Consider the following 57,671-nt stretch of genomic DNA (forward strand, 5'->3'; position numbering starts at 1 on the left):
AATCTGTGGCGAGGTTCAGCTTCGTATTCACCATCATTTGCTGGTGTCGCCGAAGCATAAGGATCAGGAAATCACCCGGATCTACTCCCATCAGCAGTCTTTCGCCCAGTGTCGCCAGTGGCTGGATACCCATCGATACGGTATCGAGCGGGTGACCGTTTCCAGTAACGCCGAAGCAGCACGTCGGGCAGCCGAAGAGCCGGGCACCGCGGCGATTGCCGGCGACATGGCGGCCGAACTTTACGGCCTTGAGTTGCTGGCAAACAGCATTGAAGACCGGCCAGATAACACCACCCGATTCCTGATCGTCGGGCGCGAGGAAGTCCCGGCCAGCGGGCATGATAAATCCTCGATTCTGGTATCCATGCGCAACAAGCCGGGCGCCCTTTATCAGCTGCTGGAGCCCTTCCATCGTCACGGTATCAGCCTGACCCGGATCGAAACACGGCCTTCGCCCAGTGGCACCTGGGCCTATGTGTTCTACATCGATTTCGAGGGGCACATGGACGACGAGCAGGTTAAGAAGGTGCTTGCTGAAGTGGACGAGGAAGCTGTTGAACTCAAGCGGCTGGGGTCGTACCCGGTCGGCGTGCTTTGAGCCGAAAAGGATGAAAGGCTATGGCCATTGATTACCAGCGTCTGGCCGTCGAGGGTGTGCAATCGTTATCGCCCTATCAGCCGGGCAAGCCCATTGACGAGCTGGCTCGAGAGTTCGGGCTTGATCCGGCAAGCATCGTAAAACTCGCCAGTAACGAAAATCCTCTGGGTCCCAGTGACAGGGCTCTGGCAGCGGCGCAGAAAGCGTTGTCTGATCTGTGTCTCTACCCGGATGGTAATGGCTTTGATTTAAAACAAGCCCTTTCCGTCCGGCTCGGGGTCAAAGCCGATCAGATTACCCTGGGTAATGGCTCGAACGATGTACTGGAAATCATCGCACGTTGTTTTGCAGATGCCGATGACGAAGTCATTTTCTCACAGTATGCTTTTGCGGTTTATCCGCTGGTCACCCAGGCTGTTGGCGCAAAAGGTGTGTGCGTCCCGGCTCTGGAGTGGGGGCATGACCTCGATGCCATGGCCAATGCGATCACCGACCGCACCCGTTTGATTTTTGTCGCCAACCCCAACAACCCGACCGGAACGGTACAGGGCAGGGCGGCGATCGAGGCGTTTTTGGATCGGGTACCAGCCAACGTGATTGTGGTTTTGGATGAGGCCTACTGCGAATACCTCTTGGGCAATGAGTATCCCGATGGAATCCAGTTGCTGCCGCGTTATCCGAACCTGATTGTCTGCCGGACTTTCTCAAAGGCCTGGGGGTTGGCAGCCCTGCGCGTGGGCTACAGCATTTGCTCTCCGGAAATAACGGATGTCCTCAATCGGGTCCGCCAGCCTTTCAATGTGGATTCGATTGCATTGGCGGCGGCTACTGCGGTTCTGGAGGACGAAGCCTACCTGCAGCGTTCCCGTAAGGTAAATGAAGCAGGCCTGAGGCAACTGGAGGCGGCATTCGAACGTCTTGGCCTTGAGTACATTCCCTCTGTTGGAAACTTCATTGCCGTGGACGTGGGAGAGCAGTCTCAGGAAGTGTTTCAGTCGCTGCTTGCGCAAGGTGTAATTGTTCGGCCGGTCGCTGGTTATGGGATGCCTTGCCATCTGCGGGTGTCAGTCGGTTTGTCTGAAGAGAACGATCGCTTCGTCGAGGCGCTTGAACATTCCCTGAACAAGATCCGGCAAGGAGGCTGACATGTCTGCCCAGCCGCCTGTATTCAATCGTGTCGCCGTGATTGGTCTCGGCCTGATTGGCGGTTCACTGGCCTGTGCGGTTCGACGTCGCGGGCTGGCCGGTTCAGTGGTCGGCTACGACAAACGGCCTGATGAACTGTCTCTGGGCGAATCCCTGGGGGTGATCGATGAAGCCGCTGACTCGCTTGAACAAGCGGTAAAAGGCAGTGACCTTGTAGTGTTGGCGGTACCCGTTCGAGCGACGCGAGCGGTTCTTCAGGAGATCAAGCCCTGGCTGGATGATGCGGTCGTGCTTTCGGATGTAGGGAGCACCAAAACCAGCTTTGTGGAAGACGTAAAAGCGGTTTTTGGTTCGGTGTCGCCATCTGTCATTCCGGGGCACCCCATTGCCGGTTCAGAAAAGAGTGGCATCCGTGCGGCTAACCCCGATCTCTTCAACAATCACAAGGTTATTCTGACGCCGGGAGACGATGCGGATCCTCAGGCGTTGTCAAGTTTGAGGTCGCTTTGGGAGGGCTGTGGCGCGAATGTGCTGACCATGTCGCCCAGATACCACGATGAAGTTCTGGCGGCGACCAGTCACTTGCCCCATCTTATTGCGTTTTCACTGGTCGATACCCTGGCGGGTGAAGACGAAAATATGGATATCTTTCGTTATGCTGCCGGAGGGTTTCGGGATTTTACCCGTATCGCCGCAAGCGACCCGGTGATGTGGCACGATATCTTTCTATCCAATCGAGAGGCGGTACTGCGGGTGATTGATCATTTCACCCACGACCTTGATCAGCTCAGATCGGCCATTGCGGATCAGGATAGCGCCAAGCTGTTGCGAGTTTTTAGTCGCGCCAAGGCGGCGCGGGAACATTTTTCCAAGATACTTTCAGGACAGGCTTTCGTGACAAACCACAGCGACAAACAGGTAACCTTCCGTCTCCAGCCAGGAGGCGCTGTATCCGGAGAATTTCGGGTTCCGGGCGATAAATCCATGTCCCATCGCTCCATAATGCTGGGTGCTCTCGCCGAGGGCGTGACTGAAGTGACCGGGTTTCTCGAGGGCGAAGACAGTCTGGCCACTCTTCAGGCGTTCCGGGATATGGGCGTCACCATTGAAGGGCCGGATAATGGCTTTGTGCGCATCCATGGTGTTGGCATGAAGGGGCTGCAGGCTCCTCGCGGCCCGCTGTATCTTGGTAATTCCGGCACTGCTATGCGCCTGTTTGCGGGGCTGATGGCTGCTCAGTCTTTCAATTCCGAGCTCACCGGTGACGCAAGTCTGTCCAAGCGCCCAATGGGGCGTGTAGCCGATCCACTGCGGGCCATGGGGGCCGTGATCGATACCGAAGGGGGCGGTCGTCCGCCTATGCGGATCAAAGGCGGTCAAAAGCTCACCGGGATTCACTATGAAATGCCCATGGCCAGCGCCCAGGTAAAATCCTGCCTGCTGCTGGCTGGTCTCTATGCCGACGGCAGCACGTCAGTCACCGAACCCGCCCCAACCCGGGATCATACCGAGCGGATGTTGTCCGGTTTTGGTTATCACGTATACCGGGATGGCCCGACGGCGAGTGTGAGCGGTGGCGGCGAATTGTCTGCGACCAATATCGATGTGCCCGCCGATATATCCTCGGCCGCCTTCTTCCTCGTCGCTGCCAGTATCGCTCCTGAATCGGAGCTTGTTCTTCGCCATGTAGGGATTAACCCCACGCGCACCGGGGTGATCAACATCCTGAAGCTCATGGGTGCGGACATCGATATCTTTAATGAGCGGGAGATTGGCGGTGAGCCGGTAGCCGATATCCGGGTTCGCTCGGCGGAGCTCAAAGGTATTGATATTCCGGAGGATCAGGTGCCTCTGGCCATTGATGAGTTCCCGGTGCTGTTTATCGCAGCTGCGTGTGCAAAAGGGCGGACGGTACTCCGTGGCGCTGAGGAGCTGAGGGTAAAAGAAAGTGATCGCATTCAGGTCATGGCTGATGGACTCGAGGCGGTGGGCGTGAAAACCACCGTTACCGCCGATGGTATTGTCATTGATGGCGGGCAGACCATTGCTGGCGGTGTGGTGAATAGCCATGGAGACCACCGTATTGCCATGTCCTTTGCGGTTGCGTCCTTGCGCGCGGAGGGAGAGATCGAAGTAAGGGATTGTGCCAATGTTGCCACGTCGTTCCCGGGCTTTGTTGAACTAGCCCAAAATTGTGGTATCCAGATCGCTGCCGAAGGAGCTTGATCATGAGCGACAATCCAGTGCCGGTTATCACTGTGGACGGCCCGGGTGGGGCCGGTAAGGGTACAGTGACTCAGATGCTTGCCAAGCGGCTGGGCTATCACTTGCTTGATAGCGGCGCACTCTATCGTCTGACTGCTCTGGCGGCAGCGCGGCAGGGCGTTTCCCTTGATGACGAGGCAGCGTTGGTTCAAGTGGCGGCGTCACTGGATGTTGCGTTCGAGCCCACGCCCCCTGGTGAGCCGGCAAGGGTGATGCTCGCCGGTGAGGACGTCACCTCTGAAATCCGGACCGAAACCTGCGGCAATAATGCCTCAAAGGTGGCGGTCATGCAGCCAGTGCGGGATGCGCTATTGCAACGGCAGCGAGACTTTCGGGAGGCCCCCGGACTGGTCGCTGACGGTCGGGACATGGGCACTGTTGTGTTCCCGGATGCTCCGGTCAAAATTTTTCTGACCGCCAGTGCCGAGGAACGCGCCCGACGGCGTTATCTTCAGTTGAAGGACACTACCGCCGGTGTTACCATTGACGCCCTTTTAAAGGAGATAAAGGCGCGCGACGATCGGGATATGAACCGTTCCGCGGCCCCTCTCAAACCGGCAGATGATGCGCAAGTCATTGACTCTACAGGTTTGAGTATTGAGGAGGTGTTAGGGAGGTGCATGGTCGCTGCAGGCCAGGCCTGACCGCACCTTTTTGTTGTTGAAATGCCGGATGCGGCGTTAACGGCCAGCCACTGGCTGCATCCGGACAGTATTAACAGACCGTGTTGCTGGTATCACGGATACACTTGCGTTGATTGCATAGGACAGATAATGAGCGAGAGCTTTGCGGATCTTTTTGAAGAAAGCCTGAAAGAAATCGATATGCAACCAGGTTCCATCGTCCAAGGAACCGTGGTTGATGTTGATAACGACTGGGTCACCGTTAACGCCGGACTGAAGTCCGAAGGCGTTATCCCCGCCTCCCAGTTCCGTAACGAAAAAGGCGAGTTGGAAGTTGCTATCGGCGACCTGGTTGACGTAGCTCTGGACGCGGTAGAAGACGGTTTCGGTGAAACCCGTCTATCCCGTGAAAAGGCGAAGCGTGCCGAAGCCTGGAAGGTGCTTGAGAAGTCCTTCGAAGCAGAGGAAGTGGTTAAGGGTATCATCAACGGCAAGGTCAAGGGTGGTTTCACCGTCGATCTGTCCGGTATCCGTGCCTTCCTGCCGGGCTCTCTGGTTGACGTTCGTCCGGTTCGCGACACTGCGCACCTGGAAAACAAAGAGCTCGAATTCAAGGTTATCAAGCTCGACCAGAAGCGTAACAACGTCGTTGTTTCCCGCCGTGCCGTTCTGGAAGCTGAGAACAGTGCTGAACGCGAAGCTCTGCTCGAAACCCTGACCGAAGGTCTGGAAATCAAGGGTATCGTCAAGAACCTGACCGACTACGGTGCATTCGTAGATTTGGGCGGTGTTGACGGCCTGCTGCACATCACTGACATGGCCTGGAAGCGCATCAAGCATCCGAGCGAAATCGTTAACGTTGGTGATGAAATTAACGTTAAGGTTCTGAAGTTCGACCGTGAGCGTAACCGTGTATCCCTGGGGCTGAAGCAACTGGGCGAAGATCCTTGGGTTGATATCAAGGGCCGCTACCCAGAAGGTAGCAAGGTCACGGCTCGTGTTACCAACCTGACCGACTACGGCTGCTTTGCTGAGCTGGAAGAAGGTGTTGAGGGTCTGGTTCACGTATCCGAAATGGATTGGACCAACAAGAACATCCATCCGTCCAAGGTTGTCCAGGTTGGCGACGAAGTGGGCGTGATGATTCTGGACATCGACGAAGAGCGTCGTCGTATCTCTCTGGGTATCAAGCAGTGTGTTTCTAACCCGTGGGAAGATTTCTCCAGCAACTTCAACAAGGGCGACCGCATCTCCGGTAAGATCAAGTCCATCACTGACTTCGGTATCTTTATCGGCCTGGACGGTGGCATCGACGGTCTGGTGCACCTGTCCGACATCAGCTGGAACGAAACCGGTGAAGAAGCCGTTCGCCAGTACAAGAAGGGTGACGAAGTTGAGACCGTTATCCTGTCTGTTGATCCGGAGCGTGAGCGCATTTCCCTGGGTATCAAGCAGCTCGAGAGCGATCCGTTTGCTGAGTTCGTTCAGCTGAACGACAAGGGCTCCATCGTGAAGGGTACTGTATCTGCTGTTGACGCGAAGGCGGCAACTATCGCTCTGAACGACGAAGTTGAAGCTGTTCTGAAGGCGTCCGAAATCAGCCGTGACCGTGTGGAAGACGCACGCAACGCGCTGAAGGAAGGCGAGGAAGTTGAAGCGAAGATCATCAGCATCGATCGCAAGAACCGCATCATCAACCTGTCTGTCAAGTCTAAGGACGTTGAAGAAGACAAGCAGGCGCTTGAGAATGTGCGGAGTAAGTCTGCGGAAGCTTCTGGTGCGACCACCATCGGTGATCTCATCAAGGAACAGATGCAGCAGCAAAACGCCAACAAGGACTGAGTTCCTCGTCTGGCAAGCTAAAAAAACGGGCTCTAAGAGCCCGTTTTTTTTGTGTTTTTTTTAGGTTTGGCTAAACTAGTGGTCAGAATAGCCCGGTAAGAAGACGGTCGAAAAATAAAGATAGAGGGAAGCGCCTCATGACGAAGTCGGAACTGGTCGAGCTGATTGCATCGAAACAAACGCAGTTGTCCGTTAAAGATGTGGAGTTGGCAGTAAAAACCATCATCGAGCATATGTCCCAGTCGCTCGCCGATGGTCAACGAATTGAAATTCGGGGGTTCGGTAGTTTTTCCCTTCACCACAGGGCAGCCCGTACCGGCCGTAATCCGAAGACGGGTGAGGCGGTTCAGCTGCCTGCCAAGTTTGTGCCTCATTTCAAGCCCGGAAAAGAGCTTCGGGAACAGGTAAACGACAGTCTGAAGAAAGGTTTCTAGATTGTTGAATCAGGGAAAACGGGCGATCTGAACGCCCTTCGAGGAGTGCCTTTTTATGGCGGGATTACGGAAAATTTTGATCATTCTGTTGGTTCTGGCCCTCGTGCTGTTGGCGCTTGTGTTCTCGTTGAATAATCAGATGGCGGTATCGCTCAACTTCTTGCTGTTTGAAACAGCACCACATGGAGTCGCGGTCTGGATCATCATGTCGTTTGTGATTGGTGCGCTGGTTGGTGTGCTTCTCACGTCTCTCGCCACTCTTGGCACGTCTGTTTCGCGGCGTAGCCTCAAGAAAAAACTCACTCGTGCCGAACAGGCGCTGGAGAAATCCCAGGTTCAGAACGACCGGACGATTTAATGGATATAGTTCTTCAGTGGCTGCTCTTGACTGCAGCCGTTGCCGCAGGGTGGGCGTTAGCGCGGCTCAGTAACCCTGCCTCCCGGTCTCGAAAGAGTATTTCCGACGAAAGTTCTGTACGAGAAAGGCTTCAGTTTCTTTTTACCAATTATTCCGATCAGGCCGTTGATAACTTCGTTCAATCTCTGGCGGTCAACAAGGACACTGTCAGCCTTCACCTTTCCATTGGAAGCCACTTTCGCCTGAAGGGGGAGACCGAGCGGGCTATTCTTATTCACCAGAATCTGTTGGCTCGGCCAGATCTGCCTTCCCGGTTTTCCCCGCAAGTGACGCTGGAGCTGGCCAAGGATTATCTGAACGCCGGACTTCTTGATCGGGCCGAAGCCTTGCTGCAGGAGTTGATGGGGGATCGCGAATACGGTCAGAGGTCGGCATTGCAGCTGATCGAGGTGTATCAACAGGAAAAAGAGTGGCATAAGGCAGCGGATGTCGCGCGGACGCTCGCAAAGGCCGGGGCTGACCCTTCGGTATCCAAGTCGCTGGCCTACATCACTTGTGAGCTTGCGGATGAGGCTTTTAGAGAGGATGATCGCTGGTCGGTTCAGAAGCTTTGCAAAGAAGCGCTGGAGTACGACCCCTCTTGCGTGAGGGCAACGTTGATCCTGATGAAGTTGCAGATACGTCAGGGCAATTTTCGCGATGCCAGCAACCAGAGCCTGAAAATATTCGACCAGAATCCCGAGTTCGGACCGGAGGCTGTGGATCGCCTGATGCGTCTGGAAAATGAGCATGGTGATGTGGGGCGCCTTGGCAGGAAGTTGCGTAAGCTCTATGAGCGCTATCCCAGTACCAGTCTTTTGTTGGCGTTGGCCGATTCCGTTGAGCGATCTTCCGGACGTCCGGCAGCAATCGAATTGCTGCGGCAGGAGCTGGAGGTTCGGCCCAGTGTTCGGGGGCTGCTTCGTTTGGTTGCGCTGGCTGGGTATGAAAAAGGCATGACCACGGATGAGGGGCGTCTGGTCAGTCGAATAGGGCATCTTATCCTGCAGAACCGCCCGGTTTATCGATGTGTGAGCTGTGGTTTTTCCGGTCAGCAGTTGCACTGGCTTTGCCCCAGTTGCAAAGAGTGGGAGACGGTTCGGCCCATTCAGGGTGTTGAAGCAGAATAAATTTTCAAGTTTCCAGGGTAGTTAACGTGATTAAATCATCCGATCCCAAGATCGTAGTGGCGTTGGATTTTCCGTCCGAGAATCAGGCCTTGATGCTCGCTGATAAGCTGGATCCGGCCAAGTGTCGGCTCAAGGTAGGCAAGGAGTTGTTTACCAGGTCGGGTCCACAGTTGGTTCGCAATCTGCATGACAAGGGCTTTGAGGTGTTTCTTGATCTCAAGTTCCACGATATCCCCAATACCACGTCGGCCGCTGTGGAGGCCGCAGCGGATCTTGGGGTGTGGATGGTCAACGTTCACGCGTCCGGCGGTGAGCGGATGATGACCGCCTGTCGGGAGCGGCTTGAGCGCTTTGGCAGCGAACGTCCACTCCTGATCGCAGTAACGGTTTTGACCAGTATGGGGGTGGATGATCTGGTGGGCATTGGTATTTCAGATTCGCCCGAGGCGCATGTCGCTCGGCTTGCGACCCTGACTCGACGCTGTGGCCTTGATGGGGTGGTGTGTTCTGCCCAGGAGGCGCCGAAGCTCAAGGCTGAGCAGGGCCAGGATTTCAAGCTGGTTACTCCTGGTATCCGTCCGGCGTCCGCGGAGCGGGGTGATCAGCAACGGGTTATGACCCCGGTGGAAGCGGTTCAGGCGGGTAGTGACTATCTGGTGATTGGTCGACCGATTACCCAGGCGCCGGACCCTTTGGCGGCGATGAATGCGATTTACAGCGAACTGGCGGCTCTCTGAGTCGCCTTTTCTTTTCATGGAAGTCGGAAAAGAAAAAGGCCGAGCATTCTGTGAATGTTCGGCCTTTCAGAATAGTGGCTCCCCGAGCTGGGCTCGAACCAGCGACAAACGGATTAACAGTCCGTTGCTCTACCAACTGAGCTATCGGGGAACGTCGTCGTGTGACGAGGCGCGTATATTAAGTGGGTGATAGCGCCTCGTCAACCCCTCTTCTTAAATTTTTATCCTAGTGCTTTTTGCAGCCGCTCGACCGCCTTCTGGAGGTTTTCCATGCTGGTGGCGAAGCTCAGGCGCATGTGTCCGGGAACGCCGAATGCGGAGCCGGGAACGATCGCCACACCCGCATCGGTCAGCAGCTTTTCGGCGAATTCAACGTCGGTGGAAACGCTGCTGTCGGCATCAATGGCACCCTGGAAGCTCGGGAAAACGTAGAAGGTTCCGTCACCGTACAGGCATTCAACACCGGGCAGCCCGTTCAGTGCTTCGACGAGCCAGTCGTGCCGTTCTTTGAAGGCGCTGACCATCTCGGAGACGCAATCCTGAGATCCATCCAGAGCAGCCGCGGCAGCCGCCTGGGACACGGATGACGGATTGGATGTGCTCTGGGACTGGATTTTCTTCATGGCGCCAATGATCTTGGCAGGGCCCGCGGCATAGCCAATGCGCCAACCAGTCATCGAGTAAGCCTTGGACACGCCGTTGAGCACAAAGGTACGGTCATACAGCTCCGGGGTGGCGTTCAGGATGTTGCAAAACGGCTTGCCGGTCCAGAGGATGGGCTCGTACATGTCGTCAGTAGCGACCATGACGCGCGGATGCTTTTTCAGCACTTCACCCAGAGCCTTGAGTTCTTCAAGGGTATAAGCCATGCCGCTGGGGTTGGACGGACTGTTGATCACGAACAGGCGAGTGCGCTCGGTGATCGCATTTTCGAGCTGCTCTGGCGTGATCTTGAAGCGGGTTTCCGCAGTCGTTTCAATGATGACCGGCTTGCCTTCGGCAACCAGCACCATGTCCGGGTAGGATACCCAATAGGGGGCCGGGATGATGGCTTCATCCCCCGGGTTCAGGGTGGCCAGGGCGAGGTTGAAAAAGCTCTGTTTGCCACCACTGGATACCAGAATCTGGTTGGCTTCGTATTCCAGGCCGTTGTCCCGTTTGTACTTCGCAATAATCGCTTTTTTCAGGGCTGGCGTACCATCAACGGCGGTGTATTTGGTCTGGCCATTCTGGATGGCCTCAATGGCGGCCTGCTTGATGTGATCCGGGGTGTCGAAGTCGGGCTCGCCAGCGCCAAGGCCGATAATGTCCTGGCCAGCAGCGCGAAGCTCGGCTGCTTTATTGGTGACGGCGAGTGTGGGGGAGGGCTTGATAGCCTGTACTCGGCTGGAAAGTTGAAGGTCCAAACTTGCGCTCCTTAAAGCTGCATTTGATGGGTTGCGATCGACGGGCCTGTGCGCCACTGTTCTCGGGTTGTGGGTTGTCTCGGACCGCCTAGCGAACCCGGTGATGTTATCATGAAGCGTTATCATCGCTAAATGTCTATAAGGGAGCTGCGCAATGACTGGCTCTCACATTCTCCTCAAGGTAGTTGGATTACGATGGCGAAAAAAGACTCCTCCGGCACGCGCGAAGGCGTATTCAAGGTCCATTCTTCCTACCAGCCGGCCGGCGATCAGCCCAAAGCGATCGAAGGCCTGGTGGATGGTATTGATTCAGGCCTGGCTCATCAGACCCTCTTGGGGGTGACTGGGTCTGGCAAGACCTTCACGGTTGCCAATGTGGTGGAGCAGGTGCAGCGTCCAACCATCATTATGGCCCACAACAAGACGCTGGCAGCGCAGCTTTACGGCGAGTTCAAGGAGTTCTTCCCGAACAATGCGGTTGAGTACTTCGTGTCTTACTACGACTACTACCAGCCGGAAGCCTATGTGCCGTCATCGGATACGTTCATCGAGAAGGACGCCTCCATCAATGAGCACATTGAGCAGATGCGTCTCTCTGCCACTAAGGCTTTGTTGGAGCGGCCGGACGCCATCATTGTAGCGACGGTGTCCTCGATCTACGGCCTGGGGGATCCCCAGTCTTACCTGAAGATGATGTTGCACCTGGATCGGGGTGACCAGATTGACCAGCGCTACATCCTGCGCCGTCTCGCCGAGCTGCAGTACACCCGTAACGACATTGAGTTTCACCGAGCCAATTACCGAGTGCGCGGTGATGTGATTGATGTGTTTCCGGCAGAATCCGAGAAAGAAGCGATCCGTATAGAGCTGTTCGACGATGAGGTGGAAAACCTCAGTTATTTCGATCCGCTCACCGGGGAAGTGCTTCGTCGCGTTCCAAGGGTCACGATTTATCCGAAGTCCCACTATGTAACACCCCGGCAGACCGTGCTGGATGCGGTTGAGCATATCAAGGTTGAGTTGGAAGAGCGCCTGAAACAGTTACGGGATAACAACCGCCTGGTAGAGGCTCAGCGTCTTGAAGAGAGGACCCGATACGACATGGAGATGATGCTGGAACTGGGGTACTGCAATGGCATTGAGAACTACTCCCGCTACCTGTCCGGTCGGCGTCCGGGAGAGGCCCCGCCAACATTGTTCGACTATTTGCCACCTAATGCCTTGCTGGTGGTGGACGAATCCCACGTCACCATTCCCCAGATCGGTGCTATGTACAAGGGTGACCGATCCCGCAAGGAAACCCTGGTCGAATATGGTTTCCGATTGCCATCGGCGCTGGATAACCGCCCGATGCGATTCGAAGAATGGGAACGCATTGCCCCGCAAATGATCTTTGTCTCAGCAACCCCTGCGGATTATGAGGCTAACCACGCGGGGCAGGTGGTTGAACAGGTGGTTCGCCCCACCGGGTTGCTGGACCCCGAGATTGAGGTTCGGCCTGCGTCCACACAGGTGGATGATTTGCTGTCAGAAATCCATGCTCGCCTGGAGGTAAAGGAGCGGGTTCTGGTGACCACGCTCACCAAACGGATGGCCGAGGACCTGACGGACTTTCTGATGGAGCACGATATTCGGGTTCGGTACCTGCATTCGGACATCGATACCGTGGAGCGGGTCGAAATTATTCGCGACCTTCGGCGGGGCGAGTTCGATGTGTTGGTCGGTATCAACTTGCTCAGGGAAGGTCTGGATATGCCGGAAGTGTCCCTGGTGGCGATTCTCGACGCGGACAAGGAAGGTTTCCTCCGTTCCGAGCGGTCGTTGATTCAGACCATCGGTCGTGCCGCCCGGAACGTGAACGGTAAAGCGATTCTGTACGGTGATAGGATCACCAAGTCCATGCAGAAGGCGATCGATGAGACGGAGCGCCGCCGCGCCAAGCAGATGGCGTTTAATAAGGAACATGGTATTACGCCCCAGGGGCTGAATAAGAAAATCGCGGACATCATGGAAGGTGCAGCCGGAGGGGGTGGTCGTGGCCGCCGTAAGGGAGAACGGCCGGGTCAGAAGGCTGCCGAGGAAGCGGAAGAGTACCGGGTCAAGGCTGGAAACCGGTCGCCGGAGGAGGTGCTCAAGGAAGTATCCAGGCTGGAGGATGAGATGTATAAAGCGGCTTCGGATCTGGACTTTGAGACGGCTGCGCGCTTGCGTGACGAGATCGCCGAACTTAAAGAGGCAGCCATCAGAACGGCTTGAGTCAGTCGGCCCGTTTCGGGCCGACGATCACCGCTGCCTGCAATGGGTGCTGGCTCCCGTAGCGTGACATTTTCTCGAATACCCGGCGGTCGATGGGCAGGTATTGTTTGTCGGCTACCGTTTCTCCGTTTTCGGTGTCGATTTCCGGATCGTGCAGATAGATGAACTGCTTATCTATGGCGCAAACCGTCACCCAATGAGGAATTCGACTCCGGTTCAGTTGCCACGTGCTGATGAGGATGATGGGAATGCAGCCTTCCTGCAGGGCAGCCTCCATACCCGTCAGGGTGAGTGGGTCGTGATGAAGCTCAATGTTTGTCTGTCCAATGTCGTGCAGAAAGCCCTCGTGGACCAGTTCCAGAACCTTCTTCTTTTCTATGCTCCTGACCGTGTGCTTGAACAGCGGCCCTTCCTTGCTGATCCATGCTCTTGCATGGAAGCCCCGGTGCCAGGCAGCAAGTGCCAGACCATGGGGTCCGCATCCGCCATGGCCTGACAGCATGAATATGGTCGTGGCCTCACGCCAAATCCTCAGCTCTTCGAGGGTTGTCAGAGGCTGGTGCTCGTCGAGGGTTGCCATCGCCATCATCAATGCCGCCGGCCCGCAGGAAAACTCGGTGGTCTGGGGGTAATAGGGCACCTTTGGTACGTCGGGCGCTGGCGCGTAGAACAGGATCCTGCGCTCAAAACGCAGGGCGTTGCCGTGGTCTTCGTAATAGTCCCGGTAGGTTCCAAACTGCCGGTATCCCAGCCGCTTGTACAACCTGATGGCATGAACATTATCCTCCCGCACTTCTAAACGCATGATGATCCGGCCTGCGCGAACCACTTCCTGCTCGGCTCGGCGAATCAGTTCTTCGCCTGCACCCTGACCCCTGGCTCGGGGCGATACAGCAATCGAATAGATGCGTGCAAGTCGGGTGGCCGCATGCATCAACACCAGACAGTAGCCCAAAAGCTCCGTCCCTTGTAAGGCAACGATCAGCCGGTCCTGCGGCTGTTCCAGAAACCGGCGAAAACTGCGCCGGGATAATCGGTCTTCCTGAAAGCACAGTTGCTCTAGCTGAACCAGAGAATCAAGGTCGGCAAGTGCGGCAGGGCGCAGCATCAGTTCTGACATGGCATCGGGGCTCAATCAGTAGGGTAAGAGGCCAGTTTGAGGGGCTCCATTGAGCTCATTATCGGTGAAATCCGTTTTCAGACAAGGCATTGTGTTATGCGTAAAAGCACTCATTATCAGTTAGTTGTGGTTGTTCTCAGTGTGGAATATCGTTTCGCAAAATAACGTTGGTGTCTTCACGGAGGAGACTCTTGCATGTCCCGCTTACTTATTGTGGTTGACCAATCCAAAGACTGGGCTCCTTACTACCCCAGCGAGGATGTGCTTACCTTTGATCAGTACCTTGAATTGTCCGAGGCCGCGTCCCGCAGGGTTCGTGTCATCAACCTGTGCCAGAGCGCAAAGTACCTGAGTCGCGGGTATTACTGCTCTTTGCTGGCAGAAGCCCGCGGGCACAACGTGGTGCCGTCGGTCATGACACTGAACGATCTCAGTCGAAAGGGGTTGTTTTCCCTGCAATTGGATGAGCTCGATGAGAGTGTGGTCAACTGGCTGGATCGTGCCGGCTGTACAATAGACCCGGCGTCCGATGAACGGCAGGCTACCCGCGAACTGCGCATTCGCACCTTCTTCGGTCAGGTAGACCAGCCGGCATTGAAGCCTGTGGCCCGGCTAGTGTTCGAGCGATTTCCTTGTCCGATTCTGGAGGTGGTGTTCCGTTACAGAAAGGGGTGGCAGATTGATTCCATGAAACCGGCCTCGCCCGCGGACCTGACCGAGAAAGAGCAGGATCTGTTCGCCACCGCACTGGACCGGTTCAGCAGTATGGTCTGGCGTAAACCCAGAAGCCGTCAGCGGTATCGCTTTGATCTGGCCGTGCTGGTCAATCCGGAGGAAGAAATGCCTCCTAGTGATCAGGAGGCGTTGAGGCGCTTTGAACGCGCGGGCCGAAAACTCGGTATTAATGTGGAACAGATTACCCGCAAGGATTTTCTCCGCCTGCCTGAATACGATGGTCTGTTCATTCGCGAGACCACGGCAATTGATCACCACACTTATCGATTTGCCCGAAAGGCCGAAGCGGAGGGCCTGGTGGTGATCGACGATCCAGTTTCCATTTTAAGGTGCACGAATAAGGTTTTTCTGGCGGATTTGCTGAAAACCAACAAGGTGCCGACACCTAAGACACTGATTCTCTCAAAGGATCAGAAGCGGGCGGTGGAGCAGGTGATCGAGGAGATTGGCTTTCCGGTGGTCATCAAGATTCCGGATGGTGCGTTTTCGAGAGGCGTTACCAAGGCCGAAGACGAAGCGTCGCTGAGAGCCGGCCTGAAAGCGCTTTTCAAACAGTCGGCTCTGGTGTTGGCTCAGGAGTACCTCTATACCGACTATGACTGGCGCATCGGGGTGCTGGGCGGACGAGCGATTTATGCCTGCAAGTACATGATGGTGAAAGGGCACTGGCAGATTTACCAGTACGGCGAATCAAGCAGCGAGAGTGGCGACTTTCAAACCCTGCCTACTTATGAGGTTCCGAGAAAGGTAATTCAGGCTGCGCTCAAGGCCACCAGACTCATCGGTAACGGCTTGTACGGAGTGGACATCAAACAGTCAGGAAAGCGGGTGGCGGTGATTGAGGTAAATGATAATCCCAGCATTGATGCCGGGATCGAAGATCGGTTCCTTGGTGGGGAGCTTTATACGCTGGTCATGCAGGAGTTCCTCCAGCGAATGGAACAAAAGAGGGAAAAATAGAGGTGATCAGGAGTTTTTGACCCATACCCGCACACTCCCGAACCAGGGATAGCCCGTCATTGCTTTGTGAACTTCTGCCTCATTCAGGGTGTCCGCATCGGAATCCAGGAAGAGCTCCAGATGAACCTTGTTCTTGAGATAGTGAAGCCGAAGGCGAGTCTTGGTCGGATAATCGCTGATGTGTTTTTCCAGCGTGCGTTGGATATCCCCACGTGATGGAAGTTCTTCGGACGTGGGGGATAGCTCTTCATCATTTTCGGCATCAATGTGGAAGTTGATGTCCCGAATATTCTCCAGGGCCTCTCTCATGCCACTGGCGACCTGAACGCCGATCTGATGGCCTTCCGATACGCTGATATCCGGTCGCACCACCAGATGGACGTCAAGCAGGATATCCTGACCCATTTTGCGGCTGCGCAATTCGTGGATGTTGCGGACCCCATCGGTATTGCGGGCGATGGACTTCAGCATTTCGGTGTCTTCCGGCGAAATGCTGGTATCAACCAGTTCCTTTACGCTGTCCCAGGTAAATTTCCAGCCAATGTGAATAATGATGACGGCGATAACGATAGCCGCTACAACATCCAGCCAGACTAGACCGAACATTGCTCCCAGCGTTGAGACCACAACGATGACGGAGGAAAACGCATCGGTCCGGCTGTGCCAGGCATTAGCGATGATCAGGTCTGAACGAATCTGGATACCCACTCGCCGGGTGTAGTGGTAGATCCACTCTTTTCCGACCACAGAGAGTCCTGCCGCAGCAAGTACTGGCCAACCGGGAATTATATCGGCCTGGCCTTGCCACAAGCGAAGGATGTTTTCCCAGGCCAGGGCTGCACCCACGGCGATCAGAATGCTGCCGAGTACGAGAGTTCCCAGAGTTTCTATTCGCTGGTGACCATAAGGGTGGTCCTCGTCGGGTTCCTGTCGGGAAACCCGCATTACACCCAGCACAACGAGGTCGGAGGCAACATCACTAAAGGAGTGTATGCCGTCGACAAGCAGCGCCTGGGAGTGAAAAACGGCACCTGCGATGACTTTGATGACGCCCAGCACAGCGTCAAGAATCATGCCGATGATTGTGACCTTGGAAGCAGCCCTGGCCTCGGCGGAATAGTTATCTCGCCGAGCAGAATCTGCTTGAGGCAAATCGTTCATTTAAAATGCTCCGAACCGGGGCGGGAATTTCAGTATAACCTTATTGCTGAAACTTGGGCATCTGTACCAAAAACCAGGGTGGCGCTGCACCATTTATGCACAATATGACCAAAAGATGCCTGGCTAACATTTTGTTCATCTAACGGCAATGGTCTGTCAAAAAAATTATAACTCGTTGAAAATAAAGATAAAAATAACTGGTCAAAAAATGATCAATTTGTAGATTGGCGCAGTTATCAAGGGATGGGCGAGGTTGCTACAAGTTTTTCAACAGAGTTATCCACAGATTTCGTGGAAAAGCATCTGAGACCCCCGTGGTATAACAAGTTAGATGCGTTTCGCCTTTTCCGTGCGATGCTGTGGAAAAGTTTCGGTATACTCCGCCCACCATTTTGCAAGGAGTTTCTTCGATGTACGGACTGATTCGCAGCCTGCTGTTTCGTCTGCCTCCAGAGCAGGCTCATAATCTCGCACTTGGCGGCCTGGATGCGTTATATCGCCTGGGATTGCTCGGCCCGTTTTCCGCGAAGGTTGAGCCACTGCCCGTGCGCGTCATGGGGCTGGATTTCCCCAATCCTGTCGGGCTGGCTGCCGGTCTGGATAAAAATGCAGATCACCTGGATGCTCTGGGGGCACTCGGCTTTGGCTTCATCGAAGTAGGCACAGTCACTCCGCTGGCCCAGCCGGGAAACCCGAAGCCAAGAATGTTCCGGTTGCCAGAGCATCAGGCCATTATCAATCGCATGGGTTTCAATAATGATGGTCTGGAACATCTGGTAGAGCAGGTCGACCAGCGACGCTACGCCGGCATCCTCGGTATCAATGTGGGGAAGAACAAGGATACCCCCAACGACCAATCCGAATCGGATTACCGAAAGGGGATGGCAGCGGTTTATGATCCGGCGGACTACATCACCGTCAATGTGTCTTCGCCGAACACGCCGGGCTTGCGTGACCTTCAGTTCGGCGATTCGTTAAAGAATCTGCTGGACGCCATCAAGGACGAGCAGGGTGTGCAGGAAAAGAAGCACGGACGTTACGTGCCGGTGGCGGTGAAGATCGCTCCGGATATGGACGATGAAGGTATTCGTTTTGTCGCCCAGGCCCTCAGGGACTCCGGTTTAGACGGTGTGATTGCCACCAATACGACTATTTCCCGGGATGCTGTGACTGGCCATCCCTTTGCCGGAGAGGCGGGCGGGCTCAGCGGTGCTCCAGTCCGCGAGGCGTCGGTGAGGGTGATACAAGCGCTGCACGCCGAACTTGGAGAGAGCCTGCCCATCATCGGGGTTGGCGGCATTACCGATGGCGAGAGCGCCGCGGAGAAAATCAGGGCAGGAGCGAAGCTGGTTCAGATCTATACAGGCTTTATATACCGCGGACCAGAACTGATTCGTGAGGCGGTTGAGGCGATCCGGAAGGAGCAGGTGGTGGGTAGCCGGTCCTGAGGTGATCCGGGCGTGCTTGCGCAGAAATAAAATGGGCCCGCTTAGCGGGCCCGTGCGGGGAATAAACCCCGTTGCGCTTCGTCGCATGGTACGGGGCGGGAGGCCCCGTTTCGGTTATTCGTAGAACTTTACTAGATTGTCGTTTGCCTTAGCTTGTCTTGTGTACTGAAAAACCAGATTAAGATCCGGGGCTTAGAGTCTGTGCGTCATGCCGACGTGACGTTGGAGAGTTTGTGAATGCCGGAAACGCCGGTCATACCCTCCCAATTATCGGTGCGACCTTCTCGCCAGCCGTTCAGCCATTCCTGGCGAACTTCGGCTTGTTCATTTGGGCAGCTGTCTTTCGGCTTACCTGACACGCCAGCGAGATAACCCCGCTTGTATGCACGTGCGTACATATCTCTTTTCTGTCTTTTCATGCCGTTCCTCACTAATGGATTAACAGAACAAGCGTGTACACATCTGCAGTGGCTGCGACAATGGCTACCCGTTGCGGGATAAGTCCTTATTGTCATTACAAGCCAGAGCAGTCAGGATCCTGTTAACGGAGGAAAATACCTTCCTCCTGAACGACGCGTCACCTAAAAGGTAAGTCCAACGTCGTGCCGATGTACACTAATTATTTAATCTATGTGACGTAATTCTTATAGTTTCACGCAATAAACTTTCCAGCCTTCTAAGCAAAAAAGTCTTTATTCCAGAAACTTACGAGAACCCTCTTCTGACCGGGAGCCAGCCTTGTCCACGTGTGTCTTTTTCGTAACCTGCCCGAAGGGTGTTGAATACCTTCTGGAGGACGAACTCCGTACTTTTGGTATGACCCCCACCCGTAATGCACCTGCCGGAGTGTGGGCCGAGGGCTCGCTGGCGTCCGGCTACAGGGCATGCCTGTGGTCCCGGCTCGCGAACCGGGTCATCCTGCATGTTCAGGAAATTGCCGCTGGCAGTGGAGACCAGCTGTACGACGGTGTCCTTGGGGTCGACTGGAGCCAGCACATCCCGGTTAATGGCAGCTTCAAGGTGACCTTTCTCGGTCAGAACAGCGCGATTCGCAACACCCAGTTCGGCGCCCAGCGAGTCAAAGACGGCATCGTGGATGCCTTCCGGGCTGCGGGCATCAAGCGGCCCGAAGTCAGCCCCAAAACGCCGGATGTGACCGTTTCTGCCCGGTTAAACCGGGGGCGATTGGCCCTTGGTATTGACCTGAGTGGCCAGAGCCTTCACATGCGGGGCTATCGGACTGACAAGGGATTGGCGCCTTTGAAGGAGAACCTGGCGGCAGCGCTGCTGCTGCGTTCGGGATGGCCTGATATTGTCGGGCAGGGCGGCGATTTCGTTGATCCCATGTGTGGTTCTGGAACGCTCGCTATTGAGGCAGCAATGATGGCGCTGGACATGGCGCCCGGCCGGAAGCGCGACCGGTTTGGCTTCGAGCGTTGGCCTGGCCATCAGCCCGAGATCTGGCTGGAGCTGAGGCAGGAAGCCGAGCGCCGAGCCCATGAGGGTAAACAAGGGCGGATACCCCGCATTGCGGGGTTCGATATGGATAGCCGGGTGATTTCCACTGCCTGGAAAAACATCCAGCGAGCCGGACTCGAAGGCATTGTTCATGTTGAATGTCGGGCTGTCGAGTCCCTTTCTCTGGATGGTGACTGGTCTGAGACAGGACTCGTTCTGGCTAACCCGCCGTATGGGGAGCGTTTGAGCGAACGCCATGAGTTGGGGGCGTTGTACCGGTCACTGGGCGATGCCGTGAAGCGTGTGGCCCAGGGCTGGCGGCTGGGGGTCTTCACTGGCGCCCCGGAGTTTGGCCGTTCTATTGGTCTGCGCAGTTACAAGCAGTACAGGCTGTTCAACGGCAAGCTGCCTGCGCAGCTTCTGCTGTTCTCGGTGGATGAGGCCAGTGAGGTGACACCGCGGGAACCACATGAACCCGGCAAGCTGACACCAAGAATTGCCAACGAAGAGCGGGCCTCGATGTTTCGTAACCGGCTCAGGAAGAATCTGAAAGCGATCGGGCAATGGGCGCGCAAACAGGGTATCGGCTGTTACCGCCTGTACGATGCCGATATGCCGGAATACGCGCTGGCTATTGATCTATATGAGGGGCATGTGCACGTTCAGGAATACGCCGCTCCCAAATCCATCGATGAGCGCTCGGCTCGGGAGCGTCTGGCTGAAGCGATGGCGGTTATTCCCGAGGTTCTCGACGCTGATCCGGAGCTCGTGGTCCTGAAGCAGCGCCAGCGTCAAGCCGGTACCCAGCAGTATGAAAAACAGGCGTCCAGTGATGAGTTTTTCGAGGTTCATGAGCACGGCTGTCGATTCAAGGTAAACCTGAAGGATTATCTGGATACGGGGCTTTTCCTGGATCACCGACCCGTTCGGTACTGGATCCAGCAGCATGCCCATGGCAAACGGTTTCTCAATCTGTTTTGCTATACCGGCGCGGCTACCGTCCACGCAGTGGTTGGTGGCGCCAGCCGGTCACTGAGTCTGGATATGTCCAAAACCTATGTGAACTGGGCGCGGGATAATCTGGCCCTGAATGGCGCGGACACTAGGAAGCATAGGGTTGAGCCTGCTGATTGTTTGGCCTGGCTTGCGGCGAAACCGGCTCAGGGGGAGATCTTCGATCTGATCTTCATGGATCCGCCCACTTTCTCAAACTCTGCACGCATGGAGGGTGTGCTGGATATTCAGAAGGACCACGGGGCCATGGTGCGGCAGGCGATGGCGCGGCTTTCTGCGGACGGGCTGCTGATCTTCTCGAACAATTTCCGGCGCTTTAAGCTGGATGAGTCGATTGAGAGCGAGTTTGAAGTCCAGGAGGTAAGTGCCAGTACCATCGATCGGGATTTCCAGCGAAACCAGAAAATCCATCGGTGCTGGCATATTCGTCACAAGGGCTGAGCTCAGAATTCGTAGCGAACGCCGCTGTTGAACTGGAAGGTGTTGACTTCGGTGAGGGTGTCCTCGAACAGGTTGCCGCCTTCCAGTACAAAGTAAACGTTGTCCAAAACTTCGTAATCGAGGCCGGCAATCCAGCTCTTGCTGAAGGCACTTTCGGGGAATTCCTCCTGGAGTTGTGGGAAAGCGTACCGGGCTTCTTCGTTGGGCAAATCGGCGTCACCGCCAATGTACGAAAAGCCAAATTGCCCGTAGATATTGGCGCCTTCGCCAAGGTGGTAGTGAAGGCCAATATACCAGCTGGCGAAGTAATCAACGTTCAGGGATGCTCCGGTATTACCTATGTCGGCTTCCTTGAAGCCGCCGCCCAGTCGAAGCTCTACATGGAACAGTTCGCTGATATGGTCCCCAGCGACCAGCGTCACGCCGCTGCCCCAGCCATCGTTGTATTGCTGCGTGCGCCCGCCCCCCTCTAAAGGGACTCGCTCCAGTACGGACCGATAATTGAACAGTGATCCCAAAACACCCACGTAGTACAGATCCTCACGGAATTTTTCCTGTGCGGATGCAAGCGGAGCGGCAGTCAATGTGGGTGTGATCAATGCAGCGAGCAGGGATGTTCGCAGGACCTTGTTCATTGTTGTCGGGCTTCCTGACTTCAGCGGATACGGGCCCGATTTTGCCTTGTGTAACCAACTGTTACGTCGACCCGTGTCACACTTCCCTGTGCCAGGCGGGTTTGGTTGGGGTTATCCGTCCAGAAGGCCTTCTCCACGCGCCAGTAGCAGCAGGGCATATACCCCGTTTTCCGGCAGCTGAGGTTCAAGCCCTTCATCGATCATCAGCTGCCGGCGCTGGTCTTCCAGCGTGTCGATGTCCAGTCCGGTAATGAGTTCAGCAATCGGGGCAATTTCAAACGGTGGTTCCTGGCCTACGGCACCGAACAGCTTATCGATGAGAATTTCGTCCGGATCAAAACCGTCGACGTAAACCGTCTGGTCAGGAAGGTCCTGGTGGAGTTCGCGAACCAATTCCAGCAGCGGGACACCCTGTTCTTCCAGGTAGTTCAGGTCGACATCCCCAAGATCGCCATCGGCGGGCAGCCAATCGTCGTCGGGCGCGATGATGACGGTCTTCATGCGCCCATCGCCCAGGGACCAGGCAATTGCCGTGGGAAACAGGGCATCGTCGGTTTGGCAGTATTCGATATCGAGAAATCTGGGTGTGGACACGGCGGGCTCCTGAGTTTCAATACCGCAAGGGTAGTGGATGTCCGTTGAATCGGTATTAAGGCGAAACGGCTTCATGCGATACTGTACCCGTCATTATCATTCAATCAGGAACATCATGGAACACACTGAATTTAACAAAGAACTTCTGTCGTTTCTGAATGCGTCACCGACGCCTTGGCATGCCGTGGAAACCATGAAGGCAACGCTGAAAGCGGCCGGTTTCAGGGAGTTGGACGAGCGGCAAGAGTGGGCGCTGGACAGTGGCCAGGGGTATTTCGTGACCCGTAATGGCACGTCTATCGTTGCGTTCCGGACGGGGTCCAAAGATGTGACCACATCGGGCATCCGTATGGTCGGGGCGCATACTGACAGTCCTTGTCTGAAAGTGAAGCCCAACCCGGATCTGCGCCAGACGGGATATTTCCAGCTTGGCGTCGAGGTATATGGCGGCGTCCTGCTGAACCCGTGGTTTGACCGTGACCTGTCCCTGGCGGGCCGGGTGACTGTGCTGGATAGTGAAGGCAAGGTGCGTGACACTTTGGTCGATTTCAAGAAGCCGATTGCGTTCATTCCCAGCTTGGCCATTCATCTGGACCGCGAAGCCAACAACAGCAAGACGGTCAATCCTCAAACAGATCTCCCGCCCGTGGTCATGCAGGTTGCGGAGACTGACGAGACAAGTTTTGTGGATCTGCTCAAAGAGCAGATTGCCAAAGAGTCCGGGCTGGCTGTCAGCAAGGTCCTGGGTTACGAACTGAGCCTTTACGACACCGCTGAAGCAGCCTATGTGGGTCTCCGGGATGAGTTCATTGCCTCCGCCCGTATGGACAACCTGTTGAGCTGCTACATCGGCCTGCAATCGCTGCTGAATACCTCCGGGGACGAGGCCGCGCTGCTGGTGTGCAATGATCACGAGGAGGTGGGCAGTGTCTCCGCCGAGGGTGCTCAGGGGCCGTTTCTCTCAGCGGTGCTGGACCGCTGGTGCGGAGCTGCGAAGGCGAGGGCGGTTGCTCATTCGATGATGATCTCCGCGGACAATGCCCATGGCATCCATCCGAACTACCTGGACAAGCACGATCAGAACCATGGCCCGATCCTGAACCAGGGACCGGTTATCAAGATCAATCACAACCAGCGCTATGCCACCAATAGTCGCTCTGCAGGCGTCTACCGCCACATCAGTGATGAGTTGGGGTTGCCCCATCAGAGCTTTGTGGTTCGCAGTGACATGGCCTGTGGGAGCACGATCGGGCCTCTGACGGCTGGTAACCTGGGTGTGACCACGCTGGATATCGGTGTGCCCCAGTTCGGTATGCATTCCATTCGTGAGCTCATTGGCTCTGAAGATGGCTATACTCTTTATCGGGTGCTGACCGAATTCATGCAGCGGGAACAGGTTCTCTAGGGCCTGAACGAAAAATGCCGCTGTTCCGTATGGAAGAGCGGCATTTAGGAATAAGTGGCTCCCCGAGCTGGGCTCGAACCAGCGACAAACGGATTAACAGTCCGTTGCTCTACCAACTGAGCTATCGGGGAACATCGTCGAAGTGGCGCGCATATTAAGGGCTTTAAGAGGCCGGGTCAACCCCCTGAATTGACAGGTTAAAAATTGTACTTCTTTTGCTGTTCAGGCGCTTGTAGTGGCAGGAAAAAAGCGACAGGGAGATGTTGATATGACAGCTATGGAATCGGCTCCACACCCTTTACCCGAAAACTTCTGGTTTGATGGCATGGCGTATCGACCACCTCATTGGCTACGCAGTGGTCACGTGCAATCGGTCTGGCCTACGTTGTTCCGAACGGTAAGCCTGACCGAGCCCCACCGGGAAGCGTTGGCCACGGATGACGACGACGAACTCCAGCTCGACTGGTACCGGCAGGGCAGCGACCGCCTCGCTGTCATTTCCCACGGCCTGGAGGGACATAGCCGTCGGCCTTACGTGCTTGGCCTGGCTCGGGCTCTGATGAGTGCGGGCTGGGATGTGCTGGCCTGGAATTATCGCTCATGTGGCGGCGTGATGAATCGGCTGCCCCGTTTCTACCACAGCGGCGCCACGGAAGATCTGGAGCGAGTGCTGGGGCATGTCCTTCTCAAGTCCTATCGGAAAATCTCTCTGGCTGGCTTCAGTATGGGCGGCAATCTGACGCTGCTGTACCTGGCTCAGAAGGGCGAACGGGTTGATAGTCGTATCTGTGGCGCAGTGACCTACTCTGTGCCCTGTGATCTCGCTGGCAGCGCGGAAGTACTCGCCCGGCCAAGCCGGAAGATCTACATGCGGCGATTCTTGAAGGATCTTCAGACCAAAATGCAGGTAAAGGCCGAAAGATACCCGGAAATCATCGATATTTCAGGCTTTGAGAAGATTCAGAATTTCCGCCAGTTTGATGATCTCTATACGGCGCCCTTGCACGGCTTCCGGGACGCCGACGACTACTGGGCTCAGGCATCCGCCTTGCCACGTCTCAAGGACATTCGTGTGCCGGCGCTGATGGTCAACGCCGCTGACGACCCGTTCCTGTCCAGGCATTGTTTCCCGGAAGCGCGAAGTGTGCTGGGTAGCTATGTAAGGGCAGAGTATCCCCGCTGGGGAGGGCATGTCGGTTTCGTCGAACACGCCCGGGACGGCTACTACTGGTCAGAGCGCCGAGCCATATCCTTCCTTAAAAATGAAGTCTGACGTCCGTCGGACCTCAGTCCAGTCTGGGGCGCAGGGCGGGCCATATATTGTCCAGTAGGCGGGGTTGGGCCTCGGCGGTTGGGTGGATGCCGTCGTCCTGCATAAAGCCTTCCTGGTCGTAGATGCCATCCAGGAAAAAGGGCACCAGTGCGGTGTCAAAACGCTCAGACAGCTTCGGGAAAATGTCGGCGAACATCTGCGTGTACCGCTGGCCATAATTGGGCGGAATTTGCATGCCGACCAGCACGGTTTCAGCCCCTGATGCTTGTACCCGACTGATCATATCCGCCAGGTTCGACTCGATGACGTTAGGCGGAAACCCCCGGAGCCCATCATTTCCGCCGAGTTCAATGACCACCACGTCCGGATCGTGCTCCTCCAGCAGCCCGGGTAGACGACGGGCACCGCCGTCAGTTGTCTCGCCTCCGATGCTGGCATTCACCACCTGCCACTGGGGCAGGCCATCGTCGTCCAGCCGTTTCTTCAGCAACTGTACCCAGGCTCGCTCCGTGGGCACACCGTGGGCGGCGCTCAGGCTGTCGCCAAGGATGAGTATGGTGTTCGCGCTGGCGTAGAGCGGAGCAACGAAACACATGAACAGGAGGAAAACTATTGATCTGGCGGTCACTTGTGCCGTATTCATAGCAATATTATTTACTCTGTGTGGCGTTCAATACATTCGTTTTCAAAACCGGGAGTTTTCGTGAATCAGATGGCCCATCCCAATTCCGACCAGAGGCAGCCCATGCTCAAGGTGTCCCACCTGACCCATCGGGTCAGCCTTGAAACCGATACGTTAACGATCTTGCAGGGGGTCAATCTGGAAATCAATCGTGGCGAGTCTGTGGCGATTGTTGGCCGCTCCGGTTCCGGGAAGACCACGTTGCTGGGATTACTGGCGGGCCTCGATACGCCCAGTGAAGGAAAGGTCGAGCTCGATGGTTCGGTCATCAGTGATTTGAGTGAGGATGCGCGGGCACAACTTCGGGCACGACGAGTCGGGTTTGTTTTCCAGTCTTTCCAGTTGCTGCCGGCCCTGACGGCTCTGGAAAACGTCATGCTCCCGTTGGAACTGGCGGGTATCGAACAACCCGAAGCCCGCGCCAGGGAGTTGCTTGAGCGTGTTGGGCTGGGGGAGCGCTTGGGCCATACGCCCCGCCAGCTGTCCGGCGGCGAGCAGCAACGGGTGGCCATCGCCCGGGCCTTTGCGTCGGATCCAGTCGTCCTGTTTGCCGACGAACCGACGGGCAATCTGGATAACCGAACCGGCCAGTCTGTTTCGGACCTGCTCATGGCCCTGAACCGGGAACAGGGCACGACCCTGGTCATGGTGACCCACGATGAACAGTTGGCGGCACGCTGTGGCCGTCAATTTCACATCGAGGCGGGCGAATTGACGGAGCCGGAATCGGCCCGGGAGGCCGCTGACTGATGGTTGCCGCTGAGAAACTGATGTCCGTGCGCCGGGATTGGCGCGAGCGGGATGTACGGGTGGTTCTGGTGGCACTGATCATTGCCGTAGCCACTGTGGCCACCATTGCCCTCTTTGCCAGCCAGCTTCAGCGCACGTTGGTGACGTCCGCCAGTTCCTTCCTTGCGGCGGATCGCCAATTGGAGGCAGAAAACGGCCGGGAAATCCCCTCGGAGTGGATGCATGAGGCAACCCGCCGCGGCCTGGAAACAGGACGCATGATCGAATTCTCCACAATGGTGTTCGGGAGCAGCGGCTTCCAGCTTGTGTCGGTCAAAGCCGTCAGTGACGAATACCCGCTGCGGGGTGAAATTGAATTCCAGGCCTCACCAGACGGTACCCGAACACTGGCCAGTGGCGGACCTGCGCCCGGCGAAGTCTGGATCAATCCCAGGCTGCTTCGTTTGCTGGAGCTTGAGATCGGCGACTCACTGGATGTGGGTAGTCGCAGCCTGACGGTGTCTGGACTACTGATCCGCGAACCGGACGGCGGTTTTCGGCTTTCGGCGCTGGCGCCCAGGGTGATGATGCACGTAGACGACGTGCCCTCGACTGGTGTGATTCAGGAAGGTAGCCGGGTCGAATATGTTTACCTGTTTGCTGGCGAGGAACCGGTTCTGGACGAGTACCACGAGTGGCTGAAACCCCAGCTTCACCCCAGTCACGAATGGGAAGGGGTTCGGGACGGAGAAACCTTTTCCCGCTCACTCCAGCGGGCCGAGCGATTCCTTCTCTTGGGTGGAAGCCTGGCGGTTCTCTTGGCATCGGTGGCCGTGGCGGTCGCCAGTCGGCAGTATTCCCTGTCACAGCGAGATACCGTTGCATTGCTGAAAACCCTCGGGCTCAATGGCGCCGGCATTGGCAAACTCTATCTCCGTCGTCTCGCCCTGTGGGGCTTGGTGGGCGTCGTGGGTGGTCTGCTGGTCGCTCTTCCGTTGTTCTGGTTGCTGACCCGAATACTTAGTGATGTGCTGGAGCGGCCAGTGGATTTCTACCTTGATCCCGCTGCGTTAGCGCCTGCCTTACTGACTGCGCTGGTGTCTCTGTTTGCTTTTGCGTATCCGCCCATTCGGCGGCTTAGGCAAGTACCCGCCATGCGGGTATTGCGGAGTCAGCCCGGTGAAACTGGTCGGGAGGCCATTCCGGATATCGTTGTCGCCATTCTCGCGGTGTTCGGTCTGGTCTGGCTGTATGCTGGCGAGCTGGTTCTGGTGGTGTCCCTGCTGGGTGGACTGGTGTTGTTGCTGGCGGTGCTTGCCCTGGTTGGCTGGGCGTTGATGGCGTTGCTTCGCCACGTGAAGGGCGGTGGTAATGCCTGGCGACTGGCGCTGGTGGGACTGTATCGCCACCGTCGTGCCAGCCTCTCCCAGATGGCGGTTTTCTCCATGACCCTGATGCTCGCTGCGACTCTGGTACTGGTACGCTCGTCGCTGCTGGACGACTGGCAGGCACAGTTGCCGGAAGACACCCCGAATCATTTCTTGATCAACATATCACCGGGTGCGGTGGAAGAGGTGAGCGAATACTGGCAGGACAACGGTCAGCCCCTGAGCCAACTCTATCCTATGGTGCGGGGCCGGTTGACGGAGCTGAATGGCCGACCGGTTAAGGATGCGGTCAGTAAGGACGAGCGCATCAATGCGCTGAATCGGGAGCTGAATCTGACCTGGATGGTCTCGTTGCCAGCGGATAACGAAATCATTGAGGGTGCCTGGTTCAAGGAGGGACAGACGGAGGGCGTATCCGTTGAATCCCAGCTCGCCGGACGGCTCGGACTTCAGATTGGTGATCGGCTGACCTTTACTATTGGCTCGGCCAAAGTGACCGAGCCGGTGACCAGTATCCGTACCGTCCAGTGGGACAGTATGAAACCCAATTTCTATATGGCGTTTCCTCCCAACGGAGGGCTGACGGATATGCCGGCCACCTGGATAACCAGCTTCTACCTGCCGGACCAGGATAAGCAGGCGCTGAACGAGTTTTCCCGTCGGTTCCCAACGATTTCAGTGCTGGAGATTGACCACATCATCGAGCGTATACAGCTGATTGTCGGTCAGGTGACCCGGGCGATTGAGGCCATACTCGCTCTCATACTGGCGGCGGCGCTGGTGGTAATGGCTGCGGTGGTCAGTGCCACGCTGAAAGATCGACAGCGCGAAGGCGCCTTGTTGCGAACCCTGGGTGGCCGTCAGTCCCTGTTGGTACGCAGTACCATGATGGAATTTGCGCTGCTGGGTGGCTTCGCGGGATTAATCGGGGTTGCTGCAGCCGAGGCTGCGGTCTGGGCACTGCAATATGGCATGTTCGAGGGCAGCTTCCAGTGGCATTGGCCAATTGTGATTTCAGTACCGCTGGTCAGTGCGGTGGTCCTGGCGCTGTTTGGTCGCTGGCAACTGGGGCCTGTGCTGAATGTATCGCCGATGCTGTTACTGCGCCGGCTGGAATAATACGGGACTTCACTTGTTCTCGGCCTGGCTCCCGAACGGTCGCACCCCGCTCGGGCGGGGTGTAAAGCCAGGCCAACTTCGCTTCAACCATGCGCTCTCTTCAGGTGCTGCTAGTCTTAATCTGATACCAGATTGGAGACAGCAGCCATGGAGCGCTCACCCTGCTTTCGATTGTTCTCAGCCATCGCATTAACCTGCCTGCCCGCAACGGCTTTACTGGCACAGGATTTACGCCCACCCGAAGGGGAAAACACCGCCATCCAGAAGTCCTATTCCCCGTTTGTGGGGCAGGACTTTCCCCAGAACGTGTATTTCGGTGATACCCATCTTCATTCTTCCTGGTCTACCGATGCCGGAATGGCAGGGGCCACCCTGGGACCTGAAGAGGCCTATCGCTTTTCGCGAGGCGAGGAGGTTATCAGCCATCTTGGGTACCCGGTAAAGCTGAATCGCCCCCTCGATTTTATTGTCCTTGCCGACCACGCAGAGAATTTTGGCCTCGCCGAGTTTATCCGGCAGGATGCGCCCGTTGTTCAGGACACTGAGAAGGGTCGGGAGTGGTATAAGCTGGTTAAGTCCGGAAAGGGCTATGACGCGTTTATCGACTGGTTGCGCCTGACTGCAGAGGGGACCGATGGCATCGATAGCATCAAGATGCAGCGGATTGCGTGGGATTCAGCTACAACACGGGCAGATCACTTCTACCAACCCGGTGTGTTCACCACCTTTGTCGGGTTTGAATGGACTTCGCAGCCCAAAGGCAACAATTTGCACCGCGTCGTGGTTTTCCGGGACGGTAAAGAGCGTGCCATGAATGTGGTTCCGTTCTCTGCCTACGATAGCGACGACCCGGAAGCGCTCTGGAAATACATGCAGGCCTATGAGGATGAAACCGGCGGATCCATGCTCGCGATTCCCCACAACGGCAACCTGTCCAATGGATTTATGTTCAACGATGTCACCCTGTCCGGTGATGAGCTGGATGCGGACTACGCCAAGCGTCGTATGCGCTGGGAGCCCCTCTACGAGATGACCCAGGCCAAGGGAACAGGAGAAGCGCATCCCTTGGTTTCGCCCGACGATGAGTTTGCCGGTCAGGAGCTTCTTGATGGCGGGAACATTACGGGTTCGGAACCGAAGGAACCTGACATGCTACCGCGAGAGTATGCACGCCCGGCGCTGATTCGGGGCCTGGCCTACGAGGAAGAACTCGGCGTTAACCCTTTCAAGTTTGGCATGATTGGAGCGACCGACAATCATACCGCACTGCCAACCACCCGTGAGGACAACTGGTTCGGTAAGGCCCACATTGTGGAGCCTTCGAAGCATCGTTTTGAAGATGTGTTGATCGAGGCAGAAAATCCAGAGCTCAATATCTATGCGACGGATTTGTCTGCGGCTGGTTTGATGGGCGTCTGGGCGACAGAAAACACCCGAGAAGCCATTTTTGACGCCATGCTGCGTAAGGAAGTTTTTGCAACGACCGGGTCGCGGATTCGCCTGCGTATGTTTGCAGGATGGGACTTCGAACCAGAGGAGGCTCAACTGGCGGACTTTGCCACTCAGGGATACTCCAGAGGCGTTCCCATGGGCAGTGACCTGAGAACCGCCCCAGACGGTGCTAAAGCGCCCACCTTCCTGGTTCGGGCATTGCGTGATCCGGACGGCGCCAATCTGGATCGGATTCAGATGGTCAAAGGCTGGATAGGCACGGATGGCGAGACCATGGAGAAAATCTGGGATGTCGCCTGTGCAGACGGTCGAGAGGTGAGTGACGATCGTTGTGATGGCGATGTGGGCAACACCGTCAACGTGGCCGAGGCGACCTACACCAACAATATTGGCGATGCCTTCCTGGCTGGCCACTGGATGGATCCCGACTTTGATCCTGATCAGCGGGCTGTTTACTACATTCGGGTTCTTGAAATCCCCACGCCCCGATGGACCGCCTACGACGCCAAGTTTTTTGATGTAGAAATGCCTGAAGGAACCGCGATGGAAGTGATTGACCGGGCTTACTCATCGCCCATCTGGTACACGCCAGAGGGTTAAAGATCGGAACCGCATGGACGAATTGCCAAGGACTGGTTTTGGGCAATAGTTGTTAAAGGCAGTAATATTTGCGGGAAAGAAATTGTTCAGTAAGACAAAAAAACCAGCGATTTTAGTCGCTGGTTTTTCTTTTCAGCGGGCTACTCCGTAAAGCGGACCCGTTGGTGATTATGCCCAGGCGCGTCGGAGGACCGCTTTGGCATCGTCCAGGGTGACTTCTTTCGGATTGAACATAATGGAGCCGTCATCCAGTGCCATTTCGGCAATCCGGTCCAGCTGGGCTTCCTCAACCTTGCCGGTTTCCTTCAGCGTCCGTGGCAGTTTGCAGTGACGATAGAGCTGGTCGCGCAGCTTGCGAATGGCTGAAATGCTGGCCTCTGCTCGACGGCTGGCTGGGGTGGAGGAATAGACCTCCGGGCCTTCCAGATAAAGCAGCAGTTCGCCGAGAGGTTCGCGGATATCCTCAAGATTGAATTCCAGCACGTAAGGCAGGTACAGGCTCATGCACAGGCCGTGGGGCAGGTGGCAGATAGCACCCGTGGCGTGCCCGAGGGCGTGCACCAGGCCCACCATGGAGTTCGAGAAGGCAATGCCCGCCATGGTCGAAGCCTGCGCCAGTTCAAGGCGGCCCTCGGAGTCCTTCGGATTGTCCATCACCTGCAGCAGGGACGTGCTGATCTTCTTGATAGCAGCGGTCGCGTAGGCGTCACTCAGCGGGTTCTTGGCCATGCAGGTAAACGCTTCGGTGGCGTGGGTCATGGCATCCATGGCGGTGGCAGCGGTAATGTGCGCCGGCAGCGTCAAAGTCATGCGCGGATCAATGATTGCGGCGTTGGGCAGCAGGAACGAGGAAGAAAACGGCAGCTTCACGCCCTTGGACTCGTCGGTGATGACTGCCACTGCGGTGACTTCCGAGCCGGTCCCGGCGGTGGTGGGCACCACGAAGAAAGGCTTGAGTGGATGCTTGAGAACACCCGCACCACTGTACTTGGAAAGATCGTTCCCCCCTTCTGAAACCAGAATATTGACGGCCTTGCCGGTATCAATGGCGGACCCGCCGCCCACGGCAATAATGGAATCGCACTTCTCCTGGCGGTAAACACCCGCGATATCGCGTACTACGGAGGTGGATGAATCGGGCGGAACGTCGTCGTAAATGCTGACAATTTCCAGGCCGCTCTCTTCACAGGCTGCAATCACAGGGTCCAGCAGCCCCGCCGCGCGAACGCCTTTGTCAGTAACAATCATCGGGCGCTTGGCAGCCAGGCCGGTCAGTTCGTAGGGGATGTGCTCAAGGGCAGACTTGCCGGCAATGACTTTGACCGGGCAGAAGAATTCGTAATATTTGTTAGTCATGATGCTCTCACGGTCTCGACGAAATTGGTTGCAACTTTCAGGTAGATTCGGGCGGCACTGATCAGTTTTTCGGGAAGTCCGAGGTCTGCGGGGTATTCCTTCACCGCGCGTTCTGCAATCAGCTTTGGCAGGATGAACGATTCCAGACGATTCAGAACCCGCGTCATGCGCACCGCGTAACTGATATCACCATCCACCAGCATCCGGTCATTGGCAAAGGCCACGGAGGTTTTCTCCTGGAAGGAGAGCACCAGAAAAGCATGGGCGATGTGCTTGAACTGGATGGAAAGATCCACTGGGCGGGGTGCAGAATCTCCGTGGTACTTGAATCGCCCCAGACCGGTGTGCTCGACGATAAGGCGAGCACCATCAGGCATCACCATCATTTCGAACAGAAACCCGTCGGGCAGGGCTTCGGCTTCCTTGTTCACTGTTTTGTCTACTTCGCTGACCGCCTGAAGGGCGCGTCCCATGACCTGGAACATCACCTCTACGTAGAGCCGGCGAGCCTGGAAGATCATCGGCTGAATCCGTTTTGTGAGCATTGCCGTTTTTCCGTTGGTTGTTGGTCTTTTCTGATTTTTAGAGCTATTACTCTAAATGTCAATGCGGCGCGTGACAGTGAATGACAGTCGGTGCGGCAAACTGCAGAGCAGGGCACAAAAAAACCGAGGCTTTCCGGCCTCGGTTTTTGTTGATGGTTACCCCTGTCGATTCAGGGCTTCCAGCTTTTGCCTGGCTTCATTGCCTACATCCCCGCCGGCTTCGGCGGCTTTGCGGTAGTAGCCAGCGGCTTCATCCTTGTTGCCCTGCCTGGCGGCAACGTCTCCCATCCGCAAAAAGCCGATGGATGTCGGAACCACCCGATTTGCCTGAGTCAGGTTTTCCCGTGCTTCGTCCAGATTGTTCAATTCCAGGGCGTTCATGCCGTTGTAGAGGCGATAGAGGAACATTTCCGGGTAGAGGGAGACTGCCTTGTCGAAGTCCTTGGAAGCCTGGTCTGGCTTCTTCATCCCTTTGTAGATCTGCCCGCGCAGGGAATAGAACAGTGCCTCATCCGGTGCCAGTTTGATGGCCTCGTTGATTTCCTTCAGGGCTTCGTCAGTTTTGCCTTCCGATGCCAGTTTACGTGCCTTGTCATGGGCATCGTACGCGGGCTGGAGTTTTCTGAGCGTCGCCAGTTTTCGGTCATACACATCCTTGCCACGGTAACCGCCGGCACCCACTTTGTTTACCAGCGCCTGATTCGCCTTGACCCGCGCAGCCGATGGTGGGTGGGTGGCAAACAGGCCCTGAATAAAGTCCGGATTCTGTCCCTTGGACAGCTCAAAGAAAATCTGCTGCAGTTCCACAGCGGCGGTTGGATCGTAGCCGGCCCGGCGCATGTAAAGAATGCCGTAGTAGTCGGACTCCAGTTCATCGCCCTGACTGTACTGGGCCAATGCAAGTTGCGCTCCGACGGCAGCACCACCCATGAGCAGTCCCGCCCATTCGTTGTCCGACATGGCAATGCCCAGACCGGCAACACCCGCGCTGATCAGCATCCCCTGCTGCATGCGCTGGACGCTGTGGCGGGCCGCAGCGTGGACAATTTCGTGACCCAGGACCGAGGCGAGCTGGGCTTCGTCCTGAAGCTTGGCTAGCAGGCCCCGGTTGATGGCGATTTTCCCGCCGGGCAGGGCCCAGGCGTTGGGTACGCTGCTGTTCAACACAACAAATTCATAGGGCAGGTCTGGTCGGTCGCTGACGCGGGCGAGTTTCTGGCCAACTTCCCGAACATAGATGGTCAGTTCCGGGTCCAGATAGAACTGGCCGCCCTGGGTCTGTTGGGTGGGAGTGTATTGCTCCGCGCCCATCGCCAGTTCCTTGTCCTCGGCGATCAGAGAAAGCTGGCTTTCACCGGTTACCGGATTTTTGGCGCAGCCAGCCAGCGTGAGGGCAAGGATGGCCAGGCCAAGGCAGCGAAAAAACATGGAGTGAATCACGTAAAACTCCCCTTTGATCCGTCAGCGGGTACGTTGTCCCTTTCGTGGTGTGCCATGATGTTATACCACAGGAAGGGGCAGGGACGACTGTGTGTCAGGCCATAGAATGTGGTGACAATATTCCCCTTCGCGTATCATAACTGACTGTTCTTGCGCACTTTCGTTCCGCTCAATTATTCGTGGGGCCATCATGGGCATTGTCCTTGAACTCATAGCATTGCTCTGGTTTCTGACCTGCTGGGTGGGCTATACCCAGTATTCCAAGCGCCGGGCCGGTGATCGTCCGTGCCTGTCCAACACCCTGGACCTGTATCGCGAGGACTGGATGCGGGTGATGCTGCGCCGTGAGAACCGAATTGCGGACGCCTCGGTGGTGGGAAATCTGGAACGGAACGGCGCCTTTTTCGCCTCCAGCTGCTTGCTGATCCTGGCCGGTATCATTACCGCGCTGGGTTATACCCAGGAGGTGATGGAGGTTTTCGGCACCTTGCCGTTCGGCACACTGCCAACCCGGGAGATCTGGGAGCTGCGGATGGTCATCCTGCTGGTGGTGTTCATCTACGCCTTCTTCAAGTTCACCTGGTCTATGCGGATGTACAATTTCGTGTCGGTGATGGTGGGCAGTGCGCCGCCTCCGGACGATACCAAAACCAGCCCCGCGGCCCGAGAAGCGTTTGCCCGCAGTGCCGGTAACATCTGTAACCTCGCCGGGGATGCCTTCAACCTGGGACTGCGTTCCTATTACTACGCGCTGGCGGTGGTTGGCTGGTTTATTCACCCGGTGGTGTTTATGGCGTCCTCAACCCTGGTGGTTGTGGTGCTGTATCGGCGGGAATTCTGTTCGGATGCATTGACGGCTTTGCGGGCCGGAAAGGTGTTCGAAGAACCATCGCCCGCGGCAACAGACTCGAATCAGTAATTCCAAACTTCAAGTACCAACAGGCTAAACCTGAATGAACGATGATACTCGCAGAGACCGGGTTACCCGGTTTATTGAAACACTGAATCAGGCCCGTGAACTGGGGCTGAGTGTGGAAGACGCAAAGGAAGGGGAGCTGGTGCTTTGCCTTCCTTACAGTGACCGTATCATCGGCAACCCGGAAACCGGCGTCATCCACGGTGGTGCTATTACTACCCTGATGGATACCGCCTCCGGCTCCGTCATCATTTGTGCGCTGGACGAATTTGAGCTTTGCCCAACTCTGGATCTTCGGGTGGATTACATGCGCCCGGCTGAACCGCGAAAGCCGGTCTATGCCCGGGCAGAAACCTACAAGGTGACCCGCAACATCATCTTCACCCGTTGTGAGGCCTATCAGGAAGGTGGTGAAACGATTGCCAACTGCGTCGGTACCTTTATGCGCATCGGTAAGGAAGCCACTCCCAAGGGTTACCGGGACCTGATTACCGGAGGTGAAGCATGACCGACGCGGAACTTCTGCAGTACACCCGGGATACTGGCGATTTCTCACGCATGCTGAGCAGCATTCCCTACGCCCGGTTCATCGGCCTGGAATGTGATCGCTTCGGGGATGACCTGATTTTCCGTCTGCCCAGGAAGCAGCAGAACCTGGGCAACCCCATCTTGCCGGCCATTCATGGTGGTGTGATTGGTGGCTTCATGGAATTGTCGGCAGCCCTTTATCTGATGATGTCCCAGGAAACGCCCCGGATGCCCCGAATCGTGGATTTTTCTCTGGATTACCTGCGCGCCGGGCTGGACCGTGAAACCTACGCCGAATGTAGACTGACCCGCCAGGGCAATCGGGTCGCCAACGTGATGATTACCGCCTGGCAGAAATCCCGTTCCCAACCGATAGCCACCGCCCGGGCTCATTTCCTCATTGAAGGTTGAATCTCTATCAAATCCCCTTCTTGCAGGGGCTTGAAATGCGCCGGCATGACCCCACTTTTTGCAGCAAGGTAATGAATCCGTACTGAAGCGGGTACGGAAAGGTTGCTGCGAATTGTCTGGAAATCCTGTCGCAAGGCGCTTTGTGCCCCTGCGGTGGCTCCCTTCAAGCAGCCTTCCTGTAACCGCTTTTTCTGAACTGTGCATTAAGTCAGGAGATAAAGACGCCATGACGGTTGAGTCCAAAAAAGAGACGCTTGGTTTTCAGACGGAAGTGAAGCAACTGCTTCACCTGATGATTCACTCCCTGTATTCCAACAAGGAAATCTTCCTTCGGGAGTTGATTTCCAACGCGTCCGACGCCGAAGACAAGCTGCGTTTTGCAGCGCTCAAGGATGACAGCCTGTACGAAGGCGATTCCGAACTGAAAATCCGTCTCTCCTATGACAAAGACGCCAACACCGTAACCATTGCGGACAACGGTATTGGCATGAGTCGAGAAGACGTGGTTCAGAACCTGGGTACCATCGCCAAATCCGGTACAGCGGAGTTTCTCAAGCAGCTTTCCGGCGACGAAAAGAAAGACAGCAAGCTGATCGGTCAGTTTGGTGTGGGCTTCTACTCCGCGTTCATCGTCGCGGATCGGGTAGAGGTGTTCACTCGCCGCGCCGGCGCAGACGCCAGCGAAGGTGTCCATTGGGAATCTGCGGGCGATGGCGAGTTCACCATCGAGCAGGTTAACCGTGAGCAGCGCGGTACCGAAATCGTTCTGCACCTGAAAAGTGACGCGAACGAGTTTGCCGATGGCTACCGCCTGCGCGGCCTTGTGAAAAAGTACTCCGACCACATCTCCTTCCCGGTGGTGATGAAGTCCGAATCCGAGGAAGAAGACAAGAAGGACGAAGACGAAACCGTCAACGACGCGACCGCTCTGTGGACACTGCCGCGTACCGAGATCAAGGACGAAGAGTACAAAGAGTTCTACAAGCACATTGCTCACGACTTCGAGGACCCGCTTACCTGGTCCCACAACAAGGTTGAGGGCAAGCTGGACTACACCAGCCTGCTGTACATCCCGGCCCGTGCACCGTTTGATCTGTACAACCGTGAGGCGCCCCGTGGCCTGAAGCTGTATGTTCAGCGCGTGTTCATCATGGACGACGCCGAGCAGTTTTTGCCGCTGTACCTGCGCTTTGCCAAGGGTGTGGTGGATTCCAACGACCTGTCTCTGAACGTCTCCCGTGAAATCCTGCAGAACGACAGCACCGTGGAGAGCATCCGCACCGCGCTGACCAAGCGTGTGCTGGATATGTTGTCCAAGCTGGCCAAGAAGGATCCTGAGGAATACCAGAAGTTCTGGGGCGAGTTTGGCACCGTTATCAAAGAAGGCCCGGCGGAAGATTTCAGCAACCGCGAGAAAATCGCTGGCCTGCTGCGCTTTGCATCCACCCACACCGGTGAAGCAACCCAGAACGTGTCTCTGGACGACTACATTGGCCGCATGAAAGATGGTCAGAAGAAGATCTTCTACATCACTGCTGACAACTTTACGGCCGCCAAGAGCAGCCCGCATCTGGAAGTCTTCCGCAAGAAGGGCATTGAGGTTCTGATCCTGTCCGATCGAATCGACGAGTGGATGATGGGCTACCTGAGCGAATACGACGGCAAGCAGTTCCAGGACGTTGCCCGTGGCGATCTTGACCTCGGTGAGGTGGAAACCGAAGAGGACAAGAAACAGAAGGAAGCTGCGGCTGAAGAGCACAAGGATCTGCTGGAGCGCATCAAGAAGGTGCTGGAAGATCAGGTCCAGGACGTTCGTGCGACCAATCGTCTGACCGATTCACCGGCTTGTCTGGTGGTTGGCGAGTTCGACATGGGCGCCCAGATGAAGAAGATCATGGAAGCGGCTGGCCAGAAGGTGCCGGACAGCAAACCGATCTTCGAAATCAACGTGGAGCATCCGCTGGTTCAGCGCCTGGAAAGTGAAAAGGGCGACGAGCGCTTCGGTGAACTGGCAGCCGTACTGCTGGATCAGGCCACACTGGCGAGCGGCGAGCAGCTGAAAGATCCGGGTGCCTACGTTACCCGCCTGAACCGTCTGCTGCTGGAACTGGCTAACTAAGTGGTAGGCAGCAAATCGCGGTGGACCTGAGGATTGCCCTGATGAGTGGGTAAAACTCTATCAGGGCGCTGCTCAGGCTGATCACCCAGGGCCCGGGACGGGCGTTCCGTCCGCGTCCCGGCCCGAATCCTGTCAACGTTTGCCTTGCACGATGGTGTGCGGGGCAGCTTTCCACGTAAAAGTCGCTACCCGCGTACTCTTCTATCCACTCCTCAAACTGACTACAATGCCGGCCCCGCTTAAAGATTGATCAGTCCGGAGCCGACATGCGAATCATCCTTGCCCCGATGGAAGGGCTTGTTGATGCACCTATCCGAGAAGTACTTACGACCGTCGGTGGCATCGACCGCTGCGTGACCGAATTTGTCCGGGTCACCCATGGCATGCTTCCGCCCCGGGTTTTCTACAAGTACGCCCCGGAACTTCATAACCGGTCTCTGACGCAGGTCGGTACGCCGGTGGCGCTTCAGTTACTGGGCTCCGATCCGGAACAGATGGGGCTTCACGGCGCTCGGGCAGCGGAACTGGGCGCATCCCAGGTGGACATCAATTTCGGTTGTCCGGCCAAGACCGTGAACCGCCACAAGGGTGGCTGTGTTTTGATGCGTGAGCCCGAACTCATGCATGACATCACCGCAGCCGTGCGCAGGCACGTACCCGCTGATATTCCGGTGACCGCCAAAATGCGGCTGGGATACGATGACCGCTCCATGGGCGTAGCCTGCGGCCAGGCGCTGGAAGCGGCCGGCGCGGCGGAGATTGTCATTCATGCCCGAAGCAAGGTGGATGGCTACAAGCCGCCTGCTTACTGGGAAGAGATCGCCAAAGTCCGTGAGGCGGTTAAGAACCACGTGATTGCCAATGGTGAGATCTGGACCGTGGACGACTACTGGCGTTGTCGAGAAGTTTCCGGTTGTGACGATGTGATGATCGGTCGGGGCCTGATTGCACGGCCGGACCTGGCTCGCAAAATCAAAGCCAGCCAGGCCGGTGAAGACATCCCGGATATGACCTGGGCCGAAGCGGTGGCGCTGGTGCGTGAATACGCCGAGGTGCTTCAGGGCTGGCTGGAAGATCGCTACGTGACAGGCCGCATAAAGCAGTGGATGAACTTCCTTCGTCAGGGCTTTAATGAAGCCGAAAGTCTGTGGCCTCAGGCCCGGAAAATTCGTGAGGTAACGCCGATGTTGGCTTGCCTGGAGCAAGGCGTGCAGAGATCTGATCCTTCCATCGAAGCCGCCTGAGCTTCGTTATTTTCCCTCCAGTCCGTATTTGCCAACTACATTGGAAGTAAACGACTGTGCGTTGTGACCCGACGATGAGCACATTTCGAGGACTGGAAGGAGAAACCGATGTCTACACGATCGACCCGACGAAGCAATGGGTTCGTCGCTGCTGCCGCATGCCTGATCAGCATATTCAGTGCCAGTGTACTTGCCGATGATGGGGTGGTGACCGTAACCCCCCTGGGAAGCCACGACGGGGAGTTTTGCGGGCGTGACCGCGCTCTGATTTTCGAGGATCCAAACGGCACTCGGATTCTATACGATGCCGGCCGGACGGTAGCGGGGCCTGATGACCCACGGCTCGGCAATATCGATGTGCTGCTGGTTTCCCACATGCACGGGGACCACGTGGGTGATCGCCGTATTGCCAAGGTCAATCAGGGAAGTTGCGGCGCGCCGGATACTTCTGTAGCAACCTTGCCCCAATCCAATACCGTGGATATCGCCGTCGGCAAAGGGGCGAAAATTGTCACTGGCAGCGAAATGCCCGCCTTTTTTGCTGCCAAGCTGAAGAGCGCCGGGGGCGATCCTGCGAATTCGATGCTGGTTCGATTTGGGGCCGAGGTTCAAGTTGGCGAGGTCGCCATGACCACCGTACCTGCCGTTCACAGTAACGGTGTGGCGCCTTCCTTCCTGACTGGTCCGCTGGCAGAACATCTGAAAGCGGCCGGCGTGGGTGCCAGTGTGGGGCCGCCCACCGGCTATGTTCTGACGTTCACCAATGGGTTGGTCGTCTACCTGTCCGGGGATACCGGGATTACCGCCGAGCAGGAGCTGGTGGTCAGGGACCATTACGGGGCTGAGCTGGTGGTGATGAATATCGGCGATACCTATACCACCGGGCCTAAAGAAGCCGCTTACGTGATCAATGACCTGATCAAACCGAAAGCGGTGATTGCCTCCCATGCCAATGAAGCGGCGACCTCAGGCGGTGACGTCATCGAGGGCACCCGAACCGCCCGGTTCCGCGAGATGGTCCAGGTGCCGGTACACGTGCCTCTAAGTGGCAGGAACATGGCCTTTGACGGCAAAGGCCTCTGCACCGACGGTTGTGACTAGGGGCTAGCCCTCAAGCGCTGCCTGATACTTTCCGGAGCGCGCACCACTGTTCAGGCGGGCGCGCTTCAGCAAGGCTTCCTGGGCCGCTTCGCCATTTTCCAGTTTCCCTGCCCAGGCTTTCTGGGCGGGTTCCTGTAGTGCCCGGCCGTAGGAAAAACTGAGCGCCCAGGGTTGCGGGCCATGACTGTTAAGGGCATTCAGATTGGCCGTGGCTTCTTCTGGCGTTTGCCCACCGGACAGGAAGAAAATTCCGGGAACCGCCGCTGGCACCACCCGCTTGAATATGGTGAGCGTGGCGTCAGCCACCTCGCTGGGTGCAGCGTGAGGGTTGGCCTTTCCAGGCGTCACCATACTCGGTTTCAGAATCATGTGTTCGAGCTGGATTCTGTGCCGTGCAAGCGCGTTGAATACTGCACGAAGCACCTCTTCGCTCACGTCGGCGCAGCGCTCGATGCTGTGGTGGCCATCCATCAGTACTTCGGGCTCGACAATGGGGACGATTCCGCAGGACTGGCACACGGCAGCGTAGCGGGCCAACACTTCGGCGTTCGCTTCAATGGCACATCGCGAGGGCAGGGTGTCGGAGATATGGAACACGTCACGCCATTTGGCGAAGCGGGCACCCTGAGCCTTATAGCTTTCCAACCGATCGTTCAGCCCATCCAGCCCAAAGGTAATTTCATCACCGGGCGCATTGACCATTGGCTTTTTGCCCTTATCCACCTTGATGCCCGGCACAATGTGCTGGCTCTTCAGTAGCTCGGGTATGGGCTGGCCCTCCAGGCTCGACTGACCGAGGGTTTCCTCGAACAGAATAACGCCACTGATGAACTCTCCGAGCCCCGGGGCAGACAGAATCAGGCTGCGGTATTCCCGGCGGCTGTCTTCGGTGGATTCCACGTCAATGGCGCGGAAACGTTTTTCGATGGTCGGTGCGCTTTCGTCGGCGGCCAGAATCCCTCGATCCGGGCCCACGAGATCCTCAATGGTTGATGCAAGCTCTTCCTGGATGGTCATGCCAGCTCCTTGCTTGTGAGGCAAATGGGTAATCGAATTTTCGCTTTCATTGTAGACCTATCTGAAAGGGGTGAAATTTGATCTGAGCAAAGGAAAGAAGCAGCGCAGTGGATTACCCTTCGGTCAGCACAACAAACAATTCAGGGACAGGTAAGCACTATGAAAACGGTTGTCAGCGTCAGCCAGGGATCATCGGAGTTCGACTATCAGCTTGAAACGGAATTTTTGGGCCAGCCTTTCCGGGTGATTCGTCTGGGGTCGGACGGCGACCTGGAACGCGCGGAATCCATTCTGGACTCAGTGCGTGAACAGGCTGACGCGATAGGGCTGAGCATGATTCACGACCATTACCAGGTCGGTAAAGAGCAGATCCTTCATCCGGACACAGCGCGCCTGGAAGACTGCATACCGGACAAGCCGGTTACCACCGGTGCTGGCCTACGTGGAATTCTGCAGGAGTGGGCGGTTCGCCACACCCAGTCAGAACTGGGCCATTTCTTTGATAACGCGCGGATTCTGTGTTTTAACGGCCAGGCCAGTTACCGCATTGCCCGGGCGCTGGCGGAACATACGGACAATCTGTTTTTCGCCGATCCCTACACCGATTTCGGTGTTCCGTACCTGCTGACGTCCCTCAGCCATCTGGAAACCTATACCCGCATTACCTCGCCGTTTATGTATCGGCCGGCGGCCGCCCGTGCGGTGGAAATTGCGCTTCATAACCCGCTTTATCGCCTTGCAGAAGGCATGGTGAAGACGTCGCTCAGTGAGGCAGTGGAGTCTGCCCATGTCATTGTCGCGTCCATCGCTGACTTGGAGGGCATGGGGCAGAAGCAGCTGGATGGCAAGACGATCATTACTTCCCGCGTAACCGATTCTGCCCTTGATTGGCTGAAGGCCCGCAATGTGGCCATGGTGGTGGACTACAGTCCCTGGCTGGAAGGGCGGCCAGTAGGAACCAACGTGATGGAGGCCATGATCAGCGCCTCGCTGGCGCGCACCCCCGAGCAGCTGGCGGCCGATGATTATCTGAGTGTCATCCAGAAACTCGGCATCGAGCCACGAATCATCTACCCGAATGAGTACCGCCGGGTGAACCGGTTTGCCTTCGTTATTCATCCCCTGTCCCAGCAGTACCTGACCAAGACACCACCGCTGGACTGGATTGCCGAAGTTTCGCCAAAAGGGGTGATGAATCTGGTTGAAAAGGCGATCGCCTACACGCCGCCTTTTATCTATTCCAAGGTAACGGGTATTGCCTCTCCCACGGGGGACGAAGTGGAAGGCTGGCTGATTACCGTGGGTGGAACGCCAAAAGAAATCATGGCCCACGATCCGGAGTTTACCTACAAACGTCTGTTGCAGGCGGCCAGGCTGGCTAGAAAGCTTGGGGCTCAGGTCATGGGTCTCGGCGCCTTCACCAAGGTGGTGGGGGATGCCGGCATCACCGTGGCCAAACGCGCTCCGCTGCCAATCACTACGGGTAACAGTTACAGCGCCTCCGGTGCCTTGTGGGCAGCCCACGAGGCCGTGAAGAAAATCGGCCGTGTGAGTGTTGGCAAGAACGGAAAAATGGCGGGCAAGGCCATGGTGGTCGGAGCCACCGGTGCCATCGGCTCCGTATGTGCGCGCCTGCTGGCCAAGGCCGTGGACGAGATCTATCTGGCGGCGCCCGAGCCCGCCAAGCTGCTGGCGCTGAAAGAAAGCATCGAGTCTGAAACGCCCGGCGCCATCGTCCATATTGCCGGCTCAGCCAATCGGCACCTGGCTGACATGGATATGATCGTGACTGCCACGTCCGGAGCGGGTAAGCGGATTCTGGATATCATGAAGGTCAAGCCCGGTTGCGTAATCACTGACGTAGCTCGCCCGCTGGATATCCCCGCTGAAGACGTGGCCAAACGCCCGGATGTTCTGGTGATTGAATCCGGTGAAATTCAGCTGCCGGGCCATGTCAGAATGAAAGACATCGGCCTGCCAGAGGGTATTGCCTATGCCTGCCTGGCGGAAACCATCGTGCTGGCCCTGGAAGGGCGGTTCGAGAACTTCACTCTGGGCCGAAACATCGAATGGGAGAAGGTGCGGGAAATCTACAAGATGGGCCTGAAGCACGGCATGAAACTGGCAGCCATCTCCGGCGTGAATGGCGTGTTCAGTGCAGAAGATTTCGATCGGGTACGTACGCTGGCAGCGGAAAAGGATAAGCCAGCCAAGGCGCCGTTGCGGAAGAAAGCGAAGGTGTAGTGGACCCGACGTATCAATCATTCTTACGTAGTGGCAGCAGGTTCGTGATGTACCTGTTGCCTTCTTTGCGTCTGCCCCCTGGTGAAATGGTTACATGGAAGGCACCGGTGTAAACTTGCGCTTCCATTTCACACTCAGCCAACGGGGGAGCACCCATGTCAGATATTGAGCGCATTCACTCCACAGACAGAATGAGCCGTATTGTTAAACACAACGGGACCGTGTATCTGTGCGGCCAGACCGCCGGTGAGGCAGACTGGGATATTCAGCGGCAAACCGAGGAGTGTCTCAAAAAGATTGAAAACCTTCTGGCAGACGCCGACAGTGCTGTGGACCGAATTTTGTCCGTCACCATTTATGTCCGCGATATGAAGGATTTTGCCGCCATGAACGCGGTCTGGGATGCCTGGATCAAGGATCACCCAAAACCAGCGCGCGCCTGTGTGGAAGCGCGGATGGCCCGGCCCGAAATCCTTGTTGAAATGTCAGTGGTGGCAGCGGCCAACGGTTGATTACCGATCTCACTGCGGATGCCTGAACCTGGATCAGGCAACCGCAGTGAGTGGTGTTCTATCATCGGTGTGGAACGTTTTGTAAATGGGCTGCAGGGGAAGGCACGTACAATTGCCATCCTCGTCACAGCTGAAATAGTAATTTTCGTTGCAGGGACCGACGCCATCGTCCGCGATGGCCAGGGGAATCCTGAACAGTGCCAGAAGCACTGCGGAGACAATTAGAAAGCGCATTTCGATGACCTCCGTGGAGGCTGATATCGGACCCAAACTATAGGAAGCGATGGTGTGGGGCGCAAATTACGCTCCATTTCAGAAGTTGTTATCCCGTGAATTCGATGTGGGCGTGTAAAGTCGAGAAATTTTGAGCCTATTGCGACTCGTCACAGGGAAAGGAAATCCCTCAGAGTGCTGTCAGCGTCACACCGGCTGTGAGCCAGATGATCGCCATTACCACGAGCACCGACAGAACCTTGTCGGTCAGTGACGGCGAGCCATGATCATGATGATCGTGCTCGTGTCCGTGGTCATGTTTGTTGCGGGCATATTTGGCCCGGTGCCACAACCAAATCAATCCCACATTGATCGCAAGAAAAATAAGGTTCAGTAAAAACTGATAGTTCAGCTGGAAGAACTCGCGCTCTCCCGGGGCGGTGACTGAGCTGAAGTCCGGTAGCAAACCGAGAAATGCCAGCGCGTAATGCATCGTCAGAGCGGCGAAAACAATGGCGGCCAGCATGAGCGCAAGGATGTACAGGGCCATTTTCCAGCCATAGTAATTTGCGTTGATACGCAGGACGGGCAGAACCACCAGATCTGAAAAAATGAATGCCATTACGCCGGCAAAGGTGACACCTTGCCCGAACAGCACCGCCGCCAGAGGAATGTTCCCCATGGAGCCAATAAAGGTGAAAAAGGCGGCCACCGGACCGATGAGGGTCTGGGCGAGCACCGAAAGAAAGCCCGGATTGGCGGCATCTTCGTTGCCAGAACCGAGGAACAGAGCCTGGAAAAAACTCTCCGGTACCATGGCGGAAATGATCCCAGCGACCGTAAACCCAATAAGTACATCCTTCCAGACCATCTGCCATTCCATGACATACGTCTGACCGATGTTCTGCCAGCTTTGCTTGCTCTTCAGCTTTTCTTTCCAGGTGAGATCCTGGTTATCTCCGTTTTCTTGTTCCGAATCCTGTTTCCTGCGGGCCTGGGCCTCCAGGCGGCGGGGACGAGTGATCCGGATAAGAAACCAGGTGACCAGAATCAGGATGATCCCACCGACGTATTCCCCCACCACAAACTGCCAGCCAAGAAATATGGCGATAACCATTCCCAGCTCGATGACCAGGTTGGTTGATGCCAGCATGAAAGCCAGTGAGGGCGCGAGGCCGGCGCCTTTATCGAAAATTGCGCGGGTGGTGGATAAAGCCGAGAAGCTGCAGGAGCTGGAGATGAATCCGAAAAACGTTCCGAGAAGTATGCTGCGTGGACCGTCCTTGCCCATCGCCTGCTGCATGCGCTTTCGTGTAATCAGAACTTGTATCAGGCTGCTGATCAGATACCCCAGAATGAATGCCCAGAGAGCCATCCAGAAGAACCCAAGACTGGTCGTTGCCGCTTCACTCCATAGCTGAAGGAAGTTCTGCATATCGGACTCAAGTACTGGAAAATGTGCCATTCACCCTAGCAGACGTGGAAAACCACATCTATGAACACTTTGAACTTGGCAGGGGCAAGTGCTTCAGTACAGGATGAGCTCGTCCTCAGTCAGGGCTGGCCTTATGTGGCTTACTGACGCTGCTGTCAATCCGTCAAATTGATTTCAAGAACCCTTCCCTAATGGGAGACAAAGAGGAGCCGGAACAATGCCCTATGATCGGAACTCCGAACTGCCCAAAGGGGTGAAAAACAACCTGCCCGAGCACGCCCAGGAGATTTACCGAAAAGCGTTTAACTCGGCGTGGGAGGAATACAAGGACCCGTCCGACCGGAGGGGCGGGGCAGGTCGTGAGGAAACCGCGCATAAGGTTGCCTGGGCGGCCGTTAAGAATGAATATCACAAGGAAGGTGATCGATGGGTACGGGACGGGGGCTAACCCAGTTGACCTGGTATCAAAGGCCCTGAGCGTTCCGGTTAGCCAATAAAAAAGGCCCGGAAGTATTAAGCTCCGGGCCTTTTTCAGCGCAAGGCGTTCAGCTTAGCCGCATTTGCTGTCTCCGCAGGACAGGCAAGTGGCGCAGCCGTCCATGACGATGACCGCTTTGGTGCTGCACTTGCCACACATGGTGGCGTTGGCAGGGTAGTCACTGCTCTTCTCGTCGTTGGTGGCGGAGCTCTGGGTGGCTTCAAACTCGGCACGCTTTTCGGCGAGGATGCGCTTGGTGGTTTCGCTCATCTCTTCGCTTTCCAAGAGGCCGATCGCCTTCAGGTGCTTCTCGATCACGGCGCCGATTTCGGCAACCAGTGACGGCATGAATACGCCGCCTTTCTTGAAGTAGCCGCCATTGGGGTCATACACAGAGCGCAGCTCTTCGACCAGGAAGGTTACGTCGCCACCCTTGCGGAATACCGCAGAGATAACGCGGGTGAGGGCGATAACCCACTGGAAGTGCTCCATGGATTTGGAGTTGATGAACACTTCGTAGGGCTGACGGCTTTCGTGGTCCGTGCCTTCGTTAAGCAGGATGTCATTGATGGTGATGTACATCGCGTGCTCTGCCACCGGCGGCTTGATCTTGTAGGTGGTGCCCAGCAAGAAATCAGGACGCTCGATGTTTTCGTTCATCTTCACCGGAGCCTGTTCGGTTTGCTCCGGTGCCGCTGCTGCGTTGCTCTCAGCGTCGGCTTTCTTGACTCGGTAGCCGACGATCTTGTTGCTGATTTTCACTGTCATGTTCGTGTTCCTATGTCGGGTTCCCAGATCAGTACTTGCCGTAAGTGCCTTCTTTCAGTGCGTCAAACAGGTTAGCAGCGGTGTGCATCTCACCGTCATATTCTACCTGCTCGTTGCCCTTCAGGGTGACTTTGCTGCCGTCATCAAGGGTGAACTCGTACATCGTGTTCTCGAGGTCTTTCTCTTTCACCAGTACGCCCTGGAACGCTTCCGGGTTGAAGCGGAAGGTGGTGCAGCCCTTCAGGCCCTTGTCGTAGGCGTACAGGTAAATGTCCTTGAAATCCTGATAGGCGAAGTCTGTCGGAACATTGGCCGTCTTGGAAATCGAGGAATCTACCCACTTCTGAGCCGCCGCCTGGATGTCCACGTGCTGCTGAGGTGTCACGTCGTCGGAGGTGGTGAAGTACTCGGGCAGTTTCTTGTCGGCGTCGTCAGAGAAGGGCATGGCGCCCGGGTTTACCAGTTGACGATAGGCCAGCAGTTCGAAGGAGAATACGTCTACCTTCTCTTTGGTCTTCCGACCTTCACGGATGATATTCCGCGCATAGTGGTGCGAGAAGCTCGGTTCGATACCGTTGCTGGCGTTGTTGGCCAGTGACAGGCTGATGGTGCCGGTCGGCGCGATAGACGTGTGGTGAGTGAATCGACCACCTTTTTCCGCCAGTTCTTCAATCAGCTTCGGCTCAACGCTCGCGATCTGTTGCATGTACTTGCTGTACTTGGCGTGCAGCACGCGGCCTTTCACCTTGTCGCCCAGCTTGTAGCCGTCTTTGGCCAGTTCCGGAGCTTTGCGCAGCATCTTCGGCGTGATTTCGAACTCTTCGTCCATGATCGGCGCAACGCCTTTTTCTTCGGCCAGAGTCAGGGACTGGCGCCAGCCCTCTACCGCCATTTCACGAACTACTTCTTCAGTGAACTGCACGGACTCTTTGGAGCCGTAAGGCATACGCAGCATTGCCAGCGTGGAGCCCAGGCCAAGAATGCCCATGCCGTGACGACGCTTGTGGGTGATCTCGTGGCGCTGCTCTTCCAGCGGCAGGCCGTTGATCTCTACCACGTTGTCCAGCATGCGGGTGAAGATGCCCACCACCTTGCGGTACTTCTCGTAGTTGAAGCTGGCCTTGTCGGTGAACGGGTAGTCCACGAACTTGGTCAGGTTCACGGAGCCCAGCAGGCAGCTGCCATAAGGAGGCAGGGGCTGCTCGCCGCAGGGGTTGGTGGCGCGGATGTCCTCGCAGAACCAGTTGTTGTTCATCTGGTTGACCTTGTCGATCAGGATGAAGCCTGGCTCGGCGTAGTCATAGGTAGAGGTCATGATGGTGTCCCAGATGAACTGGGCTTTCAGGGTGCGGTAGATACGGCATGCTACCTTGCCCTCGTCGTTTGTGACGTAGCCATCTAGCACCGGGAAGTCACGGTAAACGAACTGGGTGGTGTCCGTCAGGTCCAGCTGCTCGTCGTCCACTTCCTTCTGGGTCACCGGGAAAGACAGGTGCCAGTCGTCCCCGTTACGAACGGCTTCGATGAAGTCTTCGGTGATCAGCAGCGACAGGTTGAACTGGCGCAGGCGACCATCTTCACGCTTGGCCTGGATGAAATCGATCACGTCCGGGTGGTGAACGTCAAAGGTTGCCATTTGCGCGCCGCGGCGACCACCGGCAGAAGACACCGTGAAACACATGCGGTCAAAGATATCCATGAAGGACAGCGGGCCAGAGGTGGTGGCGCCAGCACCCGCGACGTACGCGCCTTTCGGGCGCAGGGTAGAGAACTCGTAACCAATGCCGCAGCCGGCTTTCAGAGTCAGGCCGGCTTCGTGGTTCTTCTCCAGAATGTCGTTCATGGAGTCGTTGATAGAACCCGAAACGGTGCAGTTAATGGTGGAGGTCGCCGGCTTGTGGGCTTCCGCGCCTGCGTTGGAGGTAATGCGGCCAGCCGGGATGGCACCGTTCTGAAGGGCCCAGATGAAGTCCTTCATGTGCTTGGTGCGGTCCGCTTTCTTTTCGACCTCGGCCAGAGCCTTGGCAACACGCTCGTAGGTTGCGTTGATGTCCTTGTCGACCGGTTCGCCGGTTTTGGTTTTCAGTTGGTATTTGCTGCCCCAGATGTCCAGCGAAGCTTCCTGCATCGGAATTGTCGTAACCACAGCTTGTGCCTTAGCGTTCATTGCCACCCCTTTGATAATGCCAGTCTGTAACGCGTTTCTTATTGGCAGTACGACCTTGGACCGTACTGCGCCCCTTTTAACTTCAAGTAAGTTCGATCTTTCGTTGCCCGGCAGCAATCGAAACCACAACATATTGGGTTTGGAAGGCTCGTCTCGGGCGCTGATCCTGGTCCGGATCGTGTGGGCCGGTCGGCTCTGTGCCGTCTCTGCAGCGAGTTTGAGGATTGTGTCCGGAAATGCTGCTGGCCCTATATATGGGTCATGATGAGAGAAAGTATAACAGGATATAGTGGTCTGTGAAGAAGATCAGACCTATTGAACTCCGGCTGGAAACAAAAAAAATAAATCGAAGAGAGCTTGCAAGTCTGAAACACCAGATGGCATCTGGCTTCCCGGCCTGATCGTAAAAACCACTACATGTTGTGGTTAAAAAATATCCAACAAAGGGCGGGATTATCGTTACATTGAGCTGTACCACGGGGGGTACCCGCCACATCTATAAAAAAGGCGGGAGAATCTCCCGCCTTAGCGCTCTTCAGGCTCTGGTCAGCCAAGAAGCAGGCTGTCATCATCCACTTCGAGGCCGCGCTGTTTTTCGAACAGACCGAGTAGGTCTTTCACTTCCAGTCCTTCACGTTCTTTGCCTTGAATGTCGAAAACAACCTGTCCCTGGTGAAGCATCACGGTACGCGTGCCCACTTCCAGCGCCTGCTTCATGCTGTGGGTCACCATCAAAGCGGTCAGTTTCTGCTCATCGATGATTTTGGTGGTCAGCTCCAGAACGAAGGTGGCCGTTTTCGGATCCAGTGCGGCAGTATGCTCATCCAGTAGAAGGATGCTCGATGGAGTCAGGCTGGCCATCAGCAGGCTCACGGCCTGACGTTGACCGCCGGACAACAGGCCCATTTTGTCACCGAGCCGGCTTTCCAGGCCAAGCTTGAGCGAGGACAGGCTGTCCCGGAATTGCTCCATGTACTGCTTCTTTACCGCAGCCGTCAGGCCCCGCCGCTGGCCGCGCTTGATGGCGAGGGAGAGATTCTCCTCAATACTGAGTGCTTCACAGGTTCCCGCCAGGGGATCCTGAAACACTCGCGCCACCATGCCCGCGCGCTTATGGGTTGGCAGTCGGGTGACATCCACGTTATCGACGATGATTTCACCACTGTCCACCATTACCTCGCCGGACAGCGCGTTCAGGAACGTCGACTTGCCAGCGCCATTGCTGCCAATAACCGTTACGAATTCACCCTGGTTGACGGTCAGGCTCATGCCCCGCAGCGCTGGGTTTTCCAGTGGGGTGCCTTTACCAAAGGTCAGTCGGAGATCGCTTGCACTAATCATGATGCCTCCTCAGGCCTTATTGCGGGTGAATTTGCTGGCTACGGAGCTGCGAACGCCCGGCAGAACGATCGCCAGGGTAACCAGAATGGCAGTGATCAGGTTGAGATCCTGCGCCTGCAGGCCGAGAACGTCTGCGTTCAAAGCGAAGGCAATGGCCAGTCGGTAAACGATGGCGCCAATGACACAGGCGAACAGGGCGCGAAGCACGGAGGAGGGGGTGATTACCGCTTCACCGCCAATCAGGGATGCGAGACCAATGATGATAACGCCCACGCCCATGGTGACGTCAGCAGCGCCCTGGCTCTGGGCGAACAGCGCGCCGGCCAGGCCGACGAGGCCATTGGAAATCGCAATCCCCAGTACGATCATTGCGCCGGTTGCAATGCCCTGGGCCCGGGCCATGCGTGCATTAGCGCCGGTGGCGCGCATTGCGAGGCCGGTTTCGGATTTCATGAAGCGCCACATCAGGACCAGGCAGATCACCACAACGATAGTGAACAGAAGCACCGGCACCTGATGGAATGCTAGATCCAGGTCGTACCATGGCGTCAGTACCGTTTCCTCACTCAGCAACGCCACATTGGGGCGGCCCATGATGCGCAGGTTGATGGAATAAAGCGCAATCATGGTAAGGATGGAGGCCAACAGGTTCAGAATCTTCAGTTTTACGTTCAGCAAGGCTGTAACGGCTCCCGCAGCCATGCCGGCCAGGACGGCGGCGCCCGTTGCCAGCCAGGGGTTCCAGCCGTTGATAATGAGCATGGCGGCAACCGCTGCGCCCAACGGGAAGCTTCCGTCCACGGTCAGGTCCGGGAAGTCGAGCACGCGGAAGGAGATGTAGATGCCGAACGCTACCAGGCCGTATATGAGGCCCGTTTCAATGGCGCCGTAGAGTGCGATTTCACTGAGCATGGGTCTGTATCACTATCTGTAAATAAAAAAACGGGCGGGCCCCAGTAATGGGACTCCGCCCGTTTTTGTTCGGATTTTACTCGTCGTTCTGGATAACTTTCTGGGCTTCCTTGACCAGATCTTCCGGCAAGGTCATGCCCATGCCTTTAGCGGCATCCAGGTTTACGAACAGGTCGAGGGTTTCCATGGTTTCAACGGGCATGCTGGCGGTGTCGCCACCTTCAAGCACGCGCGCGACCATGGCACCGGTCTGGCGCCCATGATTGTAGTAGTTGAAGCCAAGGGCCGCGACCGCACCACGATCGACGGTTGCCGTGTCCGCAGCGAATACCGGCAGGTCGGTGCGCTCACCCACGGAGATGACAGCTTCCACCGCACTGATCACGGTGTTGTCAGTGGTCAGGTAAATGGCATCAACCTTACCAACCAGGGAGCGGGTCGCCCCAAGCACTTCGGAGGTTTTGGTGGCGGCGGCCTTCTCCAGCGTCAGTCCGCGGGCTTTGAGGCGTTCTTCCAACAGGTTTACCAGGGAAACGGCATTTGCCTCGCCCGGGTTGTAGACGGTGCCAATTCGAGTGGCATCTGGTACGGCGCGCTTCAGCAGGTCGATGTGTTTTTCGATGGGTAGCATATCGGACACGCCGGTAATGTTAGCGCCGGGAGCTTCCAGGCTGGCTACAAGTTTGGCCGCTACCGGGTCGGTCACTGCAGAAAACACCACCGGGATGTTACGCGCTGCTGCTGCGACCGTCTGAGCGGACGGGGTGGCAATGGCCACAATGACGTCGGGGCTTTCACCAACGAATTTTCGGGCGATCTGGGCTGCGATGGCTGAATTACCCTGTGCGCTCTCGTGCATCACGGTCAGATTCTCGCCTTCCTTATAGCCACGCTCCGCCAGTTCATCCTTTACGCCTTGATAAACAGCGTCCAGGGCAGGGTGTTCAACGATCTGGGTGATGGCAACGGTACGAGCTTCCTGAGCTTGCACCAGGCTTGCAGCTGCAAGCAGTGAGGCACCGATCAGGGTGCGCAGGTTTTTTTTGGCCATGTGCCTGTCTCCGAATTCTTGTCTGGTTGGTTGGGTTTACAAAACTTCAGAACGACGACGGGGCGCAAGTTTACCACAGCCTCTGAGGCTTGGGGGCAGGGATTGGTAGCGGCTTTGTAATGGGGTGGTTTAATTGAATAGTTTCTGGCTTCATCACATTTTGCGCTTTCAGGCTGTGATCAAATACCCTACGAACGTCTTATAACAAACCCTTACAGAACTTATTTTTAGCGGACGAATACAAGGAAGATTCATGGACACCACTAACAGACTCCCACTGGATTTGGTCTACCAAAGGGAGGCCACACTTGGCGATTCCCTCTACATGACTCAGCCAATCGGCGATGGAAAGGTCGTAGAGTACACTTGGGGTCGTGCGGTTGATGAAGCCCGCCGGGTTGCAACGTATCTGAAGTCTCTCAATCTGCCGGAAAAAAGCAGGATTGGTCTGATCTCGAAGAATTGTGCCCAGTGGATCATGACGGATTGGGCGATCTGGATGGCGGGCCATATTTCTGTGCCGCTTTACCCCACGCTGAACGCCGATACGGTCAACTATATTCTGGACCACGCCGAGTGTGACGTTCTGTTTGTCGGCAAGTTGGACGACTGGGACATGATGAAGCCGGGCGTTCCGGAGTCTGTCCGTTGTATTTCCTATCCTCTCAGTCCGCCCAATGATTTCCTGAGCTGGGATGATATCGTTGCGTCCTACCCTCCGCTTGAGGGCAAAACTCAGCGAGATCCGGATGAGCTGGCCACGATCGTTTACACCTCAGGCAGTACTGGTCGACCCAAGGGGGTGATGCTGAGTTTCCGTAATATGGCCTTCGCCGCTGCCGGCGGGACTCAGGTTCTCAGCCTGGGGCCAAAAGAGCGCATGCTTTCCTACCTGCCCCTGGCCCACGTGTTCGAGCGGACCTTCGTTGAACTGGGCTCCCTCTATGCGGGCTTCGAGCTTTATTTTGCCGAATCTCTCGATACCTTTGTTCAGGATCTCCAGCGCGCCCGCCCAACGCTGTTCCTCTCTGTGCCGCGCCTGTGGGTGAAATTCCAGCACGGTGTCCTGCAGAAGGTTCCCAAGCAGAAGCTTGAGCGTCTGATGCGCATGCCGGTCGTGAGCAGGCTGATCAAGAAGAAGATTCTCAAGGGTCTTGGCCTGAATAAGGTCAAGCTGGCCGGCAGTGGTTCTGCGCCTTTGTCCAACGATGTTCTGGACTGGTATCGAGCGCTGGGGCTGGAGTTGCTTGAAGGCTACGGTATGTCTGAGAACTTTGCCTATTCCCACATGAACCGTCCGGGGCGCTCACGGACCGGTTACGTTGGCGAGGCTTTGCCCGGCGTTGATGTGAAAATCAGCGAAGACGGTGAGGTTCTGGTCAAGAGCCCGGCCACCATGATGGGCTACTACAAGGATGAAGAGAAAACCCGGGAAGCCTTTACCGACGATGGGTATCTGAAAACCGGTGACAAAGGTGAGCTGGATGAACTGGGGCGTCTGAAGCTGACAGGCCGCATTAAGGAAATCTTCAAAACCAGCAAGGGCAAGTACATTGCGCCGGCCCCGATTGAAAACCGCCTGATGTCTCACGATGCGATTGAGATGGTGTGTGTATCGGGTGCCAACCAGACTCAACCTCATGCGCTGGTGGTTCTGGGTGAGGAGATCCGTCCGAGGGCCGCTGATGAGAGCTTCCGAAAGGATCTGGAAGCCAGCTTCAAGAACCTGATCCAAGAAGTAAACAAGAGCGTTGATCCTCACGAGCAGCTGGCGTTTATCACGGTTGTGAGTGATGAGTGGTCCGTGGAGAATAGCTTCCTGACGCCGACCATGAAGCTCAAGCGCAACGTGGTGGAAGATGCCTATCAGGAGAAGGTGGACACCTGGTACGCCAAACGTCAGCCGGTTATCTGGCAGTGATGAGATAATCGATATTGGAAGATAAAAAGGCCCGGCATTGCCGGGCCTTTTTTGTGGAGGGCGACATAAGTCTCATTGGTCGTTTGCGGGAGGCGACATAAGCTGAATGCTTGTTCAGGGAGGTTGTATGAGTCAGCTGGATCTTCTTCAACGACGGATAAACGATCAGATTCCAATTTCCCGGACCCTCGGCGTTCGTTTGGAGTTCTGGGACGGACAAACCCTTATTGTTTCCGCACCGCTGTTGCCAAATCGAAACCATCAGGGAACAGGTTTCGGAGGGAGCGTTTATTCGGTCGCTGTGACCGGCGCGTGGGGGCTGACGGAACTGGTATTGTCGGATTTGGGGCTCGATGGTGTTGTCGTTATACAGAAGGGGAGTATCGACTACCTGTTGCCGGTAGATACAGACTTCTACGTTATCTGTCGTCTGCCAGGGGGTGAGGTGTCAGATCGTTTCCGGAAAAGCCTTGCGCGCTATGGGAAGGGTCGCCTGGATCTCGTTGCCGAAGTGCATTGCGGCCACCCTCACAGGCGGCCAGCCAGCGATGCCGTTGCCGTACTTGAGGCCAGGCTGGTCGTGCAGGACGCCCGCTCTAAGTTGTTCGGCTAGCTGCGGAGTGAAAACCTGTGCTACCCGATGGAGCGGGTATTGGAAATGGACCGGCTCATCAGAATAATCGGAATGATGCCTGCCAGGACAATGATCAGCGCCGGCAGCGCGCTATGGTAGAGGCGCTCGTCAGAGGCAAACTGGTAAACGTAGGTTGCTAGAGTCTCAAAATTGAATGGTCTGAGGATCAGCGTGGCAGGCAACTCCTTCATGCAGTCCACAAACACCACGAGCGCAGCTGTTAGCAGTGTTCCTCGCAACATTGGAAGGTGGACCCTTATCAGGGTCTTTCCGGGTGAATGGCCCAGGGAGCGGGATGCCATATCCATGCTTGGGGTGATCTTCTGCAAGGCGCTTTCCACACTTCCGGCCGATACTGCTAAGAACCTTACGGTGTAGGCAAATACAACGGCAAAGGCCGACCCGCTCAGTAATAAACCGGTGCTGATCCCGAACGCTTCCCGGAACCAGCTATCGAGCCAGTTATCGAACCCTGCCAGTGGAACAATAACGCCGACCGCGAGCACGGCGCCGGGCATCGCGTAGCCAAGACTGGAAAGCCGCATCAGGATTTTCATGCTTCGGGTATTGTGAAGGCGTCGGCTGTACGCCAGTGTGATGCCAATTAACAGGGTGGTGATGGCCGCAGTTCCAGACAGGAAGAGGCTGTTAAGGGTGTTCTGTATGAAGTCCGGATTCCAGCTCTCCTCGAAGTAGTCCCAGGCATAAAACGCGAGTGTGCCTCCGGGAATCAGGAAGCCAAAGAGGACTGGTACAAGGCATACCAGAACGCAAATCCATTGCCTCGGGGCAGACAAGGTGAATCGTTGGATGGGGTCGCGGTTATCGCGTGCGGCAAATTGCTGCTGGCGCCGGCGCGAGTAGCGCTCCAGAGTCACCAGTATGACGACGAAGGCGAGCATGGTGGTGGCAATCTGCGCGGCACCACCCAGATTACCCAGGTTCATCCAGGTGTCGAACAATCCTGCGGTGAGGGTTTGTACGGCGAAGAAGTCGACGGTGCCAAAGTCGTTCAGGGTTTCCATCAGTACCAGTGATAAACCAACGGCGACCGCCGGTCGTGCGATGGGGAGCACGACCTTGAAAAAAGTACTGACGGCTGAGTGTCCGAGGCTGCGGCTGACGGCAAATAAAGAGGGCGACTGCTCCAGGAATGCCGCTCTGGCCAGCAGGTATACATAGGGATACAGCACCAACCCGATCATCAATATGGCGCCTTCGAGACTCCGAATCTCTGGGAACCAATAGTCGCTGGCATTATTCCAGCCATACCAGTCCCGCAGGGTGGTTTGTACAGGGCCAGCGTAATCAAGCAGGCTGGTGTAGACGTAGGCAATCACATAGGCGGGGACGGCAAATGGAAGAAGTAGCGCCCATTCAAAGAACTTTCGCCCCGGGAATTCGCACATGGTTACTGTCCAGGCCGTCGCTAGTCCGATAACGAGGGTTAGGACCCCGACACCAAGCATCAACTCAATAGTGGTGATCAGGTAGCGCGGTAGCGTGGTTTCCAGCAGGTGAGGCCATATATTTTCTTCGGGGAAGAAGGCCAGGAAAATAACCGATAATACTGGCAGCGCCAAAATGGCGGTGGTTAGCAGAGCGGAGAATAGCCATCGACGGGAGGTGCGTTTGGCCAGCAGGGGCTGGTGTAGCCCAGTGTCTGTGCTGGAAACGGCCTCTGTCATAGTGATCCTGGTTGGTCTGGATGAGCGGAGAGGGGATTGTAGACAGGTCGTTGCAGGGCTGCAATGACTGAGCTGCCGGGCCGCCCGTAGGTCGCCCGGCAGGGGTAACGGTGATTACTCTCCGTCGTAATCAACCCGGTCAACCATCTTCACAGCTGCTTCCCTGTGGTTGGCAATCTCCTGCAGGGACAGATCGTCTGGGTTGATGGAACCCCACTCGGTGACGATGCCGGATGGCGCGACGTCAGGGTTGGCGGGGTATTCGGTATTTGCTTCTGCATATACCTGCTGAGCCTTCTCGGAAGAGAGGAATTCCATCAGCTTGATGGCGTTCTCCCTGTTAGGAGCGCTCCTGGTCAGTGAAATACCGCTGATGTTTACATGGGTGCCGCGGCCCTCTGCGTTGGGGAACACCAGTCGAACCTGCTCGGCAATCTCTCGTTGGTTTTCGTCCTGCAGCATGTTGCCATAGTAGTAGCTGTTACCGATGGATAGGTCGCAAACACCTTCGGCAATCGCCTTGATTTGGTCCCGGTCGCCACCCTGGGGTTTGCGCGCCAGATTTTCCTTTACGCCCTGGAG

At 56.3% G+C, this 57,671-nt stretch carries 49 protein-coding genes and 2 tRNA genes (2 of these 51 only partly in view); 30 read left to right on the top strand and 21 right to left on the bottom strand.

The annotated features are described in order from the left end of the window. The 9 genes from pheA to pyrF form a co-directional block, all read left to right on the top strand. On the top strand, positions 1-598 hold the 3' portion of the coding sequence (gene pheA, locus QVZ43_RS09350) for a prephenate dehydratase (RefSeq protein WP_302909726.1). Its footprint begins 500 nt before the window's first position; 598 of the gene's 1,098 nt are visible here — the last part of the coding sequence; the start codon falls outside the window, past its left edge; it ends in the stop codon at positions 596-598. 20 nt (positions 599-618) lie between these two features. Next, positions 619-1,743, top strand: coding sequence for a histidinol-phosphate transaminase (gene hisC / locus QVZ43_RS09355; protein ID WP_302909727.1), 1,125 nt, complete (start codon positions 619-621; stop codon positions 1,741-1,743). A gap of 1 nt (position 1,744) precedes the next feature. Continuing rightward, positions 1,745-3,970 carry a bifunctional prephenate dehydrogenase/3-phosphoshikimate 1-carboxyvinyltransferase gene (locus QVZ43_RS09360; protein WP_302909728.1) on the top strand — a complete coding sequence of 742 codons (2,226 nt, stop codon included), beginning with the start codon at positions 1,745-1,747 and terminating at the stop codon, positions 3,968-3,970. Between the two features lie 2 nt (positions 3,971-3,972). Continuing rightward, the gene (gene cmk, locus QVZ43_RS09365; protein ID WP_302909729.1) at positions 3,973-4,653 is read left to right on the top strand and encodes a (d)CMP kinase; all 681 of its coding nucleotides are present in this window, start codon (positions 3,973-3,975) and stop codon (positions 4,651-4,653) included. Positions 4,654-4,782: 129 nt separating this feature from the next. After that, positions 4,783-6,474: a 30S ribosomal protein S1 gene (gene rpsA, locus QVZ43_RS09370; RefSeq protein WP_223795474.1), complete on the top strand. Its 1,692-nt coding sequence runs from the start codon at positions 4,783-4,785 to the stop codon at positions 6,472-6,474. Positions 6,475-6,611: 137 nt separating this feature from the next. Beyond that, positions 6,612-6,908 carry an integration host factor subunit beta gene (locus QVZ43_RS09375; protein ID WP_007154691.1) on the top strand — a complete coding sequence of 99 codons (297 nt, stop codon included), beginning with the start codon at positions 6,612-6,614 and terminating at the stop codon, positions 6,906-6,908. A 55-nt stretch (positions 6,909-6,963) separates the two neighbouring features. Then, positions 6,964-7,266, top strand: coding sequence for a LapA family protein (locus QVZ43_RS09380; RefSeq protein WP_223795475.1), 303 nt, complete (start codon positions 6,964-6,966; stop codon positions 7,264-7,266). Beyond that, positions 7,266-8,435 (top strand): lipopolysaccharide assembly protein LapB, encoded by a 1,170-nt coding sequence (gene lapB / locus QVZ43_RS09385; protein WP_302909730.1) that lies wholly within the window; start codon positions 7,266-7,268, stop codon positions 8,433-8,435. The genes QVZ43_RS09380 and lapB overlap by 1 nt, the downstream gene beginning before the upstream one ends. A gap of 29 nt (positions 8,436-8,464) precedes the next feature. Then, on the top strand, positions 8,465-9,172 hold the full coding sequence (gene pyrF, locus QVZ43_RS09390) for an orotidine-5'-phosphate decarboxylase (RefSeq protein WP_420890924.1): 708 nt from the start codon (positions 8,465-8,467) through the stop codon (positions 9,170-9,172). Positions 9,173-9,247: 75 nt separating this feature from the next. Here pyrF and QVZ43_RS09395 read toward each other — a convergent pair. Both QVZ43_RS09395 and QVZ43_RS09400 read right to left on the bottom strand, forming a co-directional pair. Then, a tRNA-Asn gene (locus QVZ43_RS09395) sits at positions 9,248-9,323 on the bottom strand. Positions 9,324-9,393: 70 nt separating this feature from the next. Continuing rightward, entirely contained in the window at positions 9,394-10,578 is a 1,185-nt protein-coding gene (locus QVZ43_RS09400; RefSeq protein ID WP_302909732.1) for a pyridoxal phosphate-dependent aminotransferase, read from the bottom strand. Between the two features lie 195 nt (positions 10,579-10,773). On the opposite strand from QVZ43_RS09400, the gene uvrB reads away from it, so the two are divergent. After that, positions 10,774-12,834 carry an excinuclease ABC subunit UvrB gene (uvrB, locus tag QVZ43_RS09405; RefSeq protein WP_302909733.1) on the top strand — a complete coding sequence of 687 codons (2,061 nt, stop codon included), beginning with the start codon at positions 10,774-10,776 and terminating at the stop codon, positions 12,832-12,834. 1 nt (position 12,835) lies between these two features. Here the strand turns inward: uvrB and rimI are convergent, their stop codons facing one another. Beyond that, a complete protein-coding gene (rimI, locus tag QVZ43_RS09410; RefSeq protein WP_302909734.1) occupies positions 12,836-13,954 on the bottom strand; it encodes a ribosomal protein S18-alanine N-acetyltransferase in 1,119 nt (372 codons plus the stop codon). Between the two features lie 195 nt (positions 13,955-14,149). Here rimI and QVZ43_RS09415 point away from each other — a divergent pair, with 195 nt between their 5' ends. Next, the gene (locus tag QVZ43_RS09415) at positions 14,150-15,649 is read left to right on the top strand and encodes a RimK family protein (protein WP_302909735.1); all 1,500 of its coding nucleotides are present in this window, start codon (positions 14,150-14,152) and stop codon (positions 15,647-15,649) included. A gap of 6 nt (positions 15,650-15,655) precedes the next feature. Here the strand turns inward: QVZ43_RS09415 and QVZ43_RS09420 are convergent, their stop codons facing one another. After that, positions 15,656-16,810: a cation diffusion facilitator family transporter gene (locus tag QVZ43_RS09420; RefSeq protein ID WP_302909736.1), complete on the bottom strand. Its 1,155-nt coding sequence runs from the start codon at positions 16,808-16,810 to the stop codon at positions 15,656-15,658. A gap of 410 nt (positions 16,811-17,220) precedes the next feature. Between QVZ43_RS09420 and QVZ43_RS09425 the strand changes: the two genes are divergently transcribed. Then, positions 17,221-18,258 (top strand): quinone-dependent dihydroorotate dehydrogenase, encoded by a 1,038-nt coding sequence (locus tag QVZ43_RS09425; protein ID WP_302909737.1) that lies wholly within the window; start codon positions 17,221-17,223, stop codon positions 18,256-18,258. Between the two features lie 206 nt (positions 18,259-18,464). Here QVZ43_RS09425 and rmf read toward each other — a convergent pair whose 3' ends face one another. Next, positions 18,465-18,677 (bottom strand): ribosome modulation factor, encoded by a 213-nt coding sequence (gene rmf / locus QVZ43_RS09430; protein WP_223795484.1) that lies wholly within the window; start codon positions 18,675-18,677, stop codon positions 18,465-18,467. Between the two features lie 319 nt (positions 18,678-18,996). On the opposite strand from rmf, the gene rlmKL reads away from it, so the two are divergent. Continuing rightward, a complete protein-coding gene (rlmKL, locus tag QVZ43_RS09435; RefSeq protein ID WP_302909738.1) occupies positions 18,997-21,171 on the top strand; it encodes a bifunctional 23S rRNA (guanine(2069)-N(7))-methyltransferase RlmK/23S rRNA (guanine(2445)-N(2))-methyltransferase RlmL in 2,175 nt (724 codons plus the stop codon). Between the two features lie 2 nt (positions 21,172-21,173). On the opposite strand, the gene QVZ43_RS09440 is transcribed toward rlmKL, so the two are convergent. Then, entirely contained in the window at positions 21,174-21,806 is a 633-nt protein-coding gene (locus QVZ43_RS09440; RefSeq protein ID WP_302909739.1) for an outer membrane beta-barrel protein, read from the bottom strand. A gap of 111 nt (positions 21,807-21,917) precedes the next feature. Beyond that, on the bottom strand, positions 21,918-22,400 hold the full coding sequence (locus QVZ43_RS09445) for a hypothetical protein (RefSeq protein ID WP_302909740.1): 483 nt from the start codon (positions 22,398-22,400) through the stop codon (positions 21,918-21,920). Between the two features lie 115 nt (positions 22,401-22,515). Between QVZ43_RS09445 and QVZ43_RS09450 the strand changes: the two genes are divergently transcribed. After that, complete coding sequence (locus tag QVZ43_RS09450) at positions 22,516-23,805, top strand: M18 family aminopeptidase (RefSeq protein WP_302909741.1); 1,290 nt, start codon at positions 22,516-22,518, stop codon at positions 23,803-23,805. A gap of 55 nt (positions 23,806-23,860) precedes the next feature. Here the strand turns inward: QVZ43_RS09450 and QVZ43_RS09455 are convergent. Beyond that, positions 23,861-23,936, bottom strand: a tRNA-Asn gene (locus QVZ43_RS09455). A gap of 137 nt (positions 23,937-24,073) precedes the next feature. Between QVZ43_RS09455 and QVZ43_RS09460 the strand changes: the two genes are divergently transcribed. Beyond that, a complete protein-coding gene (locus tag QVZ43_RS09460; RefSeq protein ID WP_338140892.1) occupies positions 24,074-25,078 on the top strand; it encodes a YheT family hydrolase in 1,005 nt (334 codons plus the stop codon). A gap of 13 nt (positions 25,079-25,091) precedes the next feature. On the opposite strand, the gene QVZ43_RS09465 is transcribed toward QVZ43_RS09460, so the two are convergent. Then, positions 25,092-25,721, bottom strand: a complete 630-nt coding sequence (locus tag QVZ43_RS09465; protein WP_420890909.1) for an arylesterase — start codon at positions 25,719-25,721, stop codon at positions 25,092-25,094. Between the two features lie 69 nt (positions 25,722-25,790). On the opposite strand from QVZ43_RS09465, the gene QVZ43_RS09470 reads away from it, so the two are divergent. From QVZ43_RS09470 to QVZ43_RS09480, 3 genes are all read left to right on the top strand, one after another. Next, positions 25,791-26,510: an ABC transporter ATP-binding protein gene (locus QVZ43_RS09470; protein WP_302910641.1), complete on the top strand. Its 720-nt coding sequence runs from the start codon at positions 25,791-25,793 to the stop codon at positions 26,508-26,510. After that, on the top strand, positions 26,510-28,996 hold the full coding sequence (locus QVZ43_RS09475; protein WP_302909742.1) for an ABC transporter permease: 2,487 nt from the start codon (positions 26,510-26,512) through the stop codon (positions 28,994-28,996). The genes QVZ43_RS09470 and QVZ43_RS09475 overlap by 1 nt, the downstream gene beginning before the upstream one ends. Before the next feature lie 147 nt (positions 28,997-29,143). Next, positions 29,144-31,048 (top strand): DUF3604 domain-containing protein, encoded by a 1,905-nt coding sequence (locus QVZ43_RS09480; RefSeq protein ID WP_302909743.1) that lies wholly within the window; start codon positions 29,144-29,146, stop codon positions 31,046-31,048. 168 nt (positions 31,049-31,216) lie between these two features. Here QVZ43_RS09480 and QVZ43_RS09485 read toward each other — a convergent pair whose 3' ends face one another. The 3 genes from QVZ43_RS09485 to QVZ43_RS09495 all read right to left on the bottom strand — a co-directional run bounded on the left by QVZ43_RS09485 (position 31,217) and on the right by QVZ43_RS09495 (position 34,377). After that, on the bottom strand, positions 31,217-32,404 hold the full coding sequence (locus tag QVZ43_RS09485; RefSeq protein ID WP_302909744.1) for an iron-containing alcohol dehydrogenase: 1,188 nt from the start codon (positions 32,402-32,404) through the stop codon (positions 31,217-31,219). Beyond that, positions 32,401-32,949, bottom strand: coding sequence for a hypothetical protein (locus QVZ43_RS09490; protein ID WP_302909745.1), 549 nt, complete (start codon positions 32,947-32,949; stop codon positions 32,401-32,403). Before QVZ43_RS09490 ends, QVZ43_RS09485 begins: the two co-directional genes overlap by 4 nt. Before the next feature lie 156 nt (positions 32,950-33,105). Then, on the bottom strand, positions 33,106-34,377 hold the full coding sequence (locus tag QVZ43_RS09495; protein ID WP_302910642.1) for a M48 family metalloprotease: 1,272 nt from the start codon (positions 34,375-34,377) through the stop codon (positions 33,106-33,108). A 202-nt stretch (positions 34,378-34,579) separates the two neighbouring features. Between QVZ43_RS09495 and QVZ43_RS09500 the strand changes: the two genes are divergently transcribed. From QVZ43_RS09500 to QVZ43_RS09530, 7 genes are all read left to right on the top strand, one after another. Next, on the top strand, positions 34,580-35,308 hold the full coding sequence (locus QVZ43_RS09500; RefSeq protein WP_302909746.1) for a DUF599 domain-containing protein: 729 nt from the start codon (positions 34,580-34,582) through the stop codon (positions 35,306-35,308). Between the two features lie 34 nt (positions 35,309-35,342). Continuing rightward, positions 35,343-35,813, top strand: a complete 471-nt coding sequence (locus tag QVZ43_RS09505; protein WP_302909747.1) for a PaaI family thioesterase — start codon at positions 35,343-35,345, stop codon at positions 35,811-35,813. Continuing rightward, positions 35,810-36,244: a PaaI family thioesterase gene (locus QVZ43_RS09510; RefSeq protein ID WP_302909748.1), complete on the top strand. Its 435-nt coding sequence runs from the start codon at positions 35,810-35,812 to the stop codon at positions 36,242-36,244. Before QVZ43_RS09505 ends, QVZ43_RS09510 begins: the two co-directional genes overlap by 4 nt. A gap of 226 nt (positions 36,245-36,470) precedes the next feature. Continuing rightward, a complete protein-coding gene (gene htpG / locus QVZ43_RS09515) occupies positions 36,471-38,363 on the top strand; it encodes a molecular chaperone HtpG (RefSeq protein WP_302909749.1) in 1,893 nt (630 codons plus the stop codon). A gap of 126 nt (positions 38,364-38,489) precedes the next feature. Continuing rightward, positions 38,490-38,606: a hypothetical protein gene (locus QVZ43_RS09520; protein ID WP_302910643.1), complete on the top strand. Its 117-nt coding sequence runs from the start codon at positions 38,490-38,492 to the stop codon at positions 38,604-38,606. Positions 38,607-38,629: 23 nt separating this feature from the next. Further along, on the top strand, positions 38,630-39,607 hold the full coding sequence (locus QVZ43_RS09525) for a tRNA dihydrouridine synthase (protein ID WP_302909750.1): 978 nt from the start codon (positions 38,630-38,632) through the stop codon (positions 39,605-39,607). A 108-nt stretch (positions 39,608-39,715) separates the two neighbouring features. Continuing rightward, entirely contained in the window at positions 39,716-40,708 is a 993-nt protein-coding gene (locus QVZ43_RS09530; RefSeq protein WP_302909751.1) for an MBL fold metallo-hydrolase, read from the top strand. Positions 40,709-40,711: 3 nt separating this feature from the next. On the opposite strand, the gene QVZ43_RS09535 is transcribed toward QVZ43_RS09530, so the two are convergent. Beyond that, positions 40,712-41,725, bottom strand: a complete 1,014-nt coding sequence (locus QVZ43_RS09535; RefSeq protein ID WP_223795499.1) for a class I fructose-bisphosphate aldolase — start codon at positions 41,723-41,725, stop codon at positions 40,712-40,714. 159 nt (positions 41,726-41,884) lie between these two features. On the opposite strand from QVZ43_RS09535, the gene QVZ43_RS09540 reads away from it, so the two are divergent. Then, positions 41,885-43,969 carry a dehydrogenase gene (locus tag QVZ43_RS09540; RefSeq protein ID WP_302909752.1) on the top strand — a complete coding sequence of 695 codons (2,085 nt, stop codon included), beginning with the start codon at positions 41,885-41,887 and terminating at the stop codon, positions 43,967-43,969. A gap of 155 nt (positions 43,970-44,124) precedes the next feature. Then, positions 44,125-44,481: a RidA family protein gene (locus tag QVZ43_RS09545; protein ID WP_302909753.1), complete on the top strand. Its 357-nt coding sequence runs from the start codon at positions 44,125-44,127 to the stop codon at positions 44,479-44,481. 403 nt (positions 44,482-44,884) lie between these two features. Here QVZ43_RS09545 and QVZ43_RS09550 read toward each other — a convergent pair whose 3' ends face one another. Next, entirely contained in the window at positions 44,885-46,159 is a 1,275-nt protein-coding gene (locus QVZ43_RS09550; protein ID WP_302909754.1) for a permease, read from the bottom strand. A gap of 187 nt (positions 46,160-46,346) precedes the next feature. Here QVZ43_RS09550 and QVZ43_RS09555 point away from each other — a divergent pair, with 187 nt between their 5' ends. Beyond that, complete coding sequence (locus tag QVZ43_RS09555) at positions 46,347-46,577, top strand: ChaB family protein (RefSeq protein WP_302909755.1); 231 nt, start codon at positions 46,347-46,349, stop codon at positions 46,575-46,577. Positions 46,578-46,679: 102 nt separating this feature from the next. On the opposite strand, the gene QVZ43_RS09560 is transcribed toward QVZ43_RS09555, so the two are convergent. The 5 genes from QVZ43_RS09560 to QVZ43_RS09580 all read right to left on the bottom strand — a co-directional run bounded on the left by QVZ43_RS09560 (position 46,680) and on the right by QVZ43_RS09580 (position 52,846). Then, complete coding sequence (locus QVZ43_RS09560) at positions 46,680-47,375, bottom strand: TSCPD domain-containing protein (RefSeq protein WP_302909756.1); 696 nt, start codon at positions 47,373-47,375, stop codon at positions 46,680-46,682. Between the two features lie 28 nt (positions 47,376-47,403). Then, a complete protein-coding gene (locus tag QVZ43_RS09565) occupies positions 47,404-49,542 on the bottom strand; it encodes an adenosylcobalamin-dependent ribonucleoside-diphosphate reductase (protein ID WP_302909757.1) in 2,139 nt (712 codons plus the stop codon). A gap of 546 nt (positions 49,543-50,088) precedes the next feature. Next, positions 50,089-50,883 (bottom strand): ABC transporter ATP-binding protein, encoded by a 795-nt coding sequence (locus QVZ43_RS09570; protein WP_302909758.1) that lies wholly within the window; start codon positions 50,881-50,883, stop codon positions 50,089-50,091. A gap of 9 nt (positions 50,884-50,892) precedes the next feature. After that, the gene (locus tag QVZ43_RS09575) at positions 50,893-51,795 is read right to left on the bottom strand and encodes an ABC transporter permease (protein WP_302909759.1); all 903 of its coding nucleotides are present in this window, start codon (positions 51,793-51,795) and stop codon (positions 50,893-50,895) included. 76 nt (positions 51,796-51,871) lie between these two features. After that, positions 51,872-52,846 (bottom strand): ABC transporter substrate-binding protein, encoded by a 975-nt coding sequence (locus QVZ43_RS09580; RefSeq protein WP_223795509.1) that lies wholly within the window; start codon positions 52,844-52,846, stop codon positions 51,872-51,874. 253 nt (positions 52,847-53,099) lie between these two features. On the opposite strand from QVZ43_RS09580, the gene QVZ43_RS09585 reads away from it, so the two are divergent. Together QVZ43_RS09585 and QVZ43_RS09590 are read left to right on the top strand one after the other, a co-directional pair. Then, on the top strand, positions 53,100-54,767 hold the full coding sequence (locus tag QVZ43_RS09585) for an AMP-binding protein (RefSeq protein WP_302909760.1): 1,668 nt from the start codon (positions 53,100-53,102) through the stop codon (positions 54,765-54,767). A 127-nt stretch (positions 54,768-54,894) separates the two neighbouring features. Beyond that, positions 54,895-55,380, top strand: coding sequence for a YiiD C-terminal domain-containing protein (locus QVZ43_RS09590; protein ID WP_223795511.1), 486 nt, complete (start codon positions 54,895-54,897; stop codon positions 55,378-55,380). Positions 55,381-55,400: 20 nt separating this feature from the next. On the opposite strand, the gene QVZ43_RS09595 is transcribed toward QVZ43_RS09590, so the two are convergent. After that, the gene (locus QVZ43_RS09595; protein WP_302909761.1) at positions 55,401-57,089 is read right to left on the bottom strand and encodes an ABC transporter permease; all 1,689 of its coding nucleotides are present in this window, start codon (positions 57,087-57,089) and stop codon (positions 55,401-55,403) included. A gap of 114 nt (positions 57,090-57,203) precedes the next feature. Further along, positions 57,204-57,671 carry the 3' portion of a Fe(3+) ABC transporter substrate-binding protein gene (locus QVZ43_RS09600; protein WP_302909762.1) on the bottom strand. 549 nt of this gene lie beyond the right edge of the window, so only the last 468 of its 1,017 coding nucleotides appear in the window; its start codon lies beyond the right edge, outside the window — the gene reads right to left on this strand; the stop codon is at positions 57,204-57,206.

Source organism: Marinobacter suaedae (assembly GCF_030519635.1).
Taxonomy (GTDB): domain Bacteria; phylum Pseudomonadota; class Gammaproteobacteria; order Pseudomonadales; family Oleiphilaceae; genus Marinobacter; species Marinobacter suaedae.

Excerpts from the sequence above, each read along its gene's own strand:
- QVZ43_RS09585 (WP_302909760.1), top strand. The coding sequence starts at position 53,100 with ATGGACACCACTAACAGACTCCCACTGGATTTGGTCTACCAAAGGGAG.
- QVZ43_RS09505 (WP_302909747.1), top strand. The coding sequence starts at position 35,343 with ATGAACGATGATACTCGCAGAGACCGGGTTACCCGGTTTATTGAAACA.
- QVZ43_RS09360 (WP_302909728.1), top strand. The coding sequence starts at position 1,745 with ATGTCTGCCCAGCCGCCTGTATTCAATCGTGTCGCCGTGATTGGTCTC.
- QVZ43_RS09415 (WP_302909735.1), top strand. The coding sequence starts at position 14,150 with ATGTCCCGCTTACTTATTGTGGTTGACCAATCCAAAGACTGGGCTCCT.
- rimI (WP_302909734.1), bottom strand. The coding sequence starts at position 13,954 with ATGTCAGAACTGATGCTGCGCCCTGCCGCACTTGCCGACCTTGATTCT.
- QVZ43_RS09470 (WP_302910641.1), top strand. The coding sequence starts at position 25,791 with ATGGCCCATCCCAATTCCGACCAGAGGCAGCCCATGCTCAAGGTGTCC.
- QVZ43_RS09580 (WP_223795509.1), bottom strand. The coding sequence starts at position 52,846 with ATGGCCAAAAAAAACCTGCGCACCCTGATCGGTGCCTCACTGCTTGCA.
- QVZ43_RS09420 (WP_302909736.1), bottom strand. The coding sequence starts at position 16,810 with ATGAACGATTTGCCTCAAGCAGATTCTGCTCGGCGAGATAACTATTCC.
- QVZ43_RS09475 (WP_302909742.1), top strand. The coding sequence starts at position 26,510 with ATGGTTGCCGCTGAGAAACTGATGTCCGTGCGCCGGGATTGGCGCGAG.
- cmk (WP_302909729.1), top strand. The coding sequence starts at position 3,973 with ATGAGCGACAATCCAGTGCCGGTTATCACTGTGGACGGCCCGGGTGGG.
- QVZ43_RS09560 (WP_302909756.1), bottom strand. The coding sequence starts at position 47,375 with ATGACAGTGAAAATCAGCAACAAGATCGTCGGCTACCGAGTCAAGAAA.
- QVZ43_RS09485 (WP_302909744.1), bottom strand. The coding sequence starts at position 32,404 with ATGACTAACAAATATTACGAATTCTTCTGCCCGGTCAAAGTCATTGCC.
- QVZ43_RS09565 (WP_302909757.1), bottom strand. The coding sequence starts at position 49,542 with ATGAACGCTAAGGCACAAGCTGTGGTTACGACAATTCCGATGCAGGAA.
- QVZ43_RS09375 (WP_007154691.1), top strand. The coding sequence starts at position 6,612 with ATGACGAAGTCGGAACTGGTCGAGCTGATTGCATCGAAACAAACGCAG.
- QVZ43_RS09450 (WP_302909741.1), top strand. The coding sequence starts at position 22,516 with ATGGAACACACTGAATTTAACAAAGAACTTCTGTCGTTTCTGAATGCG.
- htpG (WP_302909749.1), top strand. The coding sequence starts at position 36,471 with ATGACGGTTGAGTCCAAAAAAGAGACGCTTGGTTTTCAGACGGAAGTG.
- QVZ43_RS09500 (WP_302909746.1), top strand. The coding sequence starts at position 34,580 with ATGGGCATTGTCCTTGAACTCATAGCATTGCTCTGGTTTCTGACCTGC.
- QVZ43_RS09525 (WP_302909750.1), top strand. The coding sequence starts at position 38,630 with ATGCGAATCATCCTTGCCCCGATGGAAGGGCTTGTTGATGCACCTATC.
- QVZ43_RS09555 (WP_302909755.1), top strand. The coding sequence starts at position 46,347 with ATGCCCTATGATCGGAACTCCGAACTGCCCAAAGGGGTGAAAAACAAC.
- QVZ43_RS09540 (WP_302909752.1), top strand. The coding sequence starts at position 41,885 with ATGAAAACGGTTGTCAGCGTCAGCCAGGGATCATCGGAGTTCGACTAT.
- rpsA (WP_223795474.1), top strand. The coding sequence starts at position 4,783 with ATGAGCGAGAGCTTTGCGGATCTTTTTGAAGAAAGCCTGAAAGAAATC.
- QVZ43_RS09440 (WP_302909739.1), bottom strand. The coding sequence starts at position 21,806 with ATGAACAAGGTCCTGCGAACATCCCTGCTCGCTGCATTGATCACACCC.
- QVZ43_RS09550 (WP_302909754.1), bottom strand. The coding sequence starts at position 46,159 with ATGGCACATTTTCCAGTACTTGAGTCCGATATGCAGAACTTCCTTCAG.
- QVZ43_RS09380 (WP_223795475.1), top strand. The coding sequence starts at position 6,964 with ATGGCGGGATTACGGAAAATTTTGATCATTCTGTTGGTTCTGGCCCTC.
- QVZ43_RS09510 (WP_302909748.1), top strand. The coding sequence starts at position 35,810 with ATGACCGACGCGGAACTTCTGCAGTACACCCGGGATACTGGCGATTTC.
- QVZ43_RS09535 (WP_223795499.1), bottom strand. The coding sequence starts at position 41,725 with ATGACCATCCAGGAAGAGCTTGCATCAACCATTGAGGATCTCGTGGGC.
- QVZ43_RS09575 (WP_302909759.1), bottom strand. The coding sequence starts at position 51,795 with ATGCTCAGTGAAATCGCACTCTACGGCGCCATTGAAACGGGCCTCATA.
- uvrB (WP_302909733.1), top strand. The coding sequence starts at position 10,774 with ATGGCGAAAAAAGACTCCTCCGGCACGCGCGAAGGCGTATTCAAGGTC.
- QVZ43_RS09460 (WP_338140892.1), top strand. The coding sequence starts at position 24,074 with ATGACAGCTATGGAATCGGCTCCACACCCTTTACCCGAAAACTTCTGG.
- QVZ43_RS09530 (WP_302909751.1), top strand. The coding sequence starts at position 39,716 with ATGTCTACACGATCGACCCGACGAAGCAATGGGTTCGTCGCTGCTGCC.
- hisC (WP_302909727.1), top strand. The coding sequence starts at position 619 with ATGGCCATTGATTACCAGCGTCTGGCCGTCGAGGGTGTGCAATCGTTA.
- lapB (WP_302909730.1), top strand. The coding sequence starts at position 7,266 with ATGGATATAGTTCTTCAGTGGCTGCTCTTGACTGCAGCCGTTGCCGCA.
- QVZ43_RS09495 (WP_302910642.1), bottom strand. The coding sequence starts at position 34,377 with ATGTTTTTTCGCTGCCTTGGCCTGGCCATCCTTGCCCTCACGCTGGCT.
- QVZ43_RS09465 (WP_420890909.1), bottom strand. The coding sequence starts at position 25,721 with ATGAATACGGCACAAGTGACCGCCAGATCAATAGTTTTCCTCCTGTTC.
- QVZ43_RS09545 (WP_302909753.1), top strand. The coding sequence starts at position 44,125 with ATGTCAGATATTGAGCGCATTCACTCCACAGACAGAATGAGCCGTATT.
- QVZ43_RS09425 (WP_302909737.1), top strand. The coding sequence starts at position 17,221 with ATGTACGGACTGATTCGCAGCCTGCTGTTTCGTCTGCCTCCAGAGCAG.
- QVZ43_RS09480 (WP_302909743.1), top strand. The coding sequence starts at position 29,144 with ATGGAGCGCTCACCCTGCTTTCGATTGTTCTCAGCCATCGCATTAACC.
- QVZ43_RS09590 (WP_223795511.1), top strand. The coding sequence starts at position 54,895 with ATGAGTCAGCTGGATCTTCTTCAACGACGGATAAACGATCAGATTCCA.
- QVZ43_RS09490 (WP_302909745.1), bottom strand. The coding sequence starts at position 32,949 with ATGCTCACAAAACGGATTCAGCCGATGATCTTCCAGGCTCGCCGGCTC.
- QVZ43_RS09570 (WP_302909758.1), bottom strand. The coding sequence starts at position 50,883 with ATGATTAGTGCAAGCGATCTCCGACTGACCTTTGGTAAAGGCACCCCA.
- rmf (WP_223795484.1), bottom strand. The coding sequence starts at position 18,677 with ATGAAAAGACAGAAAAGAGATATGTACGCACGTGCATACAAGCGGGGT.
- QVZ43_RS09595 (WP_302909761.1), bottom strand. The coding sequence starts at position 57,089 with ATGACAGAGGCCGTTTCCAGCACAGACACTGGGCTACACCAGCCCCTG.